We start from the raw sequence: 57,671 nt of genomic DNA on the forward strand, positions 1-57,671 counted from the left end.
TATACTCCGACTCCCGATGTGGCAAAGTACGGGACGATGAGAAGGGCCATGTTAAATCAAACACCAGTTGGACAGTTTCGCCGTATATTAAACTGGGTGCAAGCGAAAAGTGGCAAGCATTATCAAAAGATTGATGAACGGGATACAACCAAAACCTGTTGTGTCTGTGGTCATCAGGAGAAAAAGGATCCATCTATTCGCAGCTTTACATGTGTAAACTGCGGTACAACGCTTTCGAGAGATATCAACAGTGCAGTTAATATCGGAAAGAAAGCCAAAAAGCGATTGCCTCGCGCAGGCTACATAGGTGTGGAATCCCCTATGTATACAGTGTGGTGGGATTTTAAACAGGCAAAGATTGCTTGTGGTTTGACCCCATCTGCTGGCCTCGGGAAGTAAATCCGGGGGGTGAAACAAACATTCTTCTTGGTAATAGAGAAGAGGTCTTTGATTAATTTTAGGCTTAATTTCGGTTAGGTTTAAATAAACAAAGGAGTGCGGTACATTCAAATTTTTAAATGAAGATATTAACACCGATACAGATTTGGCAGCTCACGTAACAATAACTAACCATAGAGGTATATGTGTAGTTGGCGACCCCATTGGTAAGGTTTTCCCTTTAGTTCCACGATCAAATTATATATCGTCAATAGTAGGCGATTTTCAGGATTGTTTGCAGAGTATTGAAGACGAACCGGTTTATTGTTCGTTAAATATGATAAGAGTGTATTGGTATCTAAAAGAAGGGGTTATTTCATCAAAGCTAGAAGCTGGTAACTGGGGACTAAAAACATTACCACAAGATTTAAGAATTATAGTGAGAAAAGTAGTTGATATTTACACGGATAAGAAAGACACTTTCCTTTGATAAGGATGGACTTAAATTGCTAAGGGACTATATGGAAGAAAAGGTGCAAGGGTTATTACACTAATGATGCTTAGTTTAATATGAATATTTTTCTGCGAACAGGCGCACGACAAGTTCCGCTATAAGTGCCTTGACGTGTTAAACGTGGCGAATTTTTGAGAATTAACTCTAGCTTTACAACCAAGAATGGGAATGACGGATATTTCCTTTGTTTATCAACTATATTTATTTTAGTATAAGGAAGGAGAAAACCTATGGAAAAAGATGAAACACATCCTGTTATACGGTTCGTTCGCAAAAATGACGCACAAACAATCTTAAATATTCAACGAGATGTTATTTCCGAAAAAAACTATTTCATAACAACTTCAGATGAATTTAAAAGTACTTTGCAAGAGCAAGAGGATGAAATACAAGAAATTATGGAAAATAAAAGAGAAACATTGCTTGTCGCTGAAGTGAATAATGAAGTTGTTGGATGGCTAAAATTTCATTCTTCACCCTTAAAAAGATTATCTCATGTTGGCACATTCGGCATGATGTTATTAAAAGATTATAGGAATGTGGGTCTAGGTAAGCAGCTTGTCAGTACAATGTTAAATTGGGCTGAACAAAATCATTACATTGAAAAAGTGAGTTTGGGCGTCTTTTCAACTAATGATAGAGCAATAGAGTTATATAAGAGAATGGGTTTTGCAGTAGAAGGGCGTAAAGTTAATGAAATTAAACTAGATGAAAATACATACATAGATGATATTCTAATGTACAAAATGGTTTGAAGGTCATTCGATAAATGAGTGCATTAATCGAATTAAGAGTGCGTTTTTCTGAACCGGACTGATCACGGAGAAAGACTTATAATAAGATCTATCGAGAAAGAATAATCGTCTTATTCAGAATCAGTCCCTAAATGAAATAAGATCTGTTAAGGTTAACGTTGGAGAGTGTTGTAGATGAAGACGCTATTAGAATTAATGAGGATTACTGTGATTTTTGTATTTTTCTATGGAATTTTGGGTTCTCTTTTATATAATTTGTATTCTGGAATTGATGCCGATAAATATGGCTGGATAGGTTATATAGCAATTCTTGTTTTATTTTTTCTTCTGTATAGGAATAAATTGCAATTTAGCGGTTGGTACACGGGCAAGGGAAGAAAAAAACTCTCTAAATGGGTATCAAAATCGCTTGTATTTATTTCAATATTATTATTGTTGTTACCTCCGATTCTGGTTTTCTTATGAAGGTGGTTAATTCTGTATAGGCATCCGCAGTTTTGGTATGCTAAGCATCCGGAATGAGAATTTCCGAATATAAGGGTCGTATTGTAAGGGTGTAGAGTACCAACGTTTTAATGGGGGGGATTTGATGAGTGACAAAGAAACTCCAGAACAAAAAAGGGAAAGGTTAAAGCAAGAGGAATCACAGAGAAACCCAACAGGCAATGTTAACGAAGCTTTTAACAGATCAAACAATGGCAGTCTTGTTGATTTGATAGGTAGTTTGGGATGGAAGGGTACTGGAATACTTCTGCTTGTAATCATATTAGGATTTATAATATATTCCGTCCTCTATCGCTAATTAAATTGTGTCTACGTATGTGTTAAAAGGAACATTTCTTAAATAAAAAACAGTTTTCTCCTGGTCAAAGCGGGCGGGCGCCTGTCATCGCTTTTTTGTTTTAAACTGTGTTAGGTAAAGCCGTCTCAACGTAGAAACTTCCTGGAATATGAAAATCGCCGTAAAACATGTTGAAATCGCCGATAAATGTGAAGTGGGGGGCCATATAAAGACTGTTCCATTCAAGTCGAACAGTTAACGCTTACTGTTCGCACCTATGTTTAACAAGAACCATCCACTCATCAACAGCAAACCTTTCCACATGTTGATTTTTCACTTTGATCTGAAAATAATTTTGAATATCCTGCTTCGTATTCAATAAATAGTCTTCCACGTTATTTATTTCTTCCTCCGTTTGCAGTGTTCGTTGTGCCCATTCGCGAAATGGCAGGGTCTTTTTGCGGGTTGTTTCTTTTACTATCTGTAAATGTTCCTTGTCTAACATGGACTTCCATTGTGAGATCGACCGCGCTCGAACATGACTTGGATCACGCATTTTTTCCAATGTATTGTAGAAATGATCAAGTCCATTGTCTTTCGGGGCAACGTTGTCGATCAATAGGAATTGCCCATCCGTTTTTAATACGCGTCTCACCTCGGCAAGAAATAAATCCGGATTGGGAAAATGGTGGGCTGCTATTCGGCATGTGACAATTTCAAATGTATGATCCGAAAAAGGTAAATTCTCGGCATCAGCAGCTGTAAAGCGAATATTTTGGTAGTCTTTTAAATGGTTTGCCGTATTTTTAAGCATTTCTTCAGTCAAGTCTGTGGCAACAATTTCACTAACATAAGGTGATAAATATTTGGCAACATGCCCGCCGCCCGTTGCAATATCCAGCGCTTTAGTATTTTGTTTCGGGTTTAGCCATTCCCTCATCTTTACTAAATCGTTTATGTTGGAATGGGTCGAACTTGTGATATATGAATCTTTATTTTTGGAGAATACTTGCCGCACCCTATCTTTTTCATTCATACACTCGCCTCCAGTGTTTTTACTAATATCATATGCTTTTGCATGCAATAAGTAAAATATTAATTTATAATCGAATGTAATAACAGATAATTATACTTAGGGGAGCCTAAATACGATGAAAATCGAGGATTACGAGCTATTATTAAAATTACAGGAAATTGGTACGATTCGCGGGACTGCCAAGGCGATACTGATATCACAGCCGGCAGTTACCCAGCGTCTTAAATATATTGAAGAATATTTTGGTACGACTATCTTTATTCGTACATCCAAAAGCCTTGTATTAACACCGGCCGGAGAGATGATTTTGGATCATGCAAATGATGTAGTGAACAAGGAAAAGGCGTTTAAAAATCAATTGGCTGAGTCTGGTGATGACATCCGGGGAACCTTATCCATTGCCTGTTCTACGCTGGTTAGTCAACGGTTCTTGCCGGGAATTTTAGCGGAATATACGCGTTCTTATCCAAAAGTTGCGATTGATCTTGTAACTGGATTAAGTGAAGCGATCAAGCGTGATCATAAAAATTACCATGTCTGCATCATTCGTGGCGAAACATTGAAAGACTCAACCTGCGAGCGCTTGTTTGATGATCCGTTATTCCTTTTCGATACCGTAACATTCCCAAAAGCGGGTCTAAAGGAGCGGCCGCTGATTTCCTTCAAGAGTGACGATAGTATGCACGAAGCCGTTGATAATTGGCTTTATTATCATCAGGATCAGATCAAGCCTGTCAAGATGATTACGGTGGATCAAATTGAGACATGTAAGCAATTTATGAAAGAAGGATTGGGAATGGCGGTTTTGCCAAAGAGTGTTGCCGACCGATTGATGGATGAATATCCGCACATCCCATTAAAAATGAACGGGGAAAGTGTAACCAGAGATACGTGGATTTGCTACCAGGAAGACTCCCGGAAATTACCACAGGTGGATCGGTTTATTTCCCTAATCAATGAGAAAACATTCCTGTAGTGAAAATCTGACTTTTCTCGATTATGTTTAATAGCCTGGACAATGAGGAACAAATAACTATAAATACTTGTTCAAAAGGAGTGTTTCGATCATGAGTAATGTTATATTTACGTCAAGTGCTACAGCAAAGAATGGTCGTGATGGACATGTGAAATCAAGTGATGGTTTAATCGATTTGAATCTTGTTAATCCGGCAACAAATAAAGAAGCGAAAGGATCCAATCCGGAACAACTTTTCGCGGCTGCATATTCGGCGTGTTTCGACGGAGCACTAAACCTGGTTGCCTCACAACAGGATAAGAAAATTGATTCAGAAACAACCGCTGATGTCAGCTTTTGTAAGGATCCGGAAGATAACGGGTTTAAAATCGCGGTTAAATTAAATGTAAAAATCAAAGGCGTCAATCCGGAAGACGCGCAACAGCTTACCGAAGATGCCCATCAAGCATGCCCATACTCAAAAGCAACAAGAGGTAATATAGAAGTAGAACTGAATCCGGAAGCAGTGGAATAAAAAGAAAAATGGATGATCCTACTGTGAAATTGAACAAATTGCACCAATTTACCCTTTTGAATGTATTTGTCTAAGAGGAACCTTATGTTAAAAGTATTATAAGGATATACCACAAATGGCACAAAGACAGGAAGAGAAGCAATCAACATCATGCTCCTCTTCCATGGTGGTTTGATTTCTAATGGTATAGACTAAGAGCCGACTAGTATCCACCACCTACATACGCAGTGCCAACAATGATTAGGAGGATGAAGAGTACAACAATTAATGCAAATCCTGCACCCATACCGTGTCCGCCATCGTAGCTCATGGCTACACCCCCTTTTTAATCGATACCATAGTCTATGAATTAATAATATGCTTTGTAATGGACAAGTGTGGAATTTATCAGCAATGAAACTTTCGCCTATGCTGCACCACTTCAGTTCTTCTTATTGGTTTAACAATATGCTTTGGTACATCTACTACATTAATACGATTAACATGGACAACTGGATGAATGATTGGATGGACTCGTCTAACATATTTATTTCTAACATGATATTTTGGTGGACAAAAGATCGGTCTTTTGTGAAACATATTTGTTTTCAACTCCTTTATTTATTAGATGATTAATTAATAAAAAATGGAACGGACAAAATCATTAGTGACTTTTAAAATAGTTGCATTAATTGGTTGTAAGGGGATTGGTCAGTCTTTTTAAGAATGCTTTTTCGGAGGTTATCCAGCAAGAAGGCCTGCCATAGAATATGTAAGGCATTAATTGAGGTAAAAAAAGTTAAAATCAACAGAGGCATAAAAAAATAAGGTAGGGACATGAAGAAGTACCTGCCCCTTATTACTGCTATAAGAAGCTCAATACGCAATTCATTGACTGTACCATATTCTCCATCCTAAGATTCCCTTAGAGTAGCCATTTCGTTAATAACCTAGATCCCTTGGCTCGCTTTTATTGTGTGATATGCTGTCTCTAAATTCAGTATTAAAAGAAAATTCAACATAATGATAGATTGATTGATACACTCATCCGCTGGTAACAGGATAACTTTGTAAAGCGGTAAAAGCCTTTGCCATTTTTTTTGCAAACTTAATAGGGGGCTCAACAGATAGGATGTGTATATAAAGAATAACCGGGTCTGAGTATATCCAATGGTTATGGAGAGCAGTAACCGTTAACCCCTGTTGAGTAAGCGCGCGTGTAAATGGTGCAACCTCATCTTCCAGAATTGTTATTTCCGACATGTTTAAGGCATTTCCTTCCTGATCTAAGGACTCGAAAGATACATTTGCTTCCAGGGCGGAGGAAGCATCTTTTCCCATAATAGTTACATTAAAATCCCTTGTAAGTTCTACAGAGCACACATTGTCACTGAATTTTCCCGGCCCGTGAAGCGCATCAGCGAATTGGTTGCAAATGGATTCACCCATGCTTGTTCCTGTTTTCCTTGGTGATATTCTTTGGTTAAGGATATCATAATCGCGTTTTACCTCATCCATCAATTTGATAATGAATGCTTTGTCTTGTTTATCCTTTTTCTGCATCTCTTCACGTAATTGTACGATATTACTACAAAGAATACTCATCCGCTCATTACGATTAAGCTCATTGATCATTTCTTCCAATTGATTCAACCAATGATTTGCCGCATTTAGATAATCTTTCCACTCATCATAAATCAATCTTTTTACCTCCAATGCATTTAACCCCTAAACATTATATGTAGTGTAAAATGCATCGTGTGTTTTACAAACAGAATTGATTTGAACCGGTTAGCAAAAGCAGGAACCCGAAATGACTATTTATATGATTTATTTTCTAAAACAATAATTTTACTATCCCTGGAACAGCTTACCTTTTTTGTATGTTCAACCAATCGCTTTATACGGCCGCAACATTGCTTAGCGCCAGTAATGAGTAAAGGGACGCCGATAAAGTCAATGTGCAGGCCTCTGGAGAATAACCCTCCAATTGTCATAGCAATTGGTACCGTTGGTGAAGTATTCGAAAGTATTATCTTTTCATCAAGATTATAATTTTTCTGTAACAATGTACTGAAGTTTTGTAGTGCCGGTACGACATATTTATCATTTTTTCTACCTATGGTATAGACAGCATTTCCATCTTCATCCAATCCATGAAATATAAGCTTTCCGAAATCATGCTTTGTTAATTTGTTGAAATAATCTACATTAATAATTTCTTCTTTCGTAAGTGTTCTATCAGTTGGGAGTTTTTTAAGATGATAAGCGGCCACTAACGAAGTTGTATGTGTTCCTCCGTAATCGTTGTAAATAAATATCACTAAATTCATCCTCTCTGTAATTCTTTTTTATATTATGAACTCCATGAGGCAAATTAAACATAAAAGCTGGGCAACGGAGGGGAAAATAAATAAACAAGGCATAAGCCCGGTGCTTAAGTGCTAATTCTGTAATTGATCGATCTTAAGAGCAGTGTTACTGGTGCAAAATCTTGTGGAAAGGGATTCGGTCCAGAATTCATTCTTAAATCAAGGATTCATGATAGCTTAAACCTCCCTCTATATAATTAAAATATCTTCAAAATGCTCTTGTTTTCTTAGAGCCAAGGAACACAACTTACATCAGACATAATTGGAAAAACGGATGATCCTACTAATCATCCGTTTTTCTTTACTCTTAATCGATCAACCACTGTTTTATTCGGTGTTACAAACAGTGTCTTCTGATTATCGTATGTGACATAGCCTGGTTTGGCTCCGTTTGGTTTTTTGACATGACGGATAGTCGTATAGTCGACCGGTACGGATGAGGAGTCTTTGGACTTACTGAAATAAGCAGCGATTTGTGCCGCTTCCATTAGCGTATCGTCACTAGGCTCCCGATCGCGAATAATCACATGGGAACCAGGAATATCCTTTGTATGCAGCCAAATGTCATCACGGTGGGCAACCCTTGTTGTCAGATACTCATTTTGTTTATTATTTTTGCCGACAAGGATTGGTGTACCATCTGAGGATTGATATGCTTCCGGTTGTGGCTTGTTCTGTTTTTTCTTTTTTTTATGCTGCCGCTGTTTTTTTAAATAACCTTCATCACGAAGCTCTTCACGAATTTCTTCAATATCCGCTTCCCGTGCAGTATCCATTTGTTGAAGCAGACCATCCAAATAGGCAATTTCTTCATTCGTTTTGGTTATTTCTTTCTCCACCATTTGTTTTGATGTTTTTAGCTTTTGGTATGTTTTAAAAAAGCTTTGCGCGTTTTCGCTTGGCGTCTTATTTGGGTTGAGGTCGATGGTGATTTCTTTTTGCTCGGGATCGTAATAGTCAATGACCGTGACGGTAGAATCGCCGGGTTTTACCATGTGCATATTTGCTGTTAACAGTTCACCAAGCCGTTGATACTTGTTGGCACCTGCAGCTTTTTTTAATGTTTGGTCATGCTTTTTTAATTTCCGTTCATTTTTGTCCTTTTCATTTTTGATTATCCGGTACAAATCTTTTGCCTGTTGTTTGACGCGGTCGCGTTCTGCTTTCCCGGAATAAAACGTATCAAGCATCTGATTCGTTGTTGCAAATGCTTCCTTCTCTTCTGCATAAAGCGTAATGGGCAATACATGAAAGTCTTCCTTTTTTCCATGATAGATAGCCGGTGTATAACGATTGTGCTTGATGGAATCCTGTACCGTCAAAAATGTTTCCATATACTTTTTTTGCGAACCCAGTTTTGCTCGATGGACAATTTCATTGGCAATCATTGGTGAAAAGCCAACAAGCATCTGAACAACTTGCTTATCCATTCTGCCAGCGTTAAAATCCAGTTTTTTAATAAAATCCTCACCGCTTATTTCCAATGGATTCACCTTGTGCTGGGCCGGCGGTAGTTTATATGCCTGTCCTGGCAGGATCGTCCGGTAACTATTTTGAAAAGCAGGGACATGTTTTAGACTATCAATAATATGTCCTTTCTCCTGGTCAACAAGCATGACATTGCTATGCTTACCCATTAACTCCATGATCAGGGTTTTGTAGGCGATGTCACCAATTTCATTACGTGTTTTAAAAGTAAAAGTGACAATCCGCTCCATCCCGTATTGTTCAATGGATTCGAGTGTTGCTCCTGTCAAGTGTTTCCGGAGCAGCATGCAAAACATCGGAGGCTCTTGCGGGTTTGTATATTCGTCAGCTGTTACATGTAACCTGGCATAGGTCGGGTGAATCGAGAGTAATAAAGCGTGATTTTTACCTTGACTGCGGATCGTTAAAATGAGTTCTGTTTCAGTTGGTTGATAGATTTTTGCAATTCTGCCTGGAATGATGTTCATTTTTAATTCTTCTGTTACGGCTCGGGTAACAATTCCGTCAAATGGCATGCGATCACCTCATAAGTAATTATAGCATTTTTAAGTGCTTGTCTGCATAGAAATGAATAAACAGATTGGACAATCCCTAAAAAGTATTTACCAAGGGATAAAAGTGTGCAGGTGCATGTGGAGGTATTTAGTATGAAATGGTATCAGTCAGATGTAGATGAAGTTGCAAAGCACTTACATGTGGAAATGGATAAAGGATTACCTGTGAAACAAGTTACAAAACGCCGGGAAAAATTCGGTCCCAACGTACTGAAAGAGGAAAAAAGCACATCAATATGGTTAATATTTTTGAAACAGTTTCAGGATTTCATGGTGATTGTCTTACTTGCAGCAACGCTAATTGCCGGATTGTTGGGGGAATACGTTGATGCGATTGCAATTATGGTTATTGTGATCGCCAATGCCTTTTTCGGGTTTTTCCAGGAACAGAAGGCGGAAAAATCATTGGCAAAATTAAAAGAGCTCTCGGCACCAGTAGCAACAGTTTTACGAGACGGGGAATGGGTGCGTATCTTTTCTCAGGAAATTGTTGCAGGTGACGTCATCAGGCTGTCAAGCGGGGATCGAATACCAGCTGATATACGGATCACAAAGTCTGCAAGCCTGGAAACTGAGGAATCTGCGTTAACAGGGGAATCCCTGCCCGTTATGAAGCATGCCGCAACCATCAATCAAGATCACTTGGACCCGCAAGACCAACGTAATATGGCATTTATGGGCACTTTGGTAACAAGAGGTAATGGGATTGGGATTGTTGTCGGGACAGGCATGAATACGGTGATGGGTCAGATTGCTTCACTAATGGGCAAGACGAAGAAAATAGCCACTCCACTGGAAAACAAACTGGCGGAGTTGGGGCGGATCCTAATATTTGTTGCCCTCGCTTTAACAGCTTTGGTTGTTATTATCGGTGTATACCACGGGCATCCTGTCTATAACATGTTTTTAGCCGGTGTGTCATTGGCGGTTGCGGCGATTCCCGAGGGTTTGCCTGCCATTGTGACAGTTGCGCTTTCTCTGGGAGTGCAGCGGATGATCCGGAAAAAAGCAATTGTTCGCAAACTGTCAGCAGTAGAAACATTAGGTTGTGCATCGGTCATTTGTTCAGATAAGACCGGTACGATGACGGAAAACCAAATGACTGTTAAAAACATTTTCTTAAATAACAAGCATCTCTATGTAACCGGGGACGGCTATGATATTCAAGGTGGTTATTTTCTGGATAACACAAGGGTCGATGATACGTTTCCAAACTTATTATCGATGCTCACCTATGGAGAATTATGCAACCATGCCACATTACGGGTGAAAAAGGGAAAATATGTTGTTGACGGTGATCCGACAGATGGTGCGTTACTGGTGGCTGCCCGTAAAATTGGACGTAAACCAGGTCAGGATGATTACAAAATCATTAAGGAAATACCGTTTGATTCCGATCGTAAACGGATGAGTGTTATTGTGGAAGATAAGAACAGACAGCGATTTGTGATTACAAAAGGGGCACCGGATGTACTGCTTCCCAGGTCATCCTTTGTACAGGGTGAAAACGGCAGAAGATTATTGAAACAAAAAGACAAGCAACAATTTGAAACAGCGATCGATGATATGGCCGAGCAAGCACTTCGTACGATTGCGATTGCCGTCAAGCCGTTAACCAACGGTGATACAATGGATACGGCGTTTGTTGAAACCGAATTAACATTAGTCGGATTGTATGGCATCATTGACCCGCCACGTAAAGAGGTCAAGCAGGCAATCGCTGAATGTCGAAATGCAGGGATTAAGACAGTGATGATTACCGGCGATCATGTTAACACAGCAAGAGCGATCGCCAAAAATCTGGAGCTGCTTCCCGAAAATGGTCTTGTGCTTGAGGGCAGTCAGTTAAATCAAATGTCGGCAGAAGAATTACGTGACTGTATTGACCTGGTCTATGTTTTTGCCAGGGTAACACCTGAGCATAAACTGAAAATTGTCAATGCCTTTCAGGACAAAGGGCATATCGTTGCCATGACGGGCGATGGGGTGAACGATGCACCCGCAATTAAAGCCAGTAACATCGGTATTGGCATGGGGCAAACAGGTACCGATGTAACCAAAGAAGCATCATCACTGGTTTTGATGGATGATAATTTCGCAACCATTAAAGCGGCGATCCAGGAAGGACGGAACATTTACGAAAACATTCGCAAATTCATTCGTTATTTACTGGCCTCCAATGTTGGCGAAATTCTGGTGATGTTCTTTGCGATGCTCTTAGCTTTACCGCTTCCCCTCGTACCTGTGCAAATCTTGTGGGTGAATCTGGTAACCGATGGACTTCCGGCGATGGCGCTTGGCTTAGACAAACCAGAGGGTAACGTAATGCAGCGCGCGCCTCGGAATCCAAGGGAAGGCGTTTTTGCCAGAGGGCTTGGTTTTAAAATCATCACAAGAGGTATTTTAATAGGAATGGTTACATTGGCCGCGTTTATGGTCACTTATCATAATAATCCGGATCACCTTGTTCATGGGCAAACGGTTGCCTTTACAACCTTGGTCATGGCCCAGCTGATTCATGTATTCGATTGTCGTAGTGAAGATTCGGTATTTTCCCGGAATCCGTTTGAAAATATATATTTAATTTGGGCGGTTTTGTCTTCCATCCTGCTGTTACTTATCGTGATTTATCTGGAACCATTGCAACCAATTTTCCATACAACGTTCCTGGGTCTGCATGATTGGCTACTAATTATTTTCCTTAGTGCATTGCCAACTGTGCTGTTTGGATTTACCAAAAAATAATGAAATGATATGAAACTTCCATCTTTAACTTACAGATGGAAGTTTTTATTATACCAGTTAACTGGTATAATAAAACAATGTAAAATCAGACAGATGGATGTGATTGTATGGTAAGAAGCATGACTGGATATGGAAGCAGTATTGTATCATTGGACAATGCAGTGATCACAGTGGAGGTGAAGAGTGTCAATCACCGCTTTCTTGATGTACAACTAAATATTCCTTCATCCTTTATGTATCTGGAAGAAAAACTTAAAGAACGGATTCGAGCTTTTTTTGGACGTGGCCGGGTTGAAGTCACCCTGAACATCGATGGTACTGGTGCTGTTACAAAAACATTGGAAACCGATTGGATGTTATTAGATCAATATATGGAACAATTGAAACAGATAAAAGCGCGCTATCAGCTAACCGGTGACATTCCTATGGATATAATACTGTCCATTCCGGAATTATTCACGGTTCGGGAAACCAACGATGCGAATGGTTTATCAGAAAATATTTTAACATGTGTGGTGGATGCCTGTTCCAAATTGCTGACGATCAGAGAAGATGAGGGCGAAAAACTGCTTGCCGATATAAACGGACGAATACATACTGTAAAAGAATTAGTCGGGCGATTACAAACGCGAAGAGACCAGGTGATTGAGGAATATCGTCAGCGGATCTATCAGCGGATTGAAACATATATCGGCGACAAGCTTGATACGGATAACCAACGAATGTACCAGGAAATCGCCCTGTTAGCGGAAAAAGGGGATATTACCGAAGAAATCACCCGGTTGTTTAGTCATATCGATCATTTTTTCTCTACCATCCAACAAGACACGCAAATAGGAAGGCAGCTTGATTTTATCCTGCAAGAGATGCACCGGGAAATAAACACGATCGGTTCCAAGTCAACAGATCCGAAAATCAGTGAATGGGTGGTATCAATCAAGAGTGAAGTGGAGAAAATGAAAGAACAAATCCAAAATATTGAGTAATAGCTTGTGTTTTGCTGTTATTTTTTCATATAATAGATATATTATGGAATTGTTTCAAGTGGTGATGGACTGGGATAATCACTTTACGGCGGCTAAGTTCAGTCCGGTTCATACGCTGCTAAACGGGCGCTTACACTTTTCGTTTTAAGGGGGAAACAGTTTGAATTTACGTTTAATTAATATTGGCTTCGGTAATGTAGTTTCCGCAAATCGGATCATCTCGATTGTATCGCCGGAGTCAGCACCAATCAAACGGATTATTACAGTAGCACGTGACAATAATAAATTGGTGGATGCCACATATGGACGCAGAACAAGAGCTGTTATTATTACGGATAGTGACCATGTTGTATTATCTGCCGTTCAGCCGGAAACAGTAGGTCAGCGGGTGCTGAGCCATGAAGAAGATTCAGATGAATAAATGGGAGGTTAACTCGTTTTGATAGAAGAGAAAGGGATTTTATTTGTTCTCTCTGGACCGTCTGGTGTCGGAAAGGGTACAGTGAGAAAGGAATTGTTTAATCATGATACCCAGTTAAGATACTCCATTTCAATGACAACCAGAGAAAAACGACCCGGCGAAACAGATGGAGTCGATTATTTTTTTAAAACAAAAGCAGAATTTGAGAATTTGATTCGTCAAAACCAGTTATTGGAATACGCCCAATATGTGAACAACTACTATGGAACACCAAGAAAATATGTGGAAGAGACATTGGCAGCTGGGCATGACGTTTTTCTGGAAATTGAAGTTCAGGGTGCATTACAAGTGAAGAAAAATTTTCCGGAGGGTGTATTTATTTTTCTATTTCCACCAAGTTTGGAAGAATTGAAGAATCGAATTGTCAGCCGGGGAACGGAAACGGAAGACCTTGTGCTAAACCGGTTAAAAGCGGCACGTGATGAAATTGAAATGATGGATGCCTATGATTATGTTGTCGTCAATGACCAGGTAGATCATGCAGTAAAAAAAATAAAGGCGATTATCCAAAGCGAACATTTGAAACGGGAACGAATCGCGAAACAATATAAGCAATTATTGGAGGAGGAATAACTATGATGTTAGATCCATCAATTGATGCATTGCAGGAACAAATTAAATCTAAATATACGCTTGTGGTTTTATCTGCACGACGGGCACGCGAAATGCAACATGACAAACCATGCCAAATCGCAAACCCGAAATCAGATAAGAATGTTGGCAAGGCGTTGGAGGAAGTTCAGGCGGGAAAACTATTCGTCAAAGAAAAAAATCCTGATGGCGAAATTACCGAAACCGAACAGTTCCGCTCCTAGGCTTTACTCTATACACGATTTTGATACTCTCGCCAGTGAGCTGCGCGGGGGTATTATTTGTTTTATGAACAAATAATTTTGTATGATGTATATAGAGGATGTTCAAAAAGTCCGGTAAAAATGACACGTCGAATTTCGTTGTTGGCTTGCTTTTCCGCTCCTCATGTACCTTTTATGTACACTCCGGTGCTCAAAGCTACGCCGCCTAGAACTTCTCGGTCCTTTTTATCCTCCTTTTTGAACACGCACATATAGGTCATTTTTTATTGAACTTGAAAAGGGGATTTCGTGATGCTACAGGATAAGAATATTGTGTTGGGGGTTACTGGGGGAATTGCCGCGTATAAGGCGTGTGCATTAACAAGTAAATTAACCCAGGCAGGTGCCAATGTAAAAGTGATGATGACTGATCATGCCCAAAAGTTTGTATCCCCGTTAACATTTCAGGCATTATCCAGAAACCCGGTATATACCGACACGTTTGACGAAAAAGATGTGAAAAAAATTGCCCATATCGATGTTGCCGATTGGGCGGATATTGTAATCATTGCCCCTGCAACCGCAAACATCATTGCCAAATTAGCCCATGGGATCGCCGATGATATGTTGTCAACTACCCTGTTAGCAACAAAAGCAACGGTATACATTGCCCCGGCGATGAATGTTCACATGTATGAACACCCCGCAGTGATCGAAAATATGCAAAAACTTGCTGACTGGGGTTACCACTTTATTGAACCAGGTGCAGGTTATTTAGCATGTGGCTATGTTGGTAAAGGGCGGCTCGAGGAACCAGAAATGATTATCGAAACAGTGGACCGGCACCAAACAGAATCTGGTATATTGACGGGTAAAAACGTATTGGTCTCTGCAGGTCCGACAAGGGAACAAATTGATCCGGTACGTTATTTTACCAACCGTTCTTCGGGTAAAATGGGGTTTGCCCTGGCCGAGGCTGCCGCTTATCAAGGTGCAACGGTTACGCTTGTTACTGGTCCAACACAGGAAAGGACAAACCACTCAAATATTCATCGCATTGATATTACAACCGCAGAAGAGATGTTTCAAGCAATGCATCGATATTTTGCAGAGAGCGATATTGTAATCAAGGCTGCAGCTGTTGCTGATTACCGCCCCAAACAGGTGTATGATCAAAAAATGAAAAAACAGGATGGGGAATGGACGGTTAAAATGGAAAGAACGAAGGATATTTTACAATCACTAGGTGAAGAAAAAACCCATCAATTTTTAGTTGGATTTGCTGCGGAAACAACTGATGCATTTGATTATGGTATGCATAAATTGCACAAGAAACGATTGGATGCGATTGTCATTAATGATGTATCAGCTGCCGGCGCCGGTTTTGAAGGTGATACAAACGTTGTCACTTACATCAATAAACAAATGCAAACAGAAGAAATAGCCTTATCATCCAAACGGGATATTGCGGATAAGATTATTTCCTTCATCAGCCGGGATATGAAGGATGGTTCCAAGTGAAGATAGCCAAAGTAATAGTCGACGTCCCGGCAGGATCCATCAACCAAACTTTTGATTATTTGATTCCGGAGCGGTTTATGGACATACTGCAAACCGGTATGCGCGTAATTGTTCCCTTTGGTCCAAGAAGAGTCATGGGATATGTCGTCGGATTTGCACAAGAGTCATCGTTTAAAAAGCTAAAAGAATTGATTGATGTACTTGATTTAATGCCTGTACTAACCGATGAACTGCTTGATCTTGGCAAATGGCTGGCTGAAGAAACATTGAGTCTTTATATTACTACTTATCAGGCAATGCTCCCGCAAGTTTTGAAGTCACAATATAAAAAAGAACTTGTTCGCTTAACACAAGGCGAATTAGCGCCGGATTTGGAGACTGTATTTGCTGGACGGGATACAATAGCATATGACGAAATCACCAATGGTCCGGTTTCTTATGCCCATGTGCGTGATGCCATCTCAGCTGGTGATATCATGATTAATTACCTGGTCAAATCCAGGATTACCAAGAAATATGTCACCATGATTGAGGCGAATAAGGATTCCTATTTGCTTGAGGAAGCGATTCATGATTTAGCTAAAAATGCGGCAAAGCAACGGGATTTGCTGTTATTTTTTAGTGAACACCCGGAACCAGTCGAACAAACAAAACTATTAAAGCAATTTAAAACTACCACACAAACCGTGAACAAATTGATTGAAAAACAGCTGCTATCTGCCAAAAAGGTGGAAGTGTTTCGCAATCCATATGATGATACGCAAATTGTCCAAACCAGCCCCTTAACCTTAACCGATCAACAAGAACGGGCGATTCGGCCAATCAAACATAAAATTGCCGAAAACGAACATGATGTATTTTTGCTACATGGTGTAACCGGTAGTGGAAAGACGGAAATTTATTTACAAACGATCCAGGACGTCATTGAAAAGGGAAAAGAAGCAATCGTACTCGTTCCGGAAATTTCCCTGACACCACAAATGGTCCATCGGTTTAAAGGACGGTTTGGCGCCAATGTCGCGGTCATGCATAGTGGATTGTCAGCTGGGGAGAAGTATGATGAATGGCGGAAGATTCAACGTAAAGAAGTTCAGGTTGTCGTTGGAGCCAGGTCTGCCATCTTTGCGCCTTTTGAGAATATTGGCGTAGTGATTATCGATGAAGAACATGAGACAAGCTACAAGCAGGAGGATCAGCCGCGTTATCATGCCAGGGATGTTGCAATTTACCGTGGCAAAAACCACCACTGCCCGGTCATCCTGGGAAGTGCAACACCAACGCTTGAATCCTATGCCAGAGCCGAAAAAGGGGTATATCAACTTGCTACATTAACGAAGCGTACAAATGATCAAGGGATGCCGGATGTACAAATTGTTGATATGCGTAAGGAACTGCACGCTGGTAACCGTACTATGTTTTCCCATGATTTAAAAGCAAAAATTGAACAGCGTATCGAAAAAGGAGAACAAGTTGTCCTGCTGTTAAATCGCCGGGGGTATTCCACTTTTGTCATGTGTCGGGAATGCGGGCATGTGAAAGAGTGTCCCCATTGCGATATTGCGTTAACTTATCATAAAAATAGCAATCAATTAAAATGTCATTATTGCTCCTATGAAGAACCTATGCCTATGTTCTGTCCAGAATGTCAAAGTGATTTAATCCGTTATTTTGGAACGGGAACGCAACGGGTAGAAGAAGCGTTGACACAGTTGATTCCTGATGCAAAGGTCATACGCATGGATGTCGACACAACCAGAAGAAAAGGGGCACATGAAAAACTATTAACGAAATTTGCCAATGGACAGGCCGATATTTTATTGGGAACGCAAATGATTGCCAAGGGGCTGGATTTTGAAAATGTCACCCTTGTTGGTGTTTTGACGGCGGATTCGATGTTGCACTTGCCAGATTTTCGGTCATCAGAAAAAACGTTCCAGCTATTAACGCAAGTAAGTGGCAGGGCCGGGCGCCATGAACTGCCCGGTGAGGTCATTGTGCAAACCTACACACCGGAACATTATAGTATTACACTTGCAAGCACATACGAGTATCTGCAATTTTATCGAACGGAAATGAACACACGCAGAACATTCCAATATCCGCCATATGTTTTTTTGGCGTTATTAACTGTGTCCCATGAAAATCGTGTAAAAGTAGTACAAACAACGCAAAAAATGGTGCAATTATTAAGCAAACATGTAAATGAAAAAACGGTCATTCTTGGTCCGACACCATCACCAATTGCCAGGATGAAAGATAGATATCGTTATCAATGCATGATAAAATACAAGCATGAACCACAATTACGGAACCTCATCCGGAAAATTATCCAGCAATTTGATGAGGATATTAGAAAAGATGATCTGAAGATAACGGTGGACATGCAGCCGTATCAACTGATGTAGGAAGTAGGGATGCTTAGTGAAACGTATTGTATTTATGGGAACACCGGACTTTTCGGTGCCGATTCTTGAAGCACTGGTAAAAGCGGATTATGATATTCCTTTAGTTGTCACCCAACCTGATCGGCCCAAGGGGAGAAAAAAAACGCTTACCGCCTCACCCGTAAAAGACGCTGCTGAAAAATTGGGAATTCCTGTTTTTCAACCGGAGAAATTAAAACATGATTTCCAGCCGATTATCGACTGCCAGCCAGACTTAATTGTCACAGCTGCTTATGGACAAATCCTGCCCGCTGAACTATTGCAGGTACCAGCGTTTGGCTGCATTAATGTCCATGCCTCTCTGTTACCGGAATTGCGCGGTGGTGCTCCAATCCATTATGCGATTTTACAAGGAAAACAAGAAACCGGCGTTACCATCATGTATATGGTGGAAAAATTAGATGCCGGTGATATTTTGACGCAAAAAAAAGTTGCCATTGCCGATAATGATACTGTTGGCAAGTTACATGATAAATTATCACTAGCCGGCGCGGATTTGTTGCTGGAAACATTGCCAAAACTCGCTGACCATACAATCATACCGCAACCACAAAATGAGGAACTGGCAACATTTGCAGCAAATATTAAACGGGAGCAAGAAAAAATCGATTGGTCAAACAGTAATGATGTTGTCTATAACCAAATCAGGGGGTTAAATCCTTGGCCGGTTGCCTTTACCACTTATAACAATAAACCGATGAAAATATGGTGGGGAGAGCCGGATCATCAGGAGTACCAAGGGCAACCCGGTGAAATTGTCCGAGTAGATCAGGATGGGTTTACCGTCGTTTGCGGAAATCAACAGGCTATTTATGTAAAGGAAATCCAACCGGCGGGAAAAAAACGGATGACTGTTGCCCAATACCTAAGAGGTTCAGCAGATCGTATCAAAACGGGAACCAAAATGGGAGACACATCAGATGAATAATGTAAGGGAAGTTATCCTGGATATATTGCTTAGGATGGATAAAGACGGGGCATATAGTCATCTGGTAATTGACAACAAGCTAAAGAGTGGAAAAGTTGACCCGAAAGATGAAGGGCTGCTGACAGAAATTGTTTACGGGACTATCCAACGAAAAATGACCCTGGATTTTTACCTGGATACGTTTGTACATTCCAAGAAAAAAATTGCACCCTGGGCTTGGATGTTATTACGGATGTCGGTTTATCAAATCGTTTATTTATCCAAGGTTCCTGATCATGCGATTATTAACGAAGCGGTTGAGATTGCAAAAAAACGGGGGCATAAGGGTGTTGCCTCACTCGTAAATGGTGTACTTCGCAGTATTCAGCGGCAAGGAGTACCGGATACGGCAACGCTTACTGATACTGTAGATCGAATTGCAGTGGAAACAAGTCATCCGGTATGGCTCGTCAAGCGCTGGATCTCTATGTATGGTCAAGCATTAACGCAGCAGATGTGTGAGGCGAATGTTTCCCATAAACCAAGCGCTATTCGAATTCAGCCACTTAAGTTATCCAGACAGGAAGCAATCCGGAGGCTGACAGAGCAGTGTCTGGAGGTCCGTCCGTCCGTTTTTTCGGAACAAGGAATCATTGTAGATAAGGGGAATATTTTAAAAACCGAATTATTCTCCAGTGGACTGGTTACTGTCCAGGATCAAAGCTCGATGTTAGTCGGGGAAATGATCGATGCCAAGCCTGGTATGGATGTTCTTGAGGCTTGCAGTGCTCCAGGCGGTAAGGCAACTCATATGGCAGAAAAAATGCAAAATCAAGGGAAGTTGTATGCTTACGATCTCCATAAGAAAAAAGCAAACCTGGTGAACCAAAAGGCACTTGAGCTTGGCTTATCCATTATCCGTGCTAATCAGGCGGATGCCAGACAATTGGGGACACAGCATGCAGCTGAAAGTTTTGACCGGATTCTGGTTGATGCGCCGTGTTCCGGATTAGGTGTTATTCGCGGAAAACCGGAAATAAAGTATAATAAAACCCTGGCAGATATTGAGCGGCTTGCCACCATTCAACTGGAAATCTTGGAGTCGGTCGCACCATTACTGAAAAAGGATGGAAAATTAATATATAGCACATGCACAGTGGATCAAACGGAAAATGAAGGTGTAGTCCAGGCATTTTTACACCAGAACCCCAATTTTGCCATTGATGACAGCTTTTTTGCTGAATTACCAGAGCCTCTGAAACAATCGCCAGGGATTACCCGTTATGGACTGCAGATTTTTCCGCAATCATTCCAAACAGACGGATTTTTTCTGACAAGGCTTAGAAAAGCGGAAGTGTCCGGTTAGTGGCACATATGTGCTGAACATGCAAAAAAGATGACAAAAATGATTCTATTATCGGCTATTTCATGGCATAATGTTGAGTAGTAGCATCTGGTTTGAAAAGGGGTGAGCGATGTGGAAGGACGTTTTTTGACGGATCGGGGAAAAGTCAGGAACCATAATGAAGATTCTGGTGGTATTTACTTTAATGCGGATGGCCAATTTCTGGCGATTATTGCCGATGGAATGGGCGGTCATAAGGCTGGTGATGTGGCTAGTCAAATGGCGATCAATCACATCCAGCAGAAATGGGAAACATGTGACCAGCTCTCCACACCAAGCCGTGTAGAAAGCTGGTTAGCTGAAACCATTGAGGAGATGAATCAAGCTATATTTGACCATGCACAAGCACATGATACCTGTCAGGGAATGGGAACAACCATCGTGATAACCGTTTGTACATCGAAATTTTTTACAGTGGCCCATGTTGGAGACAGTCGATGCTATCTGCTTAACGATAATGGGCTCAGCCAGGTTACGGAAGATCACTCACTTGTTAATGCGCTTGTTAAATCCGGTCAGGTTTCCAAAGCGGACGCTAGATATCATCCGCAGAAAAATGTAGTTCTTAAAGCCGTTGGTACTGAGGCGCAAGTGGAACCGGATGTTCAAAGCCTGGGGTGGGAGCAGGGGGACCTGTTATTATTGTGTTCAGATGGTTTGACAGACAAGCTAACCGACGAACAACTGGCTGCAATAATGGGAAAAGGCGAAAGTATGGTTGACACAGGTCAGCAAATGATTGATACGGCCAATAATTTAGGGGGCGAAGATAATATTTCGCTTATTCTCATCCAACATGATGTCTCCACTGAGGATGGTGAAACAACATGTTAGATGGACATGTTTTAAATGAACGGTACAAAATTAAGACGACAATTGGCGGTGGCGGAATGGCCAATGTTTATTTGGCCAGAGATATCATCCTGGATCGCGATGTTGCCATTAAAGCACTGCGGATGGAATATGCAAACGAAGAAGAATTTATTGCCCGATTCCATCGTGAAGCACAGTCAGCAACAAGCCTCTCTCATCCAAATATTGTTAACATTTATGATGTCGGTGAAGAAGATCACATGTTATATATGGCGATGGAATATGTGGATGGGATGACATTGAAGGAATACATACAGAAAAACGGCCCCATTTCCGTCAAGGAATCCTTGGATATTATGAAACAAATCAGTTCAGCGATTACCCATGCCCATGAAAATGATATCGTTCACCGGGATATCAAACCGCAGAATATCTTGATCGATACATATGGCCAGGTAAAGGTAACCGACTTTGGCATCGCGGTTGCATTAAGTGCAACAACATTAACGCATACTAATTCGATCCTCGGTTCGGTGCATTATTTATCACCAGAGCAAGCGCGCGGCGGGATGGCTACTAAGAAATCGGACATTTATTCGCTTGGGATTGTCTTGTACGAACTGTTAACAGGACGCTTGCCATTTTCCGGTCAATCGGCTGTTGCAGTTGCCTTGAAACATTTACAAAATGATACACCATCTGTCAGGCGCTTTAACCAGGATATCCCGCAAAGTGTGGAAAATATTGTTCTGAAAGCAACCGCCAAAGATCCATTTCATCGCTATGCAACGGTTTATGAGATGGAGAATGCACTGGAGACAGCATTGGATCCCGAAAAATTAAACGAAGACAAATATGTGCCGCCAGAGGAAGCTGGTGAAGAAACAAAAGCGATTCCGATCATTACAGACGACCAAATGGGACCTTCCACAAATCAGGATACCATTGTTCATCAAACAGATGGAAACACAAAACCTTATGCCGATGATGAGCCAGATAAACCAGCCATGGACAAGAAGTCTAAAAAAGCCAAGAAAAACGGTAAAAACAAGAAAAAGCGACGAAAATGGCCGATTCTTCTGATTATCCTATTGGTTCTGCTTGTTCTCGGTACGACTACACTAGCGATCGCAAAATTTTTGCAGCCTAAGGATGTTAATGTACCAAAGGTTGCCAATATGGAATATGAAGATGCCATCACCGAACTTGATAAATTGAAGCTGGAACACAAAAAAGAGCTGGTCTATGATGACGATATCGAGGAAGGAGCCGTCGTCAAAACCAGTCCCAAGGCAGGTAAAACGATAAAAGAAGGTTCCACTGTCACCGTGTTTGTCAGTCAGGGCAAGGAAAAAACAGCATTTGCCGATTATGTTGGCGAAGATTATAACCAAATCAAAGATTTACTGGAAGAAGATGGATTTCAGGTTATTGGTTATGGAGAGTTTTCTGACAAACCAGAAGGACAAATTATTACACAAATACAGCCGAATGAAAATGATAAAGTTGTTCCCAGTGAAACAAGAGTTATATTCGAATATAGTAATGGACCCGAATTAACCTCGTTAAACAATTTAAAGGGGATGACCAAACAAGAGGCCGAATCCTATTTAGATGAACAGAATTTTAAGATGAACGTCAAAGAAGAACATTCTGATTCCGTGCCTGAAGGAGAGATCATCAAACAGGATCCCGAACCGGGTACACAGTTGGCAGAGGGGGCAACGGTTGATGTTTATGTTTCAACCGGACCAAAAGAAAAACCGCCCGTTTCCAAAAAAGTAACATTTACCGTTGCTTATAACCCTGATGAATCAGATGGTGAAGACGATCAGGATGACGAGGCAAATCAGGCCGACCAGGATAATCAGGAAGATGAGGATGACGGGGATGATCAGGATGTGGTACATGATGAAGATCAAAAAGTTGATCAGGATAAGAAAAAAGAGCAAACGGTAAAAATATATATAGATGATATGAATCATTCCATGTCCGAAGTCGCGGAACAAGAAACAATTTCAAAGGATACAGAGTTTACGATTACATTAACGATCGCACCTGATGATAAAGCTGAATATAAAGTGGTCAGAGATGAAGAAGTCGTGATTAATAAAACTGTTACCTATGAAGAGGGTGAATAAATGGCAAATGGTCGAATTATTAAAGCACTAAGTGGATTTTATTATGTGCAAACATCAGATGGCATTTACCAATGCAAAGGCCGTGGGGTTTTTCGCAACAAAAAAATCAGTCCACTAGTTGGTGACTTTGTCTCATTTTCCGCAGATAATCCTGATGAGGGCTACATTCAGGACATCAAGCCAAGAGAAAATGAGCTTGTCCGACCGCCAATCGCAAATATTGACCAAGCCATCATTGTCAGTTCCGCCATTATGCCAGATTTTAACCCATTACTACTTGACCGTTTTCTTGTGCTGATCGAGGCAAAAGGCATCCAGCCGGTATTATTTATCACGAAAATGGATGCAGTCAGTGATCAACAAAGGCGGGACATTGAGCAATATCAAATGGCCTACAAGCAGATCGGTTATCCGGTTGAATTATTGTCAATCAATGATCCAGCCGAATTAAAACGATTAAAAACGTATTTTTCCGGACGGGTGACTGTTTTTGCCGGGCAATCGGGGGTCGGCAAGTCATCATTGCTCAATGTCCTGAACCCTTCCTTGCTTTTGAAGACTGCAGATATTTCAAAAAGTCTTGGGAGAGGAAAGCATACGACAAGGCATGTGGAACTTTTAGATGTTTATGATGGGCTGGTTGCCGACACACCAGGGTTTAGCTCACTAGATTTTCAGGATATCGATCTTGATGAGCTGGCAGACTGTTTCCCGGAATTTCGCAGCCGGAAAGAGAACTGCAAATTTCGGGGGTGTATGCATTACAAAGAACCAAAATGCGCCATCAAACAGGCGGTTGCCGATGGAGACATAACCAAATTCCGTTATGAACACTATATACAGTTTTATGAAGAAATAAATTCAAGAAAGCCGAGGTATTAAAACGATGATGAAACTGGCACCTTCTATTCTTTCCGCTGATTTTGCAAAGCTTGGAGAGGAAATTCAGGACGTAGAAAAGGCAGGAGCAGATTATCTTCATGTTGATGTGATGGATGGCCATTTTGTACCGAATATAACCATTGGGCCATTAATTGTTGAGGCAATAAAGCCAGTCACATCCCTGCCATTGGATGTTCATTTGATGATTGAAAATCCGGATACGTATATTCCACAATTTGCCAAGGCAGGGGCATCGATCATTTCTGTCCATCAGGAGGCATGTACGCATCTGCACCGGACGATTCAATTAATTAAGGATCAGGGGGTAAAGGCAGGTGTCGTACTGAATCCGGCAACACCGGCAGAGATGATTAAGAGTATTTTAACAGACATTGATTTGGTATTATTGATGACAGTCAATCCTGGCTTTGGTGGACAAACATTTATTGACAGTGTGGTTGAGAAAATAAAACAAGTTGCGTTATGGAAAAAAGAGCTGGGTTTAACATTTGAAATTGAAGTGGATGGAGGAGTGAATTCACAAACTGCCAAGCGTTGTACAGATGCGGGTACAAATGTATTGGTTGCAGGTAGCGCTGTTTTCAACAAGAATGATCGCAGACAGGCTATGGAAGCAATTCGGAATGCGACCATGGAACAGGTGTAAGCTATGACGACTGTTGCAATTGTTGCTAATGGCCCTTGGGAACTGCTGCCGGATTTGTCGTTGTTTACCGGAAAAATAGATAAATGGATTGGGGCCGATCGTGGTGCACACCATTTACTCCTTAATGGGATTACACCTGACATTGCCGTGGGGGATTTCGATTCACTAACAAAGGTGGAACGGCAACTGGTCAAACGGCAGGTACGGGTATTTGAGCAATATCCGAGTGAAAAAGATTTGACAGATCTGGAACTGGCACTCGAAAAGGCATATACACTAAACCCGGAAACTATTTATTTATTTGGCGTAACTGGTGGCAGACTTGATCATTTCCTGATTAATATCCAAACATTATATACAATCATGGAAAAAGAGATTCTTGCCTTCATTGTTGATGCCAGCAATCAACTTCATATGGAAAAACCCGGCAGTCACACCATTACCAATGATGATACCTATCCTTATGTCTCATTTGTCCCATTCACCAAAGAGGTTCAAGATTTATCATTAGAGGGTTTTTATTATCCGCTTACCAATGAGACTATTTCATGGGGATCTACACGCTGCATATCAAACAAGCTTCTTTTAAAAAATGGTACTTTTTCGTTTAGGGCAGGCATACTATTAGTAATAAAGAGTCATGACGCCATTAATGATGTGCATTAAAAAAGTTAGCTGCGTTTGTTATCAGAGGAGGGGACTCATTGAAATTTTATACGATTAAACTCCCAAAGTTTATTGGCGGAATAGTTCGAGCTTGTATTGGTGTTTTTAAGAGAGATAAATGAGAGTGAGATTAGCTTTTGTCAATCTTGTTGGCAGAAGCTAGTTTTTTGTCCGGAAATTTTATATAGAGGAAAAGTGCATACGCCGCTGAGCTGGATGGGGCTCATTCAAATAGCAAAGTAATCCACTGGCGTTTTTAGATAATTTCCTAAACGCAGAAAAAGACACTCTATGCATGACGAGTGCCTTTTTGCTAGTCAAACTGATGCTAAGCTTTATGTTATGCGCGTTCTACTTTACCTGATTTAAGGGCACGTGCAGAAACATAAACACGTTTAGGTTTTCCGTCTACCATAACACGAACTTTTTGTACATTAGCTTTCCAATTTCGTTTATTGGCATTCATTGCGTGTGAACGATTGTTTCCACTACGAGTTTGACGTCCAGTTACAACACATTTTCTAGACATGTAAATCCCTCCTTACTGTTTACATGTGTCATTTCTTTTCATACTTATTCAATTTATCACAAGTACTCTTTCATTGCAATACAAACTTAAATTTGTGCCGAAAGAAAGCTTGACAATTAGAAAAAATTCATTCATTGTTAAATGCGTCATTTGGACAAGGGTACGCTTTCAAAAATGAATCGATTGTAGTAAACTATCGATATGATACGGGTATTAAAGGAGGATTATCATGTCCATAGAACTTAATACGAACGATGGCCATGTTACCATCACGAACGAGGTAATAGCAACAATTGCCGGTGGTGCAGCTGTCGAGTGTTACGGTATAGTGGGAATGGCATCCAAAAGTCAGATTAAGGATGGCTTGGCTGAAATGCTTCGGAAAGAGAACTTTTCCAAAGGGATCGTTGTCAGGCAGGAAGAAGATCGGCTTCATATTGATATGTATATTATTGTAAGTTATGGCACGAAAATATCAGTTGTTGCTCATAATGTTCAATCACAAGTAAAATATACATTAAACCAATCATTAGGATTATCAATTGATTCCGTTAACATTTATATCCAAGGAGTTCGTGTCGCCAGGGATTAACCTTTTTCCTCTTGCAATAGGTTCATAAAGGTTGGTTTTTGGTAATGAAGGAGGAACAGGTATGGTACGAGCGTTAGATGGCAAGACATTTGCACGAATGGTACTCTCTGGAGCACACCATTTAACGAATAACGCCAAAAAAATTGATGCATTAAATGTATTTCCGGTCCCGGACGGTGATACTGGAACAAATATGAATTTATCCATGACCTCGGGTGCGGATGAAGTAAAAAAGGTTGAGGCGGAGGCAATTTCGGAAGTGGCTAATGCTTTCGCTAAAGGTTTGCTGATGGGAGCAAGAGGTAATTCAGGGGTTATTCTGTCACAATTGTTCCGCGGCTTTGCGAAAAGTATGGAGAAAAAACAAACATTGTCATCCGAAGATTTGGCTGATGCGTTCGAACAGGGCGTCCGGACCGCATATAAAGCCGTGATGAAGCCTGTAGAAGGAACCATCTTGACGGTCGCCAAGGATGCTGCAGAAGTGGCCTTGACTGAATCTGAGCGGACAACAGATATTGTGGTTTTAATGGAACATGTTCTTAAGGAGGCTAAGGCATCATTAATACGAACACCCGAGCTTTTACCAGTATTAAAGGAAGTCGGAGTGGTCGATTCGGGCGGACAGGGATTGGTTACTATTTATGAAGGTTTTCTTGCTGCGTTAAAAGGAGAAGAGCTCCCTGAAGAAGAAGTGAGTGAATCCGAAATGGACGAAATGGTGAATGCACAGCACCATAAGTTGGCCCAGGATTTTATGGATACATCGGATATTAAATACGGATATTGTACCGAGTTCATGGTTAAATTTGATAAGAAAAAAACAAACAAACATCCATTTAATGAGGAGACATTCCGTAATGAATTGAGTGAACACGGGGACTCTCTGCTTGTTGTCGCGGATGATGAAATCGCAAAAGTCCATGTGCATGTCGAATATCCAGGCTATGTACTGACGATTGGTCAGAAATATGGCAGCCTGATTAACATGAAGATTGAGAACATGCGGGAGCAGCATACGGCAATTGTTGGGGAAAAGCAAGAGAAACCGGCTTCAACTAAAAAAGCGGAGTTTGCAATTGTAACGGTAGCAATGGGAAGTGGGATTGAGGAATTATTCACCAGTCTCGGGGCGACAGTTGTCATTGAAGGTGGACAAACGATGAACCCAAGTACTCAGGATATTACCGATGCGATTGCGAAGGCCAATGCCAAAAACGTATTGGTCTTACCGAATAACAAAAACATAGTGATGACAGCAGAGCAAGCAGCTGAACTTGCAGAAGATAACGTTGCGGTGGTTCCAACAAAAACAATTCCTCAAGGGATTGGTGCTATGTTAGCATTCCATCCAGGTGAAGACATATTGGCAAATAAAGAATTCATGGAACAGGCAGGCCAACAAGTAAAATCGGGACAGGTTACATATGCTGTTCGAGATACAAAAATTGACGGGATAACGATTGAGAATGGCAGCTTTATGGGAATTGCCGATGGAGAAATTAAGGCAACCGATAAGGACAAATCAAAGACGGTCAAAGCCTTGTTAAAAGAAATGATTACCGATGATGATGAGATTCTCACCATTTTGCAGGGGGAAGACGTTAGCGATGAAGAGGTAACGTCATTGGTAAACGATCTGGAAGCTGCTTATGAAGACATCGAAATCGAAGTGCATAATGGAAAACAACCGATTTATTCGTATATTTTGTCCGTGGAATAAATACTGTGTTTCCGGTAAACTAAAAATTCGCCTTTTAAGAAAGGCGAATTTTTTAAATTCTTGCGAGAAACGAATAAGGTATCATTTTTGTTTATAGGTTTCCTGTATATCTTTTTGTAAGCTTCGATTAATTATCGTCCGGCACCAACATTTAAGCTATCAAAAACATTGACAGCTGCTTGTGCTACTTGACAATCGTGCTCTACAGAACTTCCACTAACACCAACAGCCCCAACAACTTTTCCATCTTGGACAAGTGGATAGCCGCCACCAAATACAACAATTCTACCGTTATTAGTTGTATTAATTCCATATAGCTCGGCGTTTGGTACGGTAGCTTCTGCTAAATTTGAAGTTGGCATTTTTAGAGCAACAGAAGTCCATGCTTTGTTTTGGGAAATGTCGATACTTGCGAGCCAGGCATCATCCATACGATGGACGGCAATTAGGTTTCCGCCTTCATCCAAAATAGTAATAACCATATTTACGCCAATCTTTTGTGCTTCTTTTTCAGCACCGTCAATTAGCTGTTTTGCTAAATCCAAATTTACCATACCCATCATTATCTTCCTCCAACTTTAAATAATTAGTCATGTTGCGAAAAAATTACTTTAATGATCCATGCGGGTCAATGACGAATTTTCTTGCAATGCCTCCGTCAAATTTCTTATAGCCTTCTGGAGCTTCATCCAAGGAAATGACTGTGGCGTTAACAGCCTTGGCAATTTGTGCACGATCACTTAAGATCAACTTCATTAAATCACGATGATATTTCATTACTGGCGTTTGACCGGTGACAAAAGTATGTGCTTTTGCCCAGCCTAATCCGAATCTGATTTTGAGTGTTCCTTCTTTAGCATCAGCATCTTCTGCACCAGGGTCACCGGTTACATAAAGCCCCGGGATTCCCAGTCCGCCGCCCGCACGAGTAATTTGCATTACTGAATTTAGTACTGCTGCTGGAGCTTCGCCAGCGTTTTCTCCATGCCCACTTGCCTCAAAACCAACCGCATCAATGGCACAATCTACTTCCGGAACACCAAGAATTTGGTCAATTTGTTCTCCAATATCATCATGTACCCGTAAATTGATGGTTTCGCATCCAAAGCTTTCCGCTTGCTTTAGTCTCTCCTCGTTCATATCACCGACAATAACGGCAGCAGCACCCAATAATTGAGCAGAATGTGCAGCAGCTAATCCAACCGGACCAGCACCAGCAACGTATACGGATGATCCGGGTTTTACTCCGGCACTTACAGCTCCATGGTAACCGGTTGGAAAAATATCCGAAAGCATCGTCAAATCAAGAATTTTTTCCATTGCTTGATCTTTGTCAGGGAATTTTAATAGTTGAAAATCGGCATATGGAACCATGACATACTCAGACTGGCCACCTACCCAGCCACCCATGTCAACATATCCATACGCGGAACCGGGACGATCCGGATTCACATTTTCACAAATATGGGTATCTTGTCTCCGGCAACTCGGGCAGCGTCCACAAGCAATATTAAATGGAACTGAAACTAAATCGCCTTTTTTAATAAACTCGACATCGCGCCCTGTTTCCACGACTTCACCTGTGATTTCATGACCGAGTATAAGTCCGGACGGGGCAGTTGTTCGACCACGTACCATATGTTGGTCACTTCCGCAAATATTAGTTGTGATGACCTTTAAAATGACACCATGCTCACACTTTCTTCCAACGTTAAGTGGGTTAACCCCGGGTCCGTCCTTTAACATGAGCTCAGGAAAATCGATTGACTCGACCTCAACTACCCCTGGTTGTTTATAAACTACACCTCTGTTGGCCGTTACCATTTACATTCCTCCTTCATAGTTTGTATTTGGATTCGATGGTTATGTTTTAAAAATATTTATAACGTCCCCCTTTACAAAATATGCTTTCGTTTTCAAAGAAGCATGCTACTACTTATATCATAGGTGAGAACGCTGTTTTGGTAAAATAGCTAAAATTGATAATTGTTATCACCTGAATTGATACCCTGTATTTATACAGAATCCCCATTCAGTTTCTGTGATAAGTGATAATTTGAAGTAGATTATCTAACTTTCTGGGATCCTTGATCAAAAAGTTGTTCAAAATTGAGATCGTTAAAAACCGGTTTAATCATTGGATGTTGGACATGATTTGTAAATTCATGAATGGTCTCGATGAATTTTTCCATCGCATTGGTTAGATAGGTATCAGCTCGGTGTATAAACGTGGTGGTAATTTGACTATACTTGCTTGGAATTTCATGGCATTGGATGGCGCCTATCAATTCCAAATGGCTAACGGACGAATGGGGAACCAGACTAATGCCAAGACCAGCAATCACACTGCCCAAAATCGTTTCCATAGTTCCAAATTCCTTTGCTTTGGCGTTTATTACGCCCTCATTGCGCAGGAAACTTTCCAATCGGTTGCGGTAACTACATCCTGATTTAAAAACCAAAAGTGGTTTGTTTTTTAGATCATTAAAAGTGACCTCTTCATTAACAGAAATTAAAACCAGTTTTTCCTGGAAAACTTCAACTTGCTTAATCTCGGGATGTATATCAAATCCAGTAACAAAAGCTCCATCAAGTTTATAACGTAAAACCTGATCAATAAGGTCTTCTGTGACGCCGGTTTTAAGTGATAAATCAATATTGGAATAATTTTTGTGAAAGGCGGATAAAATCATCGGAAGTTTCACTACGGTCTCTACTGTCCCAATTTCGAGGGTACCTTTCGGATTATCCAATTCCTGAAATGCTTCTTCCATTTTGTCCAGCATGAACAATATTTTTTCTGTGTATGCTAAAAGTTTTTTTCCGTCAGAAGTCAACGTAGTTCCCCGACTATGTCGCTGAAACAATTGTGCCTGCAAATGAGATTCTAATGACTTAATTCTGGCTGTTACATGTGATTGAACGTAGCTTAGCTCTTCCGCGGCTTTGCTAATACTGCCATTACGAGCAACACTTTGAAAAATAAGCAAGTCTTTAATTTCCATTTACAACCCTCCTAATTATTCCAATTACACCCATTCTGTTTCAGTGATACAAGACATCTTATCTAATCATTATACAAGCGGTCAAATTCATTTTATAATAATTTTGAATATTAAACAAGCTACAATAGGTAGTTTCCGAACACTACAATTTATTTATGATTAAAAGGAGCATTCCATACTTATTCCAATATGAATGCTGAAATGAGAGGGGTTTTTTAGGGTCTGATATTATACTTAAAAAGAAAGTGGGATGGACGTATATGAACAGTAATAATGTGAACGTTAAACAAGTTATTGCTTTTAGTGGAGCTTTTATAGCATTTTGATAGGCTCGGGCTTCGCAACAGGGCAGGAAATCATGCAGTATTTTGTTGCATATGGATATATGGGTATTACTGGAGCAATAGCAGTTTTCCTCCTTTTCATGTATGTTGGAACCAGTTTTATAGTAACGGGGTATAAGTACAGATTTCCGAAACCTAATGACATTTACAAATATTACTGCGGAAAGACAATAGGTAAATTTTTTGATTACTTTTCAGTATTGTTTATTTATCTATCTTTTATTGTAATGATTGGAGGAGCCGGAGCCACCGTAAGACAGCAATTTGAACTTCCGGTTTCAATAGGTGGTATAGGATTGGCCTTACTTGCCGGGGTTACAGTGGTATTTGGACTTAACAGAATAGTTGATGTAATCGGTAAGATTGGGCCAACAATATGTGTTTTAGCTATATTATTGGGAATATCAGCTATTATCATGAATCCTTCTGGTTTAAGTCTGGCAAATCAGATCATACCTCATTTAGATTTATTGCAGGCATCAAGTAATTGGCTGTTCGCAGCAGGTTCATATGTAGGATTTTGTATGCTGTGGCTGGCTGCATTTTTGTCTACAATGGGAGCAACAGCAGTAAACAAGAAAACAGCATCTCTTGGTGCAATTTTTGGAGCACTTGGTTTTTCAGCAGCTATCATAGTGGTATCCTTGGGACTTATGGCAAATATTCAGCAAGTCGAAGGATCTTTAGTGCCCTCATTAATTTTAGCAGAAAACATCCATCCCAGTATAGCAATAATATTTTCATTGATAGTTTTAGCAGCAATTTACTCAACAGCTGTGCCGCTGCTTTGGACAGTTTCATCCAAAATTGCAAATGAAAAGAGTAGTAAGTTTAAATATGTTACGCTAATACTAGCAGTAATAGGAACTTTTGTTGGATTATATGTCTCGTTTGACAGGCTTGTAAATATTGTTTATGTAATTAACGGATACGTGGGGATACTCTTATTAGCTTTAATGATTATAAAAAGCATAAATAATGTTATCGAGGATAAAAAAATTAAAAATGGAAGGTCGCTTGAAACGAAAAGTAACATAAGGTGAGAGATACCTCTCTAAACTCAAATGTGCAAATTATCATAGTAATCATATGGATTATTTCGTTCGTGAATCAGTAAGGCTGATGGGAGACATCTATTTCCATCATTATACTAGACGGCAGATCATCCATATAATAAATATTGACCATTTAATTATGATACTATTTTCTAGCTGGGAAATAACAGTAACCAGAATATGTTGGTGAAACACGAAACAGTGGTTATTATGCAAGCGTTTACTAAAGTCCAAAATTAAATACGAGGTGGAAACGATGACGAAACATTATGATGTTATTGTAGTTGGTGCTGGTTCCATGGGAATGGCTGCAGGATATTATTTAGCCAGGCAAGGAGTAAAGGTTTTACTTATCGACTCCTTTGATCCGCCGCATGATCAGGGCAGTCATGCCGGCGATACCCGAATTATTCGTCACGCATACGGAGAAGGGAGAGAGTATGTTCCCCTGGCACTTCGATCACAAGTGTTATGGGATGAATTGGAAAAAAAGACACACCATAAAATTTTTCTGCAGTCCGGCGCCATGGGTTTTGGGGTAAAAGGAAATGCCCCATTTATTGATGAGGCGATTGCCAGTGGGAAAGAATATAATTTGGATGTCGAGCATTTCACTGGAGCGGAGCTAAATGAACGTTTTCCGGGCTTGTATGTACCAGATGATTACGCGGCTTTCTATGAGCCAAATTCAGGATTTTTGTTTAGTGAAAACTGTATCCAGGCATACCGGGAACTGGGGAAATTTCATGGAGCTGAGTTTTCTGTAAATGATCCCGTAAAAGACATTAAGGTGTATGATGATTCCGTAAAAGTAATTACCGGGAAGGGAACATTTACTGCAGATAGGTTAATTATCAGTGCTGGCTCCTGGAGTGGAAAATTGGCTTCCAAAGTAGGACTCGATTTACCACTTGTTCCAACTCGTCAGCCTGTTGCGTGGTTTGAGCCTAATGAAACATTATTCCATGCGAACGAATTCCCTACATTTATGGTTGAAGTACCAAACGGTAATAACAGAGCGATATATTATGGTTTTCCAACGTTTGGCGGATGCGGTGTCAAGGTAGGAAGACATGAGTATGTTGATGCGGTTGATCCAGACACAATGAATCGTGAATTCGGGTTTAAAGAAACAGATGAAGGTCATATACGCGAATTCTTGGATAAATTCATGCCCAAAGCATCAGGAGCTTTGAAAAAAGGTGTCATCTGTATGTATACAAGAACCCCGGATGGTCACTTTATCATTGATAAGCATCCGGAGCATTCTCATATTTCCATTGCGGCCGGATTCTCTGGACATGGATTTAAATTTGCAAGTGTAGTAGGAGAGATTTTATCACAATTGGCTGTCTCGGGGAAAACCGACCATGACATTTCTATCTTTCGGTTAAATCGACCAGGCCTGACAAAATCTACTGGAGCAAAAAAAGCTGGAAAAAGTTTGGTTAATTAAAGCTTGTTTAGCATTAAAATACATTTACATGATCAATAAATAGTTGGAAAGATCAGACGATGCGATAACTATGGATACTATGCATAATCTAAACAATGATTATCATAGTATTTTTTGTTATAATATACAATAGAAACATAGACGCAAAAAATTAGGTGGTGTTGATCAATGAAATATAACTCAGTGTTTGATATCATTGGTCCGGTAATGATTGGACCATCCAGCTCACATACAGCAGGTGCTGCCCGGATCGGCAAAGCAGCCCGTAATTTGTTTGGTGCAGAACCAACATGGGCGAAAATCCATTTATACGAATCTTTTGCCAAGACATATAAGGGGCACGGGACCGATTTTGCTTTGGCCGGTGGACTACTTGGATTTGATACAGACGATCCCCGGATGAGTAAAGCACTTGATATTGCCCACGAGAAAAATATCAAGATAGAATTTATAGAAGATGATGCAAAGGCGCACCATCCCAATACAGCTAGATTAATAATTGGAAATGATGCAGACAAACTGGAACTGGTCGGTATTTCAATTGGCGGTGGAAAAGTAGAAATAACCGAATTAAATGGATTTGAATTGCGACTGTCCGGCAATCACCCGGCAATTCTAATTATGCACAATGATCGATTCGGGGCGATTGCTTCGGTAACCAGAATCCTGGCAAAACATGAAATCAATATTGGGCATATGGAAGTGAATCGGAAAGATGTCGGCAAAGAAGCTTTAATGGTTATTGAGGTAGATCAGAATATGGAGGATTGGATATTGCAAGAACTGGAGAATGCCGATCACATCTTGCAAATCGCAAAAATTGATTCTTAAATAGGGAAAGGAGTGGGTTTCATGTTTCGTACAGTTGCTGAATTAGTAGAACAAGCTGAGCAAGATAATATATTAATTTCCGAAGTAATGATTCGTCAGGAAATGGATGTGAAGAATGTTTCCCGAGACGAGATTTTTCGAAATATGGAAAACAATCTTCAAGTGATGGAAAATGCCATTGATCAGGCATTGGAAGGTGTGGAGTCGGTAACCGGGTTAACGGGTGGGGATGCAGTATTAATTCAAAACTATATGCGGGAAAAGACACCGCTTTCCGGAAATTTATTGCTTGATGCTGTCAGTAAGGCAATGGGGACGAATGAAGTGAATGCAGCGATGGGCACGATTTGTGCAACACCAACCGCTGGAAGTGCGGGCTGTGTGCCGGGTACACTATTTGCAGTAAAAAATCAACTAAATCCAACCCGTGAACAAATGATCCGCTATTTATTTACGGCTGGAGCATTTGGCTTTGTTGTGGCCAATAACGCCTTTATTTCCGGGGCTGCAGGCGGCTGTCAGGCGGAGGTGGGTTCAGCAGGTGCAATGGCCTCTGCGGCGATTGTGGAAATGGCTGGTGGAACGCCACAACAATCGGCTGATGCATTTGCAATGACCCTGAAAAACATGCTCGGCCTTGTCTGTGACCCTGTTGCCGGATTGGTTGAGGTTCCATGTGTCAAACGGAATGCCGCGGGATCCTCACTTGCTATTGTGTCCGCCGACATGGCGCTTGCCGGAGTAACCAGCAGGATCCCATGTGATGAAGTAATCGGTGCCATGTACCGGATTGGTAAAACGATGCCAACCGCTTTACGTGAAACAGGAGAAGGCGGCCTGGCTGCGACCCCAACAGGTCAAGCGATGAAAGAAAAAATTTTTGGTATGGCTGATACAAAGGCGTAAGCGGAATAGAACGTAATGAATTATACTTTCTTCTTACAGCGAAAGAGTGATATCCATTGTTAAAACAAACCATAGATACAATTAAAGGTGTGGGCGAAAAACTTGCCGAAGATTTGGCCGTACTAAACATTAAGACGGTAGAAGATTTATTGTTTTATTTTCCCTATCGATACGATGTGTTTGAAATCAAACCACTTCAGGAATTAATCCATGATGATAAGGTAACCATTGAGGGGAAGGTGATTCATCCACCTTCCCTCACTTTTTATGGAAAACGGAAATCCCGGCTTGCTTTTACCTTGGAAGTGGAAGGGGTGGCGGTCAAGGCGGTCATGTTTAATCGGGCTTTTGCCAAAAAACAAATTCAACCAAATGATATCATGACGCTTACTGGAAAATGGGATGCGCATCGCTTGCAAATTACTGTCAGTCAATATAAGAAAGGCCATGTAGACCAGCAAGCCACCATCCAGCCATTTTATTCATTAAAAGGCGACATAACAAATATACGGTTAAAAAAGGTAATTAAACAGGCGCTTGATGATTATGGTGACCATGTGGAGGAAATTTTACCAACGAGCTATTTGGATGCTTATAAACTGCCGGATCGTGCAAGTGCATTACGCACCATGCATTATCCGGAAAATCGTGTCAAACTTAAACATGCACGTCGCCGTTTTACATATGAAGAATTTCTGTTGTTTCAATTAAAAATGCAGTTATTACGGAAAATGAAGCGGGAGGCAACTCAGGGAAATGCCCAAAATTATGATACGAAAGAATTGGCAGCATTCATTCATCAATTCCCGTTTTCCCTTACCAAGGCACAACAACGATCACTTAACCAGATTTTGACGGATATGAAATCACCATACCGTATGAACCGGTTACTGCAAGGTGACGTTGGTTCCGGAAAAACAGCTGTTGCCGCCATTTGTCTGTATGGATCAATAACTGCTGGCAAACAAGGGGCATTAATGGTGCCGACCGAAATTTTGGCGGAACAGCATTATGCATCCCTGTGTGAATTGTTCGGGGAAAAAGCAAATATTGCACTATTAACCGGTTCCGTAAAAGGAAAAAAACGCAACGAGATTCTTGCGGCAATTGAAGCAGCTGATATTGATATTATTGTTGGAACCCATGCCCTAATCCAGGATGATGTGTTCTTTGCCGATTTGGGACTAGCTATCGTTGATGAGCAGCATCGGTTTGGTGTGGAACAACGGCGGACATTACGGGACAAAGGTCTTCATCCCGATGTGTTATTCATGACGGCGACACCGATACCGCGAACACTTGCTATTACCTCGTTTGGTGATATGGATGTCTCGGTGATTGACGAAATGCCTTCAGGGAGAAAAGAAATTGCAACCTACTGGGCAAAGGAAAATACCTTGGAGCGAATCCTGCAATTTATTCAACATCGGATTTCTTATGGGGAACAGGCCTATGTGATTTGTCCATTGATTGAGGAATCGGATAAATTGGATATTCAGGATGCTGTCGATTTATATGAACAACTACGCGCATTTTATCCACCGTCTATCAAGGTCGGTTTGATGCATGGCCGGCTTCATCCGGATGAGAAAGAGGCGGTAATGAAGCAGTTCGCCGAAAACGTGATTCAAGTATTGGTATCGACAACTGTAGTGGAAGTTGGCGTCAATGTTCCCAATGCCACCATCATGGTTATTTATGATGCGGAACGATTTGGCTTGTCCCAACTACATCAATTACGGGGGCGGGTTGGCCGGGGGGATAAGCAAAGCTATTGTATTTTGATTGCCGAGCCTAAAGGAGAAATTGGCAAGGAACGAATGCGGATTATGACTGAGACCAATAATGGCTTTGAACTGTCGGAACAAGATTTAAAGCTTCGTGGTCCAGGTGATTTCTTTGGCAAAAAACAAAGCGGCGTTCCCGAATTTAAGGTTGCTGATATGATCCATGATTACCGTGCATTGGAAACAGCCAGAAATGATGCCCAGGAGATTATTGAAGCCAATTTGTTGGAACGCGATACCTTTTCTCGTTTGAAAGCAATGCTTATGCAAGATGATGTTTTCTCAAAAAAGCTTGATTAACAAATTCTTGCAAAATAAAAAGTGGTATTATATATTACTATTAGTACCAAGTCCTAATTCTAAATCGGTATGGGTGAATAGGACTAATAGTAGTGGATGGTGTCCGAAATGAAACGTACGAAAACAGAACGACAACGTTTATTGAAAGAAACAATTGAACATACACCGTTTATCACTGACGAGGAATTATCGCAAATATTTTCCGTCAGCATTCAAACCATTCGTCTGGATCGCATGGAACTTGCTATTCCGGAGGTGCGCAAACGAATCCGCTCGGTTGCGGCTAATCAGTGGAATGAAACGGTGAAGGCACTGCCGCTGGATGAAGTAATCGGAGAAATTATTGATTTAGAATTGGATAAGCGCGCCATTTCGATTTTAAAAATTAAACGCGAACATGTTTTTTCCCGAAATAAAATTGCTCGTGGACATCATTTGTTTGCCCAGGCCAATTCACTTGCAGTAGCAGTTATCAATGATGACCTGGCATTAACCGCCAAGTCTGAATTGAAATTTACTCGACAGGTAACGGAAGGGGAACGTGTTGTTGCCAAAGCATTTGTTGAAGAGGTAAAGGATAATGGTCAAACGACAGTACTTGTTAATAGTTTTGTTGACCAGGAAATCGTGTTTACCGGATCATTTCATATGTACCGATCAAATGGATAACAGGGTATACAAACATTCATAGTATGTTAAACAGGAAACAAAAAGGGAGCAGGTCAGATGAAAATAGCAATTGACGCGATGGGAGGTGACCATGCACCAAAAGAAATTGTACTTGGTGCAATGGATGCCATCAAGGAAATCGACAACTTAGAGATTACATTAATTGGGGATCAGGAAAAAATCAATCCCATATTAACTAATGACCGCATTAACGTGATTCATACTACCGAGGTTATTACAGGTGAAGATGAGCCAGTCCGGGCCGTTCGCCGGAAAAAGAATTCCTCGCTCGTATTGATGGCCAAAGAGGTGAAGGAACAACGTGCGGATGCCTGTATTTCAGCGGGGAATACCGGGGCATTAATGAGTGCCGGCTTGTTTGTTGTTGGCCGTATTCCCGGCATTGACCGCCCGGCATTAAGTCCGACACTGCCAACCATTGACGGAAAAGGATTTTTACTATTGGATGTAGGCGCAAATGTTGATGCAAAAGCACACCATTTAGTACAATATGCCATTATGGGATCGATTTATACTGAAAAAGTCCGTTCGATTAATCATCCAACAGTTGGACTTTTGAATGTTGGAACGGAAGATGGTAAAGGAAACGATCTTACAAAAAAAGCATTTATTCAGTTAAAAGAGGCTCCGGTTAATTTTATCGGCAATGTGGAAGCCAGGGATATTTTAAACGGTGTTGCCGATGTAGTCGTAACCGATGGCTTCAGTGGGAATATTGCATTAAAAACAGTGGAAGGTACCGCACTTTCCATGTTTTCGATGATTAAACAAACATTTATGTCCTCATTTAAAACAAAACTTGCGGCAGCAATGGTCAAACAGGATTTGAAAGGACTTAAAACGAAACTCGATTATTCGGAATATGGCGGTGCTGGTTTGTTTGGCTTGGCCGCCCCGGTGATTAAAGCACATGGCTCCTCAAATCGCAGGGCTATATTTAATGCAATTAAACAAGCGAGCCATATGATTGATAACCATGTAACAGATACAATTAAGCAAACAATCGTTTCTGCCAACGAAGAAGGAGGAAATTAAATGAAACGTGTAGCATTTATGTTTCCAGGTCAAGGTTCACAAACTGTCGGAATGGGCAAAGTGTTTTACGATCAGTATCCGGAAATACAAGCATTATATGAAGATGCGGATAAGGCATTGGGTTTCTCATTGTCAGATCTTATGTTTAATGGACCAGAAGAAACCCTGACCTTGACCGAAAATGCGCAACCAGCACTGTTACTATCAAGTATTGCAATCCATACGTTGCTAATCAAAGAAGAAATTCAACCAGTAATGACGGTGGGGCATAGCCTTGGTGAATACAGTGCGCTGGTTGCAGCCGGTGCTTTATCACTGGAAGATGCACTGCCATTAGTGAATACTCGCGGTCGATTAATGGAAGAAGCATATCCGGCCGGAAAAGGTGCGATGGCTGCCGTATTGGGAATGAAGCAAGAAGATATTGAGACGGTTTTACAAGAATTATCCGATGACGAAATAGTTGATATCGCCAATTTGAATTGTCCGGGACAAATTGTAATTTCCGGTACAAAAGCAGGAATTGACGAGGCGGCGGCGAAATTAAAAGAGAGTGGCGCAAAACGTGTCCTGCCACTAAATGTGAGTGGACCATTTCATTCCCGGCTGATGAAATCCGCCAATGAACAATTTGCCAGGAAGTTGGACGAGGTCAAGATCACGGAAGCAAGCGTTCCTGTTTATGCTAATGTAACAGCTGCACCCGTGACAGATAACGATGAGATTAAAGAACTTTTACTGAAACAGCTTTATTCACCTGTCCGTTTTGAGGAATCCATCCGGCATATGCTAAATGAAGGCATCGATGCATTTGTAGAAGTGGGGAATGGGAAAGTATTAAGCGGGCTGGTTAGAAAAATTAGCCGGAGAACAAAAACGTTTGCCGTTCAGGACCAGGAGTCATTGGATGCGTTTATTTCCTGGTATAAGGAGGAATCCTGATGTTGTTGGAAGGGAAAACTGCGCTGGTAACCGGTGCATCACGTGGTATCGGTCGTGCCATTGCATTGGAATTGGCCAGACAAGGTGCCAATGTTACTGTGAATTACGCTGGAAATGAAGCAAAGGCACAAATGGTAGTTGAAGAAATTCAAAAGTTGGGCGCCAAAGCTTTTAAAGTGAAAGCTGATGTGACCAATGAAGCAGATGTTAAAGATATGGTGAAACAAATTATTAGTGAATTCGGCAGTCTGGATATACTGATTAACAATGCTGGAATAACTCGTGACAATCTATTAATGCGTATGAAAGAGGAAGAATTTGATCAAGTTATTAACACCAATTTAAAAGGCGTCTTCATTTGCACCAAAGCCGTTACCAGACAAATGATGAAGCAGCGTAATGGAAAGATCGTAAATGTTGCCTCTGTCGTCGGTGTCAGCGGGAATCCTGGACAGGCCAACTATGTCGCTGCTAAAGCTGGTGTGATTGGTTTAACCAAAACTGCTGCGAAAGAATTGGCATCACGGAATATTTTTGTCAATGCGGTTGCACCAGGCTTTATTTCAACCGATATGACCGATGCATTGACAGATGAACAACGTAAAGGCATGCATGATCTGATTCCACTGGGTAAATTGGGAGAGCCGGAAGATGTGGCCAAAGTTGTCCGTTTCCTTGCCTCAGACGATGCCAATTATATCACTGGACAAACCATTCATGTAGATGGCGGAATGGTGATGGGATAGCAGAAATAAAGGGCCTTAAAAGAGTTTTAATGCTTTTCAAGATGTATAAGCTATGCTAAGCTAAGAAAGGTCTTAATAAGATTACCTTTGAAAGGGGGTGAACGGTGTGGCAGACGTATTTGATCGTGTAAAAGATATCATTGTCGACAAACTTGATGTGGAAGAATCAAAGGTAACATTAGAAGCTTCTTTCAAAGATGATCTTGATGCAGATTCATTGGACGTAGTTGAACTTGTCATGGAATTGGAAGATGAATTTGATATGGAAATTGCGGATGAAGAAGCAGAGAAAATTAATACAGTAGGTGATGCTGTTGACTACATAAACAGTACCCAATCTTAATAATTTGTGATGTGAATTTTACAAGAAAAGTCTCGCGTAATGCGAGGCTTTTAAGCATACTTGATACCTAAACGATATTGAAGCAGGTGACATAATGGATGTTGCAAAATTGGAGAAAACATTGGGTATTACATTTCATGATCATAGTTTAATCAAATTGGCTTTTACACATTCATCCTATGTGAATGAGCATCGAGGGGAAGTATTTTCGGATAATGAACGGCTGGAATTTTTGGGTGATGCGGTCCTGGAATTGGCAGTTTCCCAATACTTGTATCGCAAAAACCCTAAAATGCCTGAAGGGGAGATGACCAAATTACGCGCGGCAATTGTATGCGAGCCTTCCCTTCACCATTTTGCCCGTGATTTGGAATTTGGTGATCAGCTATCACTTGGCAAGGGAGAAGAACAAACAGGCGGACGCGAGCGACCAGCCATCCTTGCTGATGCATTTGAAGCGTTCCTGGGTGCATTGTATCTGGATCAAGGGTTTGATACAGTATTACAATTTATGAACAAATTTATTTTTCCGAAGTTAACCACTGGTGCCTTTTCGCATGCGATGGATTATAAAAGCCAATTACAGGAGCTTGTACAACAATACCCAAATGCTACAGTTGAATACCACATAGTTGAAGAAAAAGGACCGTCACATGATAGAGAGTTTGTTTCTGAAGTCACGTTCCGGGGAAAAGTTTCCGGTCGTGGAATTGGCCGGACCAAAAAAGAAGCAGAACAACGCGCGGCCAAACATGCGTTGGATGCGTTTAATCAATAAGTTAAAAGGCTGTTTTTTACAATGTAAATGACAGCCTTTTGCCCATATAGTTATTCTATAGTCTGTAAAACGGCTTTATAAATGAGGCGCGACGGCTGTGGTCTTGTCCAAGGGTATAAAACCTACTGTCCTTGACCTTTTCTCACCGATTTTAATTCATCGATAAATGCATGGGTTTCGGATGGGCTTAATTGGCCTTTTTGTTTAACCATATCATACATGAATTTTAAATCCTCGTATTTGTCCAAGTCATAGTCTTCAGGATCCATGATCGATCGATTAACGACCCCAAGTGTTTCTGCTAAATCATCCAAAATTATTTTTAAGTTTTCTGTGGAAGGATTTTCTAACCCCATATAATCACTCCTGTTTTAAAGTTTCATTTGAATAGTAACGATAAATATGTACGATGGCGGTCTTGCGCTTCTTTTGTCTCTTCCTTTATGATAAAATAAATGCGGTAAAATGCCAAATACTATTTTTTGTTTGGCATCTGGAAAGTAGTCGGGGTTCAGCATTGTTGGATAAAGAAAAGGCTATATTGCCGGCTTTTTATCTGATCTCTTATACCTGACTTAGTTAAGGAGAATGACTATGTATTTAAAACGGTTGGAAAGTGTTGGTTTTAAATCTTTTGCGGAACGGATCAATGTTGATTTTGTCCCGGGCGTAACAGCGGTGGTTGGACCGAATGGAAGCGGCAAAAGCAATATCACCGATGCCCTTCGCTGGGTGCTTGGGGAACAATCCGCCAAATCTTTGCGTGGCTCGAAGATGGAAGATATTATCTTTCAAGGCAGTGACACAAGAAAACCGTTGAATGTTGCTGAAGTCACCCTGGTGCTGGATAACGCTGATCAAACGTTACCACTTGATTATGATGAGGTTAGTGTGATGCGCCGTGTTTATCGGTCAGGGGACAGCGAATTTTATATCAATAAGCAAGCCTGTCGCTTAAAGGATATTGTTGATCTATTTATGGACTCCGGGCTTGGCAGGGAGGCTTTTTCGATTATTAGTCAAGGCAAGGTGGAGGAAATCTTAAGCTCCAAAGCTGAGGAACGCCGGACTATTTTTGAAGAAGCGGCAGGAGTATTAAAATATAAACAGCGAAAAAAGAAAGCCGAATATAAATTAGCTGAAACGCAGGAAAACTTAAATCGCGTAGAAGATATTATTCATGAAATACAACAACAAATGGAACCGTTACAGGAGCAAGCAAGCACGGCACAGACATATCTGGAACAAAAAGAGCAATTAAAAGAACAGGAAATTTCCCTGCTCATTGCGGAAATTGAGCAATTACATGGAGAATGGAAAGCGCTACTTGCTGAAATTGAAAACAAAAAACGAAAGGAAGTAGCTTTAACAACAGAGATTCAGCAAAAAGAAGCAAAAGTGGAAGATGAAAGGAATTACATTGCAGATTTGGATGAACGGATTGAGGTATTCCAATCATCACTGTTATCTATCACCCAAGAGCTGGAACAATTTGAGGGAAAAAAACAGCTCCTCAATGAACGAATCAAGCATTTCACGGAAAACAAGGCAGAATTGGAAACACAGCAGCAGGAAACAGTCGAACGTATGAAAAAAATAGCAGAACAATTGACAGCGGAAAAGCAGAAACTAAAAGAGCTGACAAACCAACATGCGGAAACAAAGCAAAAAGCTGAACAACTTGAAAAACAATTAAACATGGAAGAAGAAAATATTGCCGAAAAAATTGAAGGATTAAAAGCCGATTATATTGAGTGTCTTAATGATCAGGCAGCAAAACGGAATGAAAAACATTCCATACAGCAACAACTGCAGCAAATTAATGTAAAAAAAGAAAAACAGGCGGAAAAATTTGCTGATCTTTTAGCAGCCAGAGAAAATTTAGCTAACAAGCAGCAGGAGATCAACCATATCCTTCAACAAAAACAACAGGACGTTCAGAATAAAGAAGCGTCCATTCAAACAATAAAAAATAATTTGGAACGAGCACGAAGCCATTTCCAAGAGTCACAGACAAAACTTTACCAAGGCTATCAGTACATTGAAAAATTAAAGTCCAAAAAAGAAATGCTTGAAGAAATGAAAGAGGATTTTCAAGGATTTTTTAATGGTGTAAAGGCGGTTTTAAAGGCACGGGAAGAACAAAAGCTTGATATGATCTATGGTGCCGTCATTGAATTGGTTGATGTGCCCAAAAATTATCTAACGGCAATCGAAACGGTGCTTGGTGGACAGGCGCAGCATATTGTGGTTGCAGATGATGTTGCTGCAAGAAAAGCCATTGCCTGGTTGAAACAGACCAACAAGGGACGTGCCACCTTTTTGCCGCTAGCTTCCATTCAGCCGAGATACATCGCTTCAGATTTATTGGCAAAGGTAAAACAACATCAGGGATATGTGGGCGTTGCAGCTGATCTGGTTTCTTGTAATCAGGCTTATCAAAAAGCGGTTCGACATTTAATGGGGCATGTATTAATAGCTAAAACATTAAAAGACGCAAATGAAATTGCCAAAGTTGCCATGAGAAAATTCAGAGTGGTTACCCTGGAAGGAGACGTGGTTAACCCAGGTGGTTCAATGTCTGGCGGGGCGCAAAAGAAAACGAATCAATCCTTGTTTACAAGGGAGAAAGATTTACAGGAATTAACGCAAAAGCTTGAGGAATTTCAACAGCGGACAACGGCGTTTGCATCCGGTGTAAAAAAAGAAAAACAGACGGTCGAACAATTGGAAACAGAACTGGAGGCAGGGAGAAAACAACTGGAAAGCGGGCGAAAAGTGTTACAGGATATCCAGGCAGAATCAAGAGAAATAGAGCTAAAACAAGCATCATTAAATGAAAATTTGACGATGTATGATCAAGATAAACGCCAATTTGACCAGGACGTTGATCAGCTTAAGCAACGGGAAACAGTCTTATCCGATGAACTAACAAAAATCGAGCACCAATTAACCACTACCCAGCAGCAAATTGATGAACTAACCGAACAGGACGCAGCTTTTCGGGAAAACCAGGAACAAATGCTTACACGTTATCATGCCTATCAAGTAAGCCTTGCCGAGCAGGAAGAACGTCTGAAAAGCCAACGTGAAAAAACCACCTCATGTAATAAACAATTACAGGAACTAACCGAACAAAACGACCTGTATACAACCAAACTGGCCGAGTTAACAGATTTAAATGAAAGTGATATGACTGAAGAAGAAATAGATCAACATATTCAGGAAAAACAGGATGAAAAAGGACAAATCACGGAAAAGATCCAGGAAATGCGAACGGATCGCACCGGACGTACCCAACGGATTCAGGATCAGGAACGGGAAATAAAAGAAGCAAATAAACACCATCAAGCGTTTGTAACTACAATCCAGGAAAAAGAGGTTAAAGCAAACCGGTTGGATGTGGAACTGGAAAATCGGCTGTCCCGTTTGCAGACAGAATATACACTTACATTTGAACGCGCCAAACAAACATATAAGAAGGCTGCGGATACAACAAAGGCCAACGAGCGTGTGGAACAGTTAAAACAATCGATTGATCGCTTGGGTAATGTAAACCTGGGAGCGATTGAAGAATACGAGCGTATTTCAGAACGGTACGATTTCTTATCGGAACAGAAAAATGATTTGGTTGAAGCAAAACAAACTCTGTACCAAGTGATCGCTGAAATGGATGCAGAAATGGAAAATCGTTTTTCAACTACTTTTTCACAAATTCAAGTGGAATTTACGACCGTATTCAAAGAATTATTCGGTGGCGGACGAGCTGCTTTAAAATTAACCGATCCGAAAAATTTGCTTGATACGGGGGTTGATATCATCGCCGAGCCTCCAGGTAAAAAGTTACAGCATCTTGGCTTGTTATCCGGTGGTGAACGCGCCTTGACCGCAATTGCTTTATTGTTTGCGATTTTACGTGTGCGGCCGGTACCATTTTGTGTGCTTGATGAAGTAGAAGCCGCTCTCGACGAAGCGAATGTCGTCCGGTTTGCCAAATATGTAAAAATGTATAGTAAACAAACACAATTCATTGTAATTACCCACCGAAAAGGTACGATGGAGGAAGCGGACGTCTTGTATGGGGTGACGATGCAGGAATCAGGTGTTTCCCGATTGGTATCGGTTCGACTGGAAGATACCGAGGAATTAATTACGACATAAAGGGATGTGTGAATGATGGGTTTCATGGATTCATTGAAAAAGAAATTCAAACAAAGTGATACAGAAGAAGTGTCAACGAAGTATAAAGAAGGAATGAAAAAGACGCGCGGTTCATTTTCCGGAAAAATAAACGATTTAATTGCCCGTTATCGGAAAGTGGATGAAGATTTTTTTGAAGAGCTGGAGGAAGTGTTGATAGCTGCCGATGTTGGTGTGACGACCGTGATGGATTTGATTGATGAATTGAAAATGGAAGTAAAGCGGCAAAACATCAAAGATACCAAAGAAGTAAAAGAAGTCATTTCCGAGAAGCTTGTCGATATCTATTATGGTGAGGAAGATGACGAAATCGAGGGACTTAACCTGCGAGAAGGGGAATTAACGGTTATTCTGGTCGTAGGTGTCAATGGGGTTGGTAAAACAACGTCAATTGGCAAGCTTGCCTATCAATTAAAACAGGATGGAAAAAAGGTAATCCTGGCAGCCGGGGATACTTTCCGAGCCGGGGCAATTGAACAGTTGGAGGAATGGGGCAAGCGAGCCGACGTCGATGTCATTAAGCAAAATGCCGGCAGCGATCCGGCGGCAGTCATTTTCGATGGTATTAAAGCAGCCAAATCACGAAAAGCGGATGTTCTTATTTGTGATACGGCGGGACGGTTGCAAAACAAAGTCAACTTAATGAATGAACTTGCCAAAGTAAAAAGAGTCATTGAAAAAGAAGTGCCCGGTGCGCCGCATGAAGTATTGCTGGTATTGGATGCAACAACCGGACAAAATGCCATGAGTCAGGCTAAAACATTTTCTCAAAGCACAGATGTATCCGGCATTGTGCTGACGAAGCTTGATGGTACAGCCAAAGGCGGGATTGTTCTGGCCATTCGGCATGAATTGCATATCCCGGTGAAATATGTGGGGTTGGGTGAGCAGGTAGATGATTTACAAGCATTCGATGCCAACGCTTTTGTTTATGGTTTGTTTGCGGATTTGCTTGAAGAAGAGAGCGAGTAATGGTAGTATAGATTGTAAAGTGAAAGCACTTAACAAGGGGTGAGATCCAGATTGTTGGAAAAGACGACACGCATCAATTATTTATTTGATTTTTATCAGGCATTATTAACCCCTAAACAACAAAGTTATATGGATATGTATTATTTGGAAGACTATTCATTAGGTGAAATCTCCGAACTGTCCCAAGTGTCTCGACAAGCTGTATATGATAATATTAAACGGACTGAGACGATGCTTGAAACCTATGAAAAGAAATTACATTTATATGAAAAATTCGAGCAGCGCGCAAAACTGCTGGATAAATTGGAACATACAACAAAAGAAAAGTCTGTTTTGGACATTGTTAAACAATTAAAAGAATTAGATTAGGGGGACACCTTCTATGGCATTTGAAGGACTTTCCGACCGCCTGCAAAAGACAATAAAGAAAATAACAGGTAAAGGTAAAGTAAGTGAGCAAGATGTTAAAGAAATGACACGCGAAGTTCGTCTTGCTTTACTGGAAGCTGATGTCAATTTCAAAGTGGTTAAAGATTTAATTAAACGGATCAAGGAACGTGCAATCGGGCAGGAAGTAATGGATAGCCTGACACCCGGTCAGCAGGTTATTAAGGTCGTAAAGGAAGAATTGACTGAACTGATGGGTGGAGAGCAAAGCAAGATTGCTGTGGCTGAGAAATCACCTACAGTTATTATGATGGTTGGTTTGCAAGGTGCCGGTAAAACGACAACGACCGGCAAGCTTGCCAATCTATTACGAAAAAAACACAATCGTAATCCATTATTGGTTGCTTGTGATGTGTACCGCCCGGCGGCGATCAAGCAGCTGGAAACGTTGGGTACGCAATTAAATATGCCGGTATTTTCCATGGGAACCGAGGCAAATCCGGTTGATATTGCTACAAAAGCGATTGATCAGGCAAAGCAAGATCACCAGGATTATGTGATTATTGATACCGCCGGACGGTTGCATGTGGATAACGAGCTAATGGATGAATTGCAGCAGATCAAACAGTCGGTCAAACCGGATGAGATTTTTCTTGTAGTGGATGCAATGACCGGACAAGATGCCGTAAATGTAGCTGAAAGTTTTAATGAACAATTGGATATTTCCGGTGTTGTGTTAACCAAGCTTGATGGAGATACTCGAGGTGGTGCTGCTTTATCGATTAAAGCGGTAACCGATAAACCGATTAAATTTGCCGGGATGGGCGAAAAGCTGGATCAATTAGAGGCATTTCATCCGGAACGTATGGCATCAAGAATTCTTGGTATGGGTGATGTGCTCACCTTAATCGAAAAAGCGCAAACAAATGTTGATGAGAAACAGGCAAAGGAATTGGAAGACAAGATGCGTTCCATGTCCTTTACTTTTGATGACTTTCTCGAACAAATGGGCGAAGTAAAAAAAATGGGACCACTGGAAGACTTGCTTTCGATGCTTCCTGGAGCAGGGAAAATGAAAGGTTTGAAAAATGCCCAAATCGATGAGAGTCAGCTTACTCAGGTGGAAGCGATCATTCAATCGATGACCAAAAAAGAACGGCAAGAACCTGCCATTATGAATGCAAGCCGCAAGAAGCGAATTGCCAAAGGCTCCGGCACATCCGTTTCCCAAGTTAACCGCCTGCTCAAACAATTCAGTGAAATGAAGAAAATGATGAAGCAAATGACCAATGCGCAAAAAGGAAAAAAAGGCAAAGGTATGAAGTTTCCGTTTATGTAAGCTCAAAAGCGGAGGCGCCCGGATTACCTAAACGGATCCAACATGTAATGGAAAAACCCTTTACAGACTAAAAACTTTCTGTTAGAATCTAAACTTGTGATGAACATTTTATTGGAGGTGTAAAAACATGGCTGTTAAGATTCGTTTAAAACGTATGGGTTCAAAACGAAATCCTTTCTATCGTATTGTTGTAGCCGATTCTCGTTCTCCTCGTAACGGTCGGCAAATTGAACAAATTGGCACGTATAATCCGGTAGCCAAACCGGTTGAAGTTAAGATTGACGAAGAAAAAGCGCTTAGCTGGATGACAAATGGTGCGCAACCAAGTGATACAGTGCGTAACCTGTTCTCAAAAGAAGGCATCATGAAGAAATTTCACGACCAAAAAAATCAATAATAAGGTAGTGTGATACCATGAAAGCCTTAATTGAATCCATTGTGACACCACTTGTCGATCACCCGGATGATATCACTGTGACGGAAACAAAAGAGGAAGCCAAGATTGTTTACCATTTGACCGTCAATCAGGAAGATGTCGGCAAGGTGATCGGCAAGAACGGTCGTATTGCCAAAGCGATCCGTACGCTTGTTTATGCGGCACGGACGGACACGAACAAACGAATTTATTTGGATATTATGTAAAGGGAGAGGGAGACGGATACCCTTTCCCTTTTTCACTATAACATTGTTTGTTTTCAGATCGTTTCAGAGAGCGAGGAACAGATATGAAAATCATCAAAAAGGTTTTAATTAAACAAATTGTTACAGAGAAAAGCAAGGCCAAGCTACAAATGAATTTTAATCATCATAAAATGCGGCTTGAACAAGAGTGTCAACAGCTATTGTTTGAACAACGAAAGTTACAAAATAAATCAGGTGTTTCAAAACAAGAGGTTGCTGCTCGTTTTCAGCAGGAAATTAAAAATCGGAAAGAAAAAATGAAGTTGTTGGAGTTTAAAATAGAGCAGTTGGACATGCTGGAAATTGGCAGTGAAATTGTCGAAAAGGAAGTTGAAGCTCTTGTTGAGGTAGATGTTGGAACGCATTGGAATGAGATCATGGATGAGCGGGCAATTATCATAAAAGATGGTGTTGTCGTTCGGATTGACGAATAGCAGGTGGTGAAATAATGGAACAAATGTATAATGTCGGAAAAATCGTCAATACGCATGGAGTTCGTGGTGAAGTAAAAGTAAAACGAATTACTGATTTTGCGGAACGCTTTGCGATTGGTGAAACGCTTTATGTCATGGAAAATGGGGATTTCCTGCCACTGGTTATCGATGGTCATCGGGTGCATAAAGGGTTTGATCTTATTCACTTTGAACGATATGACAACATAAATGATGTCGAACATTTTAAAGGAGCATATTTGACAATATCGGAGGAACAGCTAACCGAGTTGGAAGAAGATGCGTACTACTATCATGAAATTATTGGCTGTGATGTCTATACAAACAGCGGGGAAAAGGTAGGTACTATCAAAGAAATTCTAGCCCCCGGCGCTAATGATGTCTGGGTTGTACAAAAGGCTAATGAAAAAGAAGTATTAATTCCGTATATTGAAGATGTGGTAAAAGCGGTGGATACAGATGAGAAAAAAGTGGTAATCGAACCAATGGAAGGATTGCTTGACTAATGCATATTGATGTCTTAACACTATTTCCAGAAATGATTGCAAACATTTTTAATTCCTCTATTTTAAAAAAAGCCCAGGAGAAGGGGAAATTCAGTTATAATCTAATCAATTTTCGTGATTTTACCGAAAATAAACATGGCAAGGTGGATGATTATCCATATGGTGGTGGCGCAGGTATGGTACTTACTCCACAGCCAGTGTTTGATGCGGTTGCTTCTGTCACAGAGAATGTAACCACAAATCCCCGGGTTATTTTGATGTGTCCACAGGGAGAACCATATCATCAGGAAAAGGCGGAGGAGTTGGCAACAGAGGATCATCTGGTATTTATTTGCGGTCATTATGAAGGCTACGATGAGCGGATTAGAGAATATCTTGTAACTGATGAGATTTCCATTGGCGACTATGTATTAACCGGGGGAGAGCTCGGTGCGATGGTTGTCATTGATAGTGTTGTCCGCCTGTTGCCAGATGTACTGGGCAATAAAGATTCAGCCCCAGCCGATTCTTTTTCTACTGGTTTGCTGGAACATCCGCATTATACCCGTCCAGCTGATTTTCGCGGCATGAAGGTTCCGGATGTGCTTTTATCGGGCAATCATGCGAAGGTTGAGCGATGGCGCAAAAAAGAATCTTTAAAACGTACGTATGAGCGGAGGAAAGAATTGATTGACCAGCAGGAGTTGTCACAAAATGATCGGGAAATTTTGGAAGAGATAAAACGTTCCAATCATGAATAGATGCCATCTCTGGAACAAATATGATGAAAGCAGTTGAACTCTTATGGCCATTATGGTATATTAATTGTTGTGCTTAAGTTACATACTTAAGCTGGATAAACGATGTTCCGCTGCCACATAGTGAGACATGAGCATTGGTTTGGAAGGAGTGAAGTAGGATGCAACAAATTATTGAAGACATCACAAAAGATCAACTTCGCACAGATCATCCTGATTTCCGCGCGGGTGACACTGTAAAGGTTCACGTTAAGGTTGTGGAAGGAAATCGTGAACGTATCCAGGTGTTTGAAGGTGTCGTGATTAAACGTCAAAACGGTGGAATTAGTGAAACATTTACAGTAAGAAAGATTTCTTACGGTGTGGGTGTTGAGCGTACATTCCCATTACATTCACCTCGAATTGCGAAAATTGAAGTTTCCCGTCGTGGTATTGTACGTCGCGCCAAACTATACTATCTTCGTAATCTGCGTGGTAAAGCGGCACGAATCAAAGAGCGTCGTTAATAATATGGGAACTTGTATGGGAGAGAGCTTGGTACTATTGCAAGCTCTTTTTCACTTTAATATCAAAAGTATTATAGTCAAAATGCTACATAATAGGTGGGAAATACAAAAATTCCTCATGACAATTGGGAAGTGGAATCATGGCCAAACGGAAGAAAAACGAGTGGTTAGACTGGATTTTGGCGTTATTGTTTGCGGTTGGACTCGCACTAGTTGTACGAACATATTTTTTTGCTCCCATTATTGTAGATGGTCCATCGATGCAACCAACTTTGCATAATCGGGATCAAATGATTGTAAATAAATTTGTCTATCGTCTACACGAACCGGAACGCTTTGATATTGTTGTTTTTCATGCAACGGAAGGCAAAGATTTTATCAAGCGTGTGATTGGCCTGCCAGGGGAGCATGTTGCAGTAAAGGATGAAGTATTATACATTAATGGAAAGCAGATTGATGAACCTTTTTTGAAGGAACAAAAAGAAAACCTGCAGCCGGGAGAAGTGCTGACAGGAGATTTTCAATTGGAAGATTTACCGGGGTCTTACCATACAATCCCTAAGGGCTACTTGTTGGTATTGGGTGATAACCGTAATAACTCCACTGACAGTCGGATCCTGGGATTGATTCCCGAAGATCGGATCGTCGGAACAACCAGTCTGATATATTGGCCAATCAGCCGTATCCAGATTGCAAAAGAATAGGGTGAACCAAATGCCAATTCAATGGTTTCCGGGTCATATGGCAAAGGCCCGGCGTGAAGTAGAAGAAAAATTAAAACTGGTTGATTTTGTCATTGAACTGGTGGATGCGCGTGCCCCGTTTTCATCGCAAAACCCAATGCTGAAGCAAGTCTTACAGAATAAACCAAAGATGATAGTCTTTATGAAAAAAGATTTGGCCGATCAACGTGAAACGGCGAAATGGCTTCATTATTTTCAAGCAAACGGGACGAAAACACTGGCTGTTAATATCGATGATAAAGCTGATATCAAACAGGTTATTCAACAGGCGAAAAACCTGGGCGAAGAAAAGATGGAAAAATTAAAGCGAAAAGGTGTTCAACCCAGAGCAGCAAGGGCGATGATTGTGGGAGTTCCAAATGTAGGTAAATCGACATTGATCAATCGACTCGCTAATAAAAAAATTGCCAAGACAGGAGATCGACCTGGTGTTACAAAACAGCAATTATGGATCAAGGTAGGTAAGGATTTTGAATTGCTCGATACCCCAGGGATTTTGTGGCCCAAATTTGAGGATGAGCAGATTGGATACCGATTGGCAGCGTTGGGGACCATTAAGGATCAACTGTTGTCATTACAGGATATTGCCGCATTCGTGATTTCTTATATGCAAAAATATTACCCGGAAATGCTGAAGGATCGGTTTGCGATTGACCATGATATGGAGGATATGTGGGAGATATTTGAAGTGATTGGCAAACAACGTGGTTGCCTGGAAAGTGGCGGCAAGGTTAATTTCGATAAAGTTGCCGACATTGTTCTCCGTGATCTCAGAACTGGCAGGTTAGGCAGGATAACCTTAGAATCCATTGAAGCGTAACTGGCATACATTTTCGGATGCATGCCAGTTTTTCTTATGCTGGTAACTTAATAAATTTAGGAATTTGCCGATAAATAAAGTAGAGGTGTAAAGATGAGTAAGCAATCTATTGATGAATTAAAGCAGTTATTTGCTAGAAATGCAGTAACGGAAACATTACTTGCGGAACTACGGTTGGATACGCGTAAAGGGGTACAACAATTAATTGCACGCCATGACCGTAATAAACAAAAAAAGCAGGAACTGAAAAAAAGATTCGTGGATATGTGCCGTTATGAGCAATTCAATTATCAAAACGGCTGTCAATATATTGCTGGAATTGATGAAGCGGGCAGAGGTCCATTGGCGGGTCCGGTCGTAGCGGCTGCAGTTATCCTGCCCCATGACTTTTCCTTACTGGGATTAAACGATTCCAAGCAACTGAATGAGGCAACACGAGAACGTTTTTTTGCACAAATCAAGGAGCAGGCAGTCAGTTATGGTATTGCGATGATCAATAATCAAATCATTGATGAGATTAATATTTTCCAGGCAACCAAACAGGCGATGTATGAAGCTATTGATCAATTGAACCCTGCTCCAGACCATGTTTTGGTTGATGCGGTACAGCTTGGAGGGTTAAAGTGTTCCGCAGAAGCAATTGTAAAAGGAGACCAAAAAAGTATCTCGATTGCCGCTGCCAGTATTTTAGCCAAAGTTACGCGAGATCAATTAATGAAACAGATACATACGGAATTTCCCTGCTATGATTTTGCGTCAAATATGGGATATGGAACGAAACATCATATGGATATGCTCCAACAGCATGGAATTTCCCCGTACCATCGCAAATCGTATGCTCCAGTAAGAAACACAGCTACATGATGCTTGTTGGAATGAGGTGGTATCATGGACCTTTCCCACATGCAAGGCACACCAAGTGTTCATAGAACTGAAACGATTCCTGTATTAAAACAGGAGCAAATTATTCAAGGGAAAGTTCTTCAGTTATATCCGAACAATAAGGCACAAATCCAGCTGCAATCACAATCAATGGTTGCCCAATTGGAGGCTCCGTTAACAGCCGGAAAAACCTATTATTTTCAGATTGGAAAGAAAGATGATCTCATACGGCTCAAAGTGCTTAAAAACAAAGTTAATGGTCAAGAGCAAAACGACACCATCGATTTGCTGCAACAATTCGGGTTAAAGGCGATCAAACCAAACAAGGCTTTTCTTGGATCACTTCTAAACAAAAAGATTCCTTTTGATATAGAACAGAGAACACGCCCAAAAAATATTACATTTTATCAATGGATTGCAAATAGATTCAGTGCAAGAGTCAGCCGGTTTCATAATGTTCAGCTCATGCGGTTGATGATGTAGAGCCTATGAAACAAGGAGTGGATTTGCGAATATGACAAAGCGGAAAAAGGCTGCGACATTACATTATGACAACAAATCTGATTATGCCCCGAATTACAGCAAGTGGTAAAGGGCTTATTGCTGAAGAAATGATTAAAAAGGCAAAGGAAAATGATATCCCGGTACAGAAAGATCCATCTCTTGCGGAACTTTTGACAGATCTAAATATCAATGAGGATCCTTATTCTTGTGAAATTTGTTGGTTTTTAATACAATAGATTTGCAGCGAAATTTGATTGGAGGATAAAGGATGAACATTCATGAGTATCAAGGCAAAGAAATTTTGCGAAACTTTGGCGTAAACGTGCCAAATGGCCATGTTGCATATACTGTCGATGAAGCAGTTGAAGCTGCCAAAAAACTGGGAACGTCTGTTACTGTGGTCAAAGCACAAATCCATGCCGGGGGCAGAGGTAAAGCCGGTGGAGTTAAAGTTGCCAAAAATTTGGATGAAGTGCGTACATATGCTGATGAAATATTAGGAAAAACACTTGTTACGCATCAAACTGGTCCGGAAGGCAAGGAAGTCAAACGCTTGCTTATCGAGGAAGGATGCGATATTAAAAAAGAATACTATGTTGGTGTTGTTCTTGACCGCGCAACATCTCGTGTTGTTATGATGGCATCAGAGGAGGGCGGCATGGAAATTGAAGAAGTTGCTGCCGAAACGCCGGAAAAAATATTTAAAGAGGTCATTGATCCTGTTGTAGGACTCAGCCCTTATCAAGCACGCAGATTAGCGTTTAACATCAATATACCGGATGAACTGCTGTCAAAGGCAGTTAAATTCATGACCGGACTTTATCAAGCATTTATTGAAAAAGATTGTTCTGTTGCCGAGATTAACCCACTTGTAACAACTGGTGATGGACAAGTGATGGCTCTTGATGCCAAATTGAATTTTGACGATAATGCCATTTTCCGTCAAAAAGATATACAAGATTTACGGGATTTGGATGAAGAAGACGAGAAGGAAATTGAAGCATCCAAGTATGATTTAAACTATATTGCTTTGGATGGTAATATCGGCTGTATGGTTAATGGAGCAGGACTTGCTATGTCAACCATGGATATTATCAAATATTATGGCGGTGATCCGGCTAACTTTCTTGATGTTGGGGGCGGTGCTACTGCAGAAAAAGTTACCGAAGCATTCAAGATCATTTTGTCCGATTCCCATGTAAAAGGGATTTTTGTCAATATTTTTGGCGGAATCATGAAATGTGATGTTATTGCTGAGGGTGTTGTCGAAGCTACCAAACAAGTTGGCCTGAAATTACCATTGGTTGTACGTTTGGAAGGTACCAATGTTGATTTGGGCAAGAAAATTCTGGATGACTCAGGATTAAACATTACCTCTGCAGATTCCATGGCCGATGGGGCAGAAAAAATCGTTTCATTGGTCAAATAAAGATCAGATAGGCGACTGTTTAGTTATGTTAACCTGTTTGACCTTTAACCATTATTTTCAAAGTGCATCATTACGCGGAAAGGACGGACGAAAATGAGTATATACATTAATCAGGATACAAAAGTAATTGTCCAGGGAATTACCGGTGGTACGGCTAAATTCCACACAAAACAAATGCTTGAATATGGTACAAAAATCGTCGGTGGTGTGACACCGAAAAAAGGTGGTACAGAGGTAGAAGGTGTGCCTGTCTTTAACACAGTAAAAGAAGCTGTTGACCAGACAGGGGCTACGGCATCTGTTATTTATGTGCCTGCACCATTTGCAGCTGATGCCATTATAGAGGCAGTAGACGCAGAATTAGATCTGGCTATTTGTATTACTGAACATATTCCTGTTTTAGATATGGTGAAAGTAAAACGATACATGGAAGGCAAGAAAACACGTCTGATAGGGCCGAACTGTCCTGGTGTCATTACACCGGAACAATGTAAAATCGGCATTATGCCTGGATACATTCATAAAAAAGGTCACATCGGGGTTGTTTCCCGTTCTGGTACCCTGACCTATGAAGCGGTACATCAATTATCGGAAAAAGGTTATGGCCAATCTACTGCAGTAGGGATTGGCGGCGACCCTGTTAATGGCACAA

General features: G+C 40.9%; 62 protein-coding genes (1 of these 62 running past the window's edge). 52 read left to right on the top strand and 10 right to left on the bottom strand.

The window, feature by feature from the left end:
- The 5 genes from ABRT01_RS09455 to ABRT01_RS09475 all read left to right on the top strand — a co-directional run.
- A partial coding sequence (locus ABRT01_RS09455; RefSeq protein WP_367746899.1) for a zinc ribbon domain-containing protein occupies positions 1-399 on the top strand: 399 nt, incomplete at its 5' end.
- Positions 400-544: 145 nt separating this feature from the next.
- Complete coding sequence (locus ABRT01_RS09460; protein ID WP_269409304.1) at positions 545-868, top strand: aminoglycoside adenylyltransferase domain-containing protein; 324 nt, start codon at positions 545-547, stop codon at positions 866-868.
- Positions 869-1,122: 254 nt separating this feature from the next.
- On the top strand, positions 1,123-1,647 hold the full coding sequence (locus tag ABRT01_RS09465) for a GNAT family N-acetyltransferase (protein ID WP_269409303.1): 525 nt from the start codon (positions 1,123-1,125) through the stop codon (positions 1,645-1,647).
- A 174-nt stretch (positions 1,648-1,821) separates the two neighbouring features.
- Positions 1,822-2,112, top strand: coding sequence for a hypothetical protein (locus tag ABRT01_RS09470; RefSeq protein ID WP_269409302.1), 291 nt, complete (start codon positions 1,822-1,824; stop codon positions 2,110-2,112).
- A 124-nt stretch (positions 2,113-2,236) separates the two neighbouring features.
- The gene (locus ABRT01_RS09475) at positions 2,237-2,449 is read left to right on the top strand and encodes a DUF6366 family protein (RefSeq protein ID WP_269409301.1); all 213 of its coding nucleotides are present in this window, start codon (positions 2,237-2,239) and stop codon (positions 2,447-2,449) included.
- Between the two features lie 241 nt (positions 2,450-2,690).
- Here ABRT01_RS09475 and ABRT01_RS09480 read toward each other — a convergent pair whose 3' ends face one another.
- On the bottom strand, positions 2,691-3,464 hold the full coding sequence (locus ABRT01_RS09480) for a class I SAM-dependent methyltransferase (protein ID WP_269409300.1): 774 nt from the start codon (positions 3,462-3,464) through the stop codon (positions 2,691-2,693).
- Positions 3,465-3,579: 115 nt separating this feature from the next.
- Between ABRT01_RS09480 and ABRT01_RS09485 the strand changes: the two genes are divergently transcribed.
- Positions 3,580-4,440 (top strand): LysR family transcriptional regulator, encoded by an 861-nt coding sequence (locus tag ABRT01_RS09485; protein WP_269409299.1) that lies wholly within the window; start codon positions 3,580-3,582, stop codon positions 4,438-4,440.
- A gap of 91 nt (positions 4,441-4,531) precedes the next feature.
- A complete protein-coding gene (locus ABRT01_RS09490; protein ID WP_269409298.1) occupies positions 4,532-4,954 on the top strand; it encodes an organic hydroperoxide resistance protein in 423 nt (140 codons plus the stop codon).
- 202 nt (positions 4,955-5,156) lie between these two features.
- Here ABRT01_RS09490 and ABRT01_RS09495 read toward each other — a convergent pair whose 3' ends face one another.
- From ABRT01_RS09495 to ABRT01_RS09510, 4 genes are all read right to left on the bottom strand, one after another.
- Positions 5,157-5,240: a YjcZ family sporulation protein gene (locus ABRT01_RS09495; protein WP_269412550.1), complete on the bottom strand. Its 84-nt coding sequence runs from the start codon at positions 5,238-5,240 to the stop codon at positions 5,157-5,159.
- Between the two features lie 737 nt (positions 5,241-5,977).
- Entirely contained in the window at positions 5,978-6,382 is a 405-nt protein-coding gene (locus ABRT01_RS18370; RefSeq protein WP_439649457.1) for a DUF1259 domain-containing protein, read from the bottom strand.
- Positions 6,383-6,750: 368 nt separating this feature from the next.
- On the bottom strand, positions 6,751-7,257 hold the full coding sequence (locus ABRT01_RS09505; RefSeq protein ID WP_269412549.1) for a DUF3189 family protein: 507 nt from the start codon (positions 7,255-7,257) through the stop codon (positions 6,751-6,753).
- Positions 7,258-7,592: 335 nt separating this feature from the next.
- Positions 7,593-9,308: an Rqc2 family fibronectin-binding protein gene (locus ABRT01_RS09510; RefSeq protein ID WP_269409296.1), complete on the bottom strand. Its 1,716-nt coding sequence runs from the start codon at positions 9,306-9,308 to the stop codon at positions 7,593-7,595.
- Positions 9,309-9,440: 132 nt separating this feature from the next.
- Here ABRT01_RS09510 and ABRT01_RS09515 point away from each other — a divergent pair, with 132 nt between their 5' ends.
- The 15 genes from ABRT01_RS09515 to spoVM all read left to right on the top strand — a co-directional run bounded on the left by ABRT01_RS09515 (position 9,441) and on the right by spoVM (position 25,921).
- Entirely contained in the window at positions 9,441-12,092 is a 2,652-nt protein-coding gene (locus ABRT01_RS09515) for a calcium-translocating P-type ATPase, SERCA-type (protein ID WP_269409295.1), read from the top strand.
- Positions 12,093-12,199: 107 nt separating this feature from the next.
- Positions 12,200-13,078, top strand: a complete 879-nt coding sequence (locus ABRT01_RS09520; RefSeq protein WP_269409294.1) for a YicC/YloC family endoribonuclease — start codon at positions 12,200-12,202, stop codon at positions 13,076-13,078.
- Between the two features lie 160 nt (positions 13,079-13,238).
- Positions 13,239-13,499 (top strand): extracellular matrix/biofilm regulator RemA, encoded by a 261-nt coding sequence (gene remA / locus ABRT01_RS09525; protein ID WP_269409293.1) that lies wholly within the window; start codon positions 13,239-13,241, stop codon positions 13,497-13,499.
- An 18-nt stretch (positions 13,500-13,517) separates the two neighbouring features.
- Entirely contained in the window at positions 13,518-14,132 is a 615-nt protein-coding gene (gene gmk / locus ABRT01_RS09530) for a guanylate kinase (RefSeq protein WP_269409292.1), read from the top strand.
- Between the two features lie 2 nt (positions 14,133-14,134).
- A complete protein-coding gene (gene rpoZ / locus ABRT01_RS09535; protein WP_269409291.1) occupies positions 14,135-14,374 on the top strand; it encodes a DNA-directed RNA polymerase subunit omega in 240 nt (79 codons plus the stop codon).
- A 291-nt stretch (positions 14,375-14,665) separates the two neighbouring features.
- Positions 14,666-15,874, top strand: coding sequence for a bifunctional phosphopantothenoylcysteine decarboxylase/phosphopantothenate--cysteine ligase CoaBC (coaBC, locus tag ABRT01_RS09540; RefSeq protein ID WP_269409290.1), 1,209 nt, complete (start codon positions 14,666-14,668; stop codon positions 15,872-15,874).
- Positions 15,871-18,279, top strand: coding sequence for a primosomal protein N' (gene priA / locus ABRT01_RS09545; RefSeq protein WP_367746907.1), 2,409 nt, complete (start codon positions 15,871-15,873; stop codon positions 18,277-18,279). The genes coaBC and priA overlap by 4 nt, the downstream gene beginning before the upstream one ends.
- A 16-nt stretch (positions 18,280-18,295) precedes the next feature.
- Positions 18,296-19,246 (top strand): methionyl-tRNA formyltransferase, encoded by a 951-nt coding sequence (gene fmt / locus ABRT01_RS09550; RefSeq protein WP_269409288.1) that lies wholly within the window; start codon positions 18,296-18,298, stop codon positions 19,244-19,246.
- Positions 19,239-20,591 carry a 16S rRNA (cytosine(967)-C(5))-methyltransferase RsmB gene (gene rsmB, locus ABRT01_RS09555; protein ID WP_269409287.1) on the top strand — a complete coding sequence of 451 codons (1,353 nt, stop codon included), beginning with the start codon at positions 19,239-19,241 and terminating at the stop codon, positions 20,589-20,591. The genes fmt and rsmB overlap by 8 nt, the downstream gene beginning before the upstream one ends.
- A 111-nt stretch (positions 20,592-20,702) precedes the next feature.
- The gene (locus ABRT01_RS09560; RefSeq protein WP_269409286.1) at positions 20,703-21,464 is read left to right on the top strand and encodes a Stp1/IreP family PP2C-type Ser/Thr phosphatase; all 762 of its coding nucleotides are present in this window, start codon (positions 20,703-20,705) and stop codon (positions 21,462-21,464) included.
- Positions 21,458-23,584, top strand: coding sequence for a Stk1 family PASTA domain-containing Ser/Thr kinase (pknB, locus tag ABRT01_RS09565; protein ID WP_269409285.1), 2,127 nt, complete (start codon positions 21,458-21,460; stop codon positions 23,582-23,584). Before ABRT01_RS09560 ends, pknB begins: the two co-directional genes overlap by 7 nt.
- A complete protein-coding gene (gene rsgA / locus ABRT01_RS09570; RefSeq protein ID WP_269409284.1) occupies positions 23,585-24,466 on the top strand; it encodes a ribosome small subunit-dependent GTPase A in 882 nt (293 codons plus the stop codon).
- 4 nt (positions 24,467-24,470) lie between these two features.
- On the top strand, positions 24,471-25,133 hold the full coding sequence (gene rpe / locus ABRT01_RS09575; protein ID WP_269409283.1) for a ribulose-phosphate 3-epimerase: 663 nt from the start codon (positions 24,471-24,473) through the stop codon (positions 25,131-25,133).
- A 3-nt stretch (positions 25,134-25,136) separates the two neighbouring features.
- Positions 25,137-25,799, top strand: coding sequence for a thiamine diphosphokinase (locus ABRT01_RS09580; protein ID WP_269409282.1), 663 nt, complete (start codon positions 25,137-25,139; stop codon positions 25,797-25,799).
- A 38-nt stretch (positions 25,800-25,837) separates the two neighbouring features.
- Positions 25,838-25,921, top strand: a complete 84-nt coding sequence (gene spoVM, locus ABRT01_RS09585; RefSeq protein ID WP_367746943.1) for a stage V sporulation protein SpoVM — start codon at positions 25,838-25,840, stop codon at positions 25,919-25,921.
- Between the two features lie 218 nt (positions 25,922-26,139).
- Here the strand turns inward: spoVM and rpmB are convergent, their stop codons facing one another.
- Positions 26,140-26,328, bottom strand: a complete 189-nt coding sequence (gene rpmB, locus ABRT01_RS09590; protein ID WP_269409281.1) for a 50S ribosomal protein L28 — start codon at positions 26,326-26,328, stop codon at positions 26,140-26,142.
- 229 nt (positions 26,329-26,557) lie between these two features.
- On the opposite strand from rpmB, the gene ABRT01_RS09595 reads away from it, so the two are divergent.
- The gene (locus tag ABRT01_RS09595; protein WP_269409280.1) at positions 26,558-26,920 is read left to right on the top strand and encodes an Asp23/Gls24 family envelope stress response protein; all 363 of its coding nucleotides are present in this window, start codon (positions 26,558-26,560) and stop codon (positions 26,918-26,920) included.
- A 61-nt stretch (positions 26,921-26,981) separates the two neighbouring features.
- Positions 26,982-28,643, top strand: a complete 1,662-nt coding sequence (locus ABRT01_RS09600; RefSeq protein WP_269409279.1) for a DAK2 domain-containing protein — start codon at positions 26,982-26,984, stop codon at positions 28,641-28,643.
- A gap of 131 nt (positions 28,644-28,774) precedes the next feature.
- Here the strand turns inward: ABRT01_RS09600 and ABRT01_RS09605 are convergent, their stop codons facing one another.
- The 3 genes from ABRT01_RS09605 to ABRT01_RS09615 all read right to left on the bottom strand — a co-directional run bounded on the left by ABRT01_RS09605 (position 28,775) and on the right by ABRT01_RS09615 (position 31,648).
- The gene (locus ABRT01_RS09605; protein WP_269412548.1) at positions 28,775-29,203 is read right to left on the bottom strand and encodes a GlcG/HbpS family heme-binding protein; all 429 of its coding nucleotides are present in this window, start codon (positions 29,201-29,203) and stop codon (positions 28,775-28,777) included.
- 46 nt (positions 29,204-29,249) lie between these two features.
- Complete coding sequence (fdhA, locus tag ABRT01_RS09610) at positions 29,250-30,467, bottom strand: formaldehyde dehydrogenase, glutathione-independent (RefSeq protein ID WP_269409278.1); 1,218 nt, start codon at positions 30,465-30,467, stop codon at positions 29,250-29,252.
- A gap of 242 nt (positions 30,468-30,709) precedes the next feature.
- A complete protein-coding gene (locus ABRT01_RS09615; protein ID WP_269409277.1) occupies positions 30,710-31,648 on the bottom strand; it encodes a LysR family transcriptional regulator in 939 nt (312 codons plus the stop codon).
- Between the two features lie 358 nt (positions 31,649-32,006).
- Between ABRT01_RS09615 and ABRT01_RS09620 the strand changes: the two genes are divergently transcribed.
- The 11 genes from ABRT01_RS09620 (at position 32,007) to rnc (ending at position 42,861) form a co-directional block, all read left to right on the top strand.
- Complete coding sequence (locus ABRT01_RS09620; protein WP_269409276.1) at positions 32,007-33,035, top strand: YkvI family membrane protein; 1,029 nt, start codon at positions 32,007-32,009, stop codon at positions 33,033-33,035.
- Between the two features lie 268 nt (positions 33,036-33,303).
- On the top strand, positions 33,304-34,503 hold the full coding sequence (gene solA, locus ABRT01_RS09625; RefSeq protein WP_269409275.1) for an N-methyl-L-tryptophan oxidase: 1,200 nt from the start codon (positions 33,304-33,306) through the stop codon (positions 34,501-34,503).
- Positions 34,504-34,671: 168 nt separating this feature from the next.
- Positions 34,672-35,334, top strand: a complete 663-nt coding sequence (gene sdaAB / locus ABRT01_RS09630; protein WP_269409274.1) for an L-serine ammonia-lyase, iron-sulfur-dependent subunit beta — start codon at positions 34,672-34,674, stop codon at positions 35,332-35,334.
- A 21-nt stretch (positions 35,335-35,355) separates the two neighbouring features.
- Positions 35,356-36,240 carry an L-serine ammonia-lyase, iron-sulfur-dependent, subunit alpha gene (gene sdaAA / locus ABRT01_RS09635; protein WP_269409273.1) on the top strand — a complete coding sequence of 295 codons (885 nt, stop codon included), beginning with the start codon at positions 35,356-35,358 and terminating at the stop codon, positions 36,238-36,240.
- Positions 36,241-36,296: 56 nt separating this feature from the next.
- A complete protein-coding gene (gene recG, locus ABRT01_RS09640) occupies positions 36,297-38,327 on the top strand; it encodes an ATP-dependent DNA helicase RecG (RefSeq protein WP_269409272.1) in 2,031 nt (676 codons plus the stop codon).
- A gap of 108 nt (positions 38,328-38,435) precedes the next feature.
- Positions 38,436-38,996 carry a transcription factor FapR gene (gene fapR / locus ABRT01_RS09645; RefSeq protein ID WP_269409271.1) on the top strand — a complete coding sequence of 187 codons (561 nt, stop codon included), beginning with the start codon at positions 38,436-38,438 and terminating at the stop codon, positions 38,994-38,996.
- A 57-nt stretch (positions 38,997-39,053) separates the two neighbouring features.
- On the top strand, positions 39,054-40,052 hold the full coding sequence (gene plsX / locus ABRT01_RS09650; RefSeq protein WP_269409270.1) for a phosphate acyltransferase PlsX: 999 nt from the start codon (positions 39,054-39,056) through the stop codon (positions 40,050-40,052).
- Positions 40,053-40,994, top strand: a complete 942-nt coding sequence (gene fabD, locus ABRT01_RS09655) for an ACP S-malonyltransferase (RefSeq protein ID WP_269409269.1) — start codon at positions 40,053-40,055, stop codon at positions 40,992-40,994. It abuts the gene before it with no gap.
- Positions 40,995-40,996: 2 nt separating this feature from the next.
- Positions 40,997-41,740, top strand: coding sequence for a 3-oxoacyl-[acyl-carrier-protein] reductase (gene fabG, locus ABRT01_RS09660; RefSeq protein WP_269412547.1), 744 nt, complete (start codon positions 40,997-40,999; stop codon positions 41,738-41,740).
- 106 nt (positions 41,741-41,846) lie between these two features.
- A complete protein-coding gene (gene acpP / locus ABRT01_RS09665; RefSeq protein ID WP_088050147.1) occupies positions 41,847-42,083 on the top strand; it encodes an acyl carrier protein in 237 nt (78 codons plus the stop codon).
- 94 nt (positions 42,084-42,177) lie between these two features.
- Positions 42,178-42,861 (top strand): ribonuclease III, encoded by a 684-nt coding sequence (gene rnc / locus ABRT01_RS09670; RefSeq protein ID WP_269409268.1) that lies wholly within the window; start codon positions 42,178-42,180, stop codon positions 42,859-42,861.
- 122 nt (positions 42,862-42,983) lie between these two features.
- Here rnc and ABRT01_RS09675 read toward each other — a convergent pair whose 3' ends face one another.
- On the bottom strand, positions 42,984-43,217 hold the full coding sequence (locus ABRT01_RS09675) for a DUF1128 domain-containing protein (RefSeq protein ID WP_269409267.1): 234 nt from the start codon (positions 43,215-43,217) through the stop codon (positions 42,984-42,986).
- 238 nt (positions 43,218-43,455) lie between these two features.
- On the opposite strand from ABRT01_RS09675, the gene smc reads away from it, so the two are divergent.
- The 17 genes from smc to sucD all read left to right on the top strand — a co-directional run.
- Positions 43,456-47,022, top strand: a complete 3,567-nt coding sequence (gene smc, locus ABRT01_RS09680; RefSeq protein ID WP_367746917.1) for a chromosome segregation protein SMC — start codon at positions 43,456-43,458, stop codon at positions 47,020-47,022.
- Between the two features lie 15 nt (positions 47,023-47,037).
- Positions 47,038-48,033, top strand: a complete 996-nt coding sequence (gene ftsY / locus ABRT01_RS09685) for a signal recognition particle-docking protein FtsY (RefSeq protein WP_367746919.1) — start codon at positions 47,038-47,040, stop codon at positions 48,031-48,033.
- 51 nt (positions 48,034-48,084) lie between these two features.
- The gene (locus ABRT01_RS09690; protein ID WP_269409264.1) at positions 48,085-48,402 is read left to right on the top strand and encodes a putative DNA-binding protein; all 318 of its coding nucleotides are present in this window, start codon (positions 48,085-48,087) and stop codon (positions 48,400-48,402) included.
- A 13-nt stretch (positions 48,403-48,415) separates the two neighbouring features.
- On the top strand, positions 48,416-49,759 hold the full coding sequence (gene ffh / locus ABRT01_RS09695) for a signal recognition particle protein (RefSeq protein WP_367746922.1): 1,344 nt from the start codon (positions 48,416-48,418) through the stop codon (positions 49,757-49,759).
- Between the two features lie 127 nt (positions 49,760-49,886).
- Positions 49,887-50,156, top strand: coding sequence for a 30S ribosomal protein S16 (rpsP, locus tag ABRT01_RS09700; RefSeq protein WP_269409262.1), 270 nt, complete (start codon positions 49,887-49,889; stop codon positions 50,154-50,156).
- A 17-nt stretch (positions 50,157-50,173) separates the two neighbouring features.
- Positions 50,174-50,401, top strand: a complete 228-nt coding sequence (locus tag ABRT01_RS09705) for a KH domain-containing protein (protein ID WP_367746924.1) — start codon at positions 50,174-50,176, stop codon at positions 50,399-50,401.
- 83 nt (positions 50,402-50,484) lie between these two features.
- Entirely contained in the window at positions 50,485-50,874 is a 390-nt protein-coding gene (locus ABRT01_RS09710; RefSeq protein WP_269409260.1) for a YlqD family protein, read from the top strand.
- 14 nt (positions 50,875-50,888) lie between these two features.
- Positions 50,889-51,398: a ribosome maturation factor RimM gene (rimM, locus tag ABRT01_RS09715; protein WP_269409259.1), complete on the top strand. Its 510-nt coding sequence runs from the start codon at positions 50,889-50,891 to the stop codon at positions 51,396-51,398.
- Positions 51,398-52,138 (top strand): tRNA (guanosine(37)-N1)-methyltransferase TrmD, encoded by a 741-nt coding sequence (gene trmD / locus ABRT01_RS09720; RefSeq protein ID WP_367746927.1) that lies wholly within the window; start codon positions 51,398-51,400, stop codon positions 52,136-52,138. The genes rimM and trmD overlap by 1 nt, the downstream gene beginning before the upstream one ends.
- Before the next feature lie 158 nt (positions 52,139-52,296).
- The gene (gene rplS, locus ABRT01_RS09725; RefSeq protein ID WP_269409257.1) at positions 52,297-52,641 is read left to right on the top strand and encodes a 50S ribosomal protein L19; all 345 of its coding nucleotides are present in this window, start codon (positions 52,297-52,299) and stop codon (positions 52,639-52,641) included.
- Positions 52,642-52,781: 140 nt separating this feature from the next.
- Positions 52,782-53,345 carry a signal peptidase I gene (gene lepB / locus ABRT01_RS09730; protein ID WP_269409256.1) on the top strand — a complete coding sequence of 188 codons (564 nt, stop codon included), beginning with the start codon at positions 52,782-52,784 and terminating at the stop codon, positions 53,343-53,345.
- Positions 53,346-53,355: 10 nt separating this feature from the next.
- The gene (gene ylqF / locus ABRT01_RS09735) at positions 53,356-54,204 is read left to right on the top strand and encodes a ribosome biogenesis GTPase YlqF (RefSeq protein ID WP_367746929.1); all 849 of its coding nucleotides are present in this window, start codon (positions 53,356-53,358) and stop codon (positions 54,202-54,204) included.
- A 93-nt stretch (positions 54,205-54,297) separates the two neighbouring features.
- Positions 54,298-55,068, top strand: coding sequence for a ribonuclease HII (locus ABRT01_RS09740; protein WP_367746931.1), 771 nt, complete (start codon positions 54,298-54,300; stop codon positions 55,066-55,068).
- Positions 55,069-55,092: 24 nt separating this feature from the next.
- Positions 55,093-55,569: a hypothetical protein gene (locus tag ABRT01_RS09745; RefSeq protein ID WP_367746933.1), complete on the top strand. Its 477-nt coding sequence runs from the start codon at positions 55,093-55,095 to the stop codon at positions 55,567-55,569.
- Positions 55,570-55,634: 65 nt separating this feature from the next.
- Positions 55,635-55,826 carry an EscU/YscU/HrcU family type III secretion system export apparatus switch protein gene (locus tag ABRT01_RS09750; RefSeq protein ID WP_367746935.1) on the top strand — a complete coding sequence of 64 codons (192 nt, stop codon included), beginning with the start codon at positions 55,635-55,637 and terminating at the stop codon, positions 55,824-55,826.
- Positions 55,827-55,858: 32 nt separating this feature from the next.
- Positions 55,859-57,019, top strand: coding sequence for an ADP-forming succinate--CoA ligase subunit beta (sucC, locus tag ABRT01_RS09755; protein WP_269409251.1), 1,161 nt, complete (start codon positions 55,859-55,861; stop codon positions 57,017-57,019).
- A gap of 93 nt (positions 57,020-57,112) precedes the next feature.
- On the top strand, positions 57,113-57,671 hold the 5' portion of the coding sequence (gene sucD / locus ABRT01_RS09760; RefSeq protein ID WP_269409250.1) for a succinate--CoA ligase subunit alpha. It continues 344 nt past the right edge of the window; 559 of the gene's 903 nt are visible here — the first part of the coding sequence; it begins with the start codon at positions 57,113-57,115; the stop codon falls past the right edge of the window.

The sequence above is a fragment of the Lentibacillus sp. L22 genome, assembly GCF_040812445.1.
GTDB lineage: Bacteria > Bacillota > Bacilli > Bacillales > Amphibacillaceae > Lentibacillus_C > Lentibacillus_C daqui.

What these genes read in the sequence shown, in the direction of transcription:
- ffh (WP_367746922.1), top strand. Translation starts at nt 48,416, where the DNA reads ATGGCATTTGAAGGACTTTCCGACCGCCTGCAAAAGACAATAAAGAAA.
- ABRT01_RS09520 (WP_269409294.1), top strand. Translation starts at nt 12,200, where the DNA reads ATGGTAAGAAGCATGACTGGATATGGAAGCAGTATTGTATCATTGGAC.
- ABRT01_RS09595 (WP_269409280.1), top strand. Translation starts at nt 26,558, where the DNA reads ATGTCCATAGAACTTAATACGAACGATGGCCATGTTACCATCACGAAC.
- ABRT01_RS09675 (WP_269409267.1), bottom strand. Translation starts at nt 43,217, where the DNA reads ATGGGGTTAGAAAATCCTTCCACAGAAAACTTAAAAATAATTTTGGAT.
- ABRT01_RS09470 (WP_269409302.1), top strand. Translation starts at nt 1,822, where the DNA reads ATGAAGACGCTATTAGAATTAATGAGGATTACTGTGATTTTTGTATTT.
- ABRT01_RS09510 (WP_269409296.1), bottom strand. Translation starts at nt 9,308, where the DNA reads ATGCCATTTGACGGAATTGTTACCCGAGCCGTAACAGAAGAATTAAAA.
- fabD (WP_269409269.1), top strand. Translation starts at nt 40,053, where the DNA reads ATGAAACGTGTAGCATTTATGTTTCCAGGTCAAGGTTCACAAACTGTC.
- ABRT01_RS09745 (WP_367746933.1), top strand. Translation starts at nt 55,093, where the DNA reads ATGGACCTTTCCCACATGCAAGGCACACCAAGTGTTCATAGAACTGAA.
- plsX (WP_269409270.1), top strand. Translation starts at nt 39,054, where the DNA reads ATGAAAATAGCAATTGACGCGATGGGAGGTGACCATGCACCAAAAGAA.
- solA (WP_269409275.1), top strand. Translation starts at nt 33,304, where the DNA reads ATGACGAAACATTATGATGTTATTGTAGTTGGTGCTGGTTCCATGGGA.
- ABRT01_RS09705 (WP_367746924.1), top strand. Translation starts at nt 50,174, where the DNA reads ATGAAAGCCTTAATTGAATCCATTGTGACACCACTTGTCGATCACCCG.
- ABRT01_RS09620 (WP_269409276.1), top strand. Translation starts at nt 32,007, where the DNA reads ATGCAGTATTTTGTTGCATATGGATATATGGGTATTACTGGAGCAATA.
- rpmB (WP_269409281.1), bottom strand. Translation starts at nt 26,328, where the DNA reads ATGTCTAGAAAATGTGTTGTAACTGGACGTCAAACTCGTAGTGGAAAC.
- rpe (WP_269409283.1), top strand. Translation starts at nt 24,471, where the DNA reads ATGATGAAACTGGCACCTTCTATTCTTTCCGCTGATTTTGCAAAGCTT.
- rplS (WP_269409257.1), top strand. Translation starts at nt 52,297, where the DNA reads ATGCAACAAATTATTGAAGACATCACAAAAGATCAACTTCGCACAGAT.
- trmD (WP_367746927.1), top strand. Translation starts at nt 51,398, where the DNA reads ATGCATATTGATGTCTTAACACTATTTCCAGAAATGATTGCAAACATT.
- ftsY (WP_367746919.1), top strand. Translation starts at nt 47,038, where the DNA reads ATGGGTTTCATGGATTCATTGAAAAAGAAATTCAAACAAAGTGATACA.
- ABRT01_RS09750 (WP_367746935.1), top strand. Translation starts at nt 55,635, where the DNA reads ATGACAACAAATCTGATTATGCCCCGAATTACAGCAAGTGGTAAAGGG.
- rsmB (WP_269409287.1), top strand. Translation starts at nt 19,239, where the DNA reads ATGAATAATGTAAGGGAAGTTATCCTGGATATATTGCTTAGGATGGAT.
- sdaAA (WP_269409273.1), top strand. Translation starts at nt 35,356, where the DNA reads ATGTTTCGTACAGTTGCTGAATTAGTAGAACAAGCTGAGCAAGATAAT.
- lepB (WP_269409256.1), top strand. Translation starts at nt 52,782, where the DNA reads ATGGCCAAACGGAAGAAAAACGAGTGGTTAGACTGGATTTTGGCGTTA.
- ABRT01_RS09475 (WP_269409301.1), top strand. Translation starts at nt 2,237, where the DNA reads ATGAGTGACAAAGAAACTCCAGAACAAAAAAGGGAAAGGTTAAAGCAA.
- ABRT01_RS09495 (WP_269412550.1), bottom strand. Translation starts at nt 5,240, where the DNA reads ATGGGTGCAGGATTTGCATTAATTGTTGTACTCTTCATCCTCCTAATC.
- ABRT01_RS09600 (WP_269409279.1), top strand. Translation starts at nt 26,982, where the DNA reads ATGGTACGAGCGTTAGATGGCAAGACATTTGCACGAATGGTACTCTCT.
- ABRT01_RS09490 (WP_269409298.1), top strand. Translation starts at nt 4,532, where the DNA reads ATGAGTAATGTTATATTTACGTCAAGTGCTACAGCAAAGAATGGTCGT.
- ABRT01_RS09485 (WP_269409299.1), top strand. Translation starts at nt 3,580, where the DNA reads ATGAAAATCGAGGATTACGAGCTATTATTAAAATTACAGGAAATTGGT.
- fapR (WP_269409271.1), top strand. Translation starts at nt 38,436, where the DNA reads ATGAAACGTACGAAAACAGAACGACAACGTTTATTGAAAGAAACAATT.
- sucC (WP_269409251.1), top strand. Translation starts at nt 55,859, where the DNA reads ATGAACATTCATGAGTATCAAGGCAAAGAAATTTTGCGAAACTTTGGC.
- rpsP (WP_269409262.1), top strand. Translation starts at nt 49,887, where the DNA reads ATGGCTGTTAAGATTCGTTTAAAACGTATGGGTTCAAAACGAAATCCT.
- rsgA (WP_269409284.1), top strand. Translation starts at nt 23,585, where the DNA reads ATGGCAAATGGTCGAATTATTAAAGCACTAAGTGGATTTTATTATGTG.
- ABRT01_RS09605 (WP_269412548.1), bottom strand. Translation starts at nt 29,203, where the DNA reads ATGGGTATGGTAAATTTGGATTTAGCAAAACAGCTAATTGACGGTGCT.
- ylqF (WP_367746929.1), top strand. Translation starts at nt 53,356, where the DNA reads ATGCCAATTCAATGGTTTCCGGGTCATATGGCAAAGGCCCGGCGTGAA.
- ABRT01_RS09710 (WP_269409260.1), top strand. Translation starts at nt 50,485, where the DNA reads ATGAAAATCATCAAAAAGGTTTTAATTAAACAAATTGTTACAGAGAAA.
- ABRT01_RS09480 (WP_269409300.1), bottom strand. Translation starts at nt 3,464, where the DNA reads ATGAATGAAAAAGATAGGGTGCGGCAAGTATTCTCCAAAAATAAAGAT.
- rpoZ (WP_269409291.1), top strand. Translation starts at nt 14,135, where the DNA reads ATGATGTTAGATCCATCAATTGATGCATTGCAGGAACAAATTAAATCT.
- ABRT01_RS09615 (WP_269409277.1), bottom strand. Translation starts at nt 31,648, where the DNA reads ATGGAAATTAAAGACTTGCTTATTTTTCAAAGTGTTGCTCGTAATGGC.
- sdaAB (WP_269409274.1), top strand. Translation starts at nt 34,672, where the DNA reads ATGAAATATAACTCAGTGTTTGATATCATTGGTCCGGTAATGATTGGA.
- ABRT01_RS09465 (WP_269409303.1), top strand. Translation starts at nt 1,123, where the DNA reads ATGGAAAAAGATGAAACACATCCTGTTATACGGTTCGTTCGCAAAAAT.
- ABRT01_RS09580 (WP_269409282.1), top strand. Translation starts at nt 25,137, where the DNA reads ATGACGACTGTTGCAATTGTTGCTAATGGCCCTTGGGAACTGCTGCCG.
- coaBC (WP_269409290.1), top strand. Translation starts at nt 14,666, where the DNA reads ATGCTACAGGATAAGAATATTGTGTTGGGGGTTACTGGGGGAATTGCC.
- smc (WP_367746917.1), top strand. Translation starts at nt 43,456, where the DNA reads ATGTATTTAAAACGGTTGGAAAGTGTTGGTTTTAAATCTTTTGCGGAA.
- pknB (WP_269409285.1), top strand. Translation starts at nt 21,458, where the DNA reads ATGTTAGATGGACATGTTTTAAATGAACGGTACAAAATTAAGACGACA.
- ABRT01_RS18370 (WP_439649457.1), bottom strand. Translation starts at nt 6,382, where the DNA reads ATGGGTGAATCCATTTGCAACCAATTCGCTGATGCGCTTCACGGGCCG.
- fdhA (WP_269409278.1), bottom strand. Translation starts at nt 30,467, where the DNA reads ATGGTAACGGCCAACAGAGGTGTAGTTTATAAACAACCAGGGGTAGTT.
- rimM (WP_269409259.1), top strand. Translation starts at nt 50,889, where the DNA reads ATGGAACAAATGTATAATGTCGGAAAAATCGTCAATACGCATGGAGTT.
- ABRT01_RS09740 (WP_367746931.1), top strand. Translation starts at nt 54,298, where the DNA reads ATGAGTAAGCAATCTATTGATGAATTAAAGCAGTTATTTGCTAGAAAT.
- ABRT01_RS09515 (WP_269409295.1), top strand. Translation starts at nt 9,441, where the DNA reads ATGAAATGGTATCAGTCAGATGTAGATGAAGTTGCAAAGCACTTACAT.
- rnc (WP_269409268.1), top strand. Translation starts at nt 42,178, where the DNA reads ATGGATGTTGCAAAATTGGAGAAAACATTGGGTATTACATTTCATGAT.